This window comes from Clostridioides sp. GD02377, assembly GCF_045899875.1.
Lineage (GTDB): Bacteria > Bacillota > Clostridia > Peptostreptococcales > Peptostreptococcaceae > Clostridioides > Clostridioides difficile_A.
The window spans coordinates 115,343-173,013 of the sequence record NZ_JBJODA010000008.1; the positions used below are offsets into that span (position 1 = coordinate 115,343).

Genomic DNA, 57,671 nt, shown 5'->3' on the forward strand with positions numbered 1-57,671 from the left:
TTTCTTTATATTATAATCAAATAAAGAGCCACGAGGTCCTGATACAATCATTAATATTGAACTTTTCATTATACCTCGACCTCTTTGTTTATCTGCTATTGAGAGATAATTTAATGATTCCTCGATATATTTTTGCTTGTTTATAGAATCTATATTTTTATGAAGATTATAAGCATCTACATCAGTTTGTTTTTTTTCCTCACTTACTTCCTTTAATGTGTTAAGTCTAGACTGCATAGCAGGAGAATCCCAATCTATAAAATGGTTTTCTAGATAATTTATAAAGGTGATTTTTATTCCATAGCTACATTCATTTCGTATAATATTTTTAAAACGTATTCTGAGCTCTCTAGGCATTTCGTTTATTAGATAATAATATGAGATATTTTCCTTACTATAGGTACATGAAAAATCAATTCCTATAGTATCTGAAGTAGTATACAATTTCTTTGTATAGTTACTTTTATTTTTAGTCAAATTGCTATAATGTAAGTCATCATACAAGCTTAATGTATTTAAAAGGTTTTGATATTTTTTATCTAAAAAAGATAAAATTTTATTTGAAAGATTACTCATTTTTATATTCACCTCAACATTGGAGTTCATTTAAAAGTACTTCATCTAATTTTGTAAACCCTTTTGAACAATGCTGAAAATAAGCATTTCTTCTTTCATATTCATCGAATTTAAAGTATTTCATAATGAAAGGTATTTCTATGTTAGCTGTTTTTTTAATTGCTACAATCGTTCTTGAAATATCTAAATTAAATTTTTCAATGTCAGAACTTCCAGAAATTGCAGAATACTCTTCTACAGTATTACCTTCTATTATCTTTTCACCAAACATACAATCAATTACAATGTGAACATCAACTTCCTCTTGAAAAAATTTTTCTAATATCGCTTTTCTTGGGTCAAAAACAGTATATATATGTTTTGAAAGCTTCATTAAATTTATAGTGTCAGCAGATAGTGAAGGAATATGGCTATATCTTTTACTGTATACATTTAACTTTGGGAGAAATAATAAAATTTTAGAAGTATGATTTTTATGTATTTTTAAATATTGTTGATATGCACATAAAAAAGATATTATATAATTACATCCATAATTTTTCACATATAATATTTTGCCACTATGTAACATAGGCACTTTATATGTACTATATATGAATGGTGTATTTGGTTTTGGAGAATTTTCTAACTTATTAATATAATCATTTAATTTTTGCAATTCTTCTTTTGATTTCTTTTCATTTTCAGCTGCTTTATTTATTATATCTAAGAGAGATTTGTCTATATTTTCATACTGATAAACTAAATTCTCGATTCTTGATAAAGATTCTTTCATATTATCTAGTAACAAATCATTTTTTTCTTCATCTGATAGAACCATTGATTTTTTTAACAAGTTAATATCTTTATTTGACTCTGATATAGTCATTCCTGTACATTTATAGTTATCAATTATGTAAGAAATAATTTCATCATCTTCTAAATAATCTTCACTTTCGTAAATATCAGCTTCAAGGCAATTAAATATACACTTATATAGAAATGCCTTTTCATCAGTACTTGGAACAACGTAAATAATTTTTTTGATTTTTTCTTTAAGTCCCATTAGACAGTTAAGTATTTGATTATCTGTACCTTCTGAACTATGAAATATTAAACACTCTATTGAGTCAAATGAAGCTATATTGCTTATATCTTTATAATTAGTTGTGATTTTTGTATTAAAATCTTTTGTGGTTATTAGAATTGGTTTCATAAAAATTTTCCTTTCTTGTTATAAATGTTATAGAGTTTCTATTAATGGATTTATGCTATCTGCTATATTTATAAATTCTAGTGATGACCAGTCATAGGATGTTGAAATGCTTAAATTATCTTCATCATATGCTACACTTTCATCAGCTAAACAAAATATTTCCCTTAAATAATTCATATGTCTTGAGAATTCAGAGTTAGTTCCATTTGATATAATATACTTCCCTCTATATATAGAGGAGGCAACTGGTGATGAATTTAGAGAGCTTAAGGATATTAAAGTATTTATTCTTCCACTATCATTATTGTCACAACAAATTAATACTTCTGATTGAAATAATATTTCCTTAAGATTTTTAATATAAGATATAGGACAATCAATTATTAATGTTTTATAATATTTTTGTATGGTTAAAATTGATTGAACTCTAGATATATCTTCTTCAGTTACATCAACATCATATGCTGATAGTAAACTATCAAATCCAAACTTTGTCTTATATGTTAATTTAGTTAAATTCATAGATTTTTTAAGATTTTTTACACCTTGCTGTACAACTGGGTCACTACATAATAAATCATATAAACCTAAATGTGATAATAGGCCTTTATTTTTTATGTCAAAATCTACATATAACACCTGGCTAGTTTCACTAAAATACTTTGCTAATTTCAAAGCAGTTGTTGTTATATGGCTTCTCCTATCACCTGTAACAACAATAATTCTTATCCCATCATTAGAAATATTTCTCCCTTTAACAGTAATTATTTTTTCTATAATTTCTTTTTTTTCTATGATTTTAGGTTTCTTAGCCTCCTCAAACTTTTCTACCATAGAACTTATATCTCCTAAGTCATCTGATAAGGTGTCTACCTCTTCCAGATTATTTTCGATATTATTTATATTGGAGTTATTAATACTTTTATTATCAATCGCTACATCAATAATGTTACCAGCATTTCTTGCATTGATAGCAAATTCATTTAATTCTTCTAATGCTTTATCTACATTATCAATTTGTATATTTTCTTTGAACTCATAGTGCATATTATCAACTTCAGTTTCCACTTCACAAGCTTCTTCTACACTAGAGTCACTTTTTAAACTATCTGATTTAATGATTAAATCTTCAACTAAATTATTTTTAGATATTGTTTGCTCAATCGATTCAATTTGAATATCATCTTCGTTAGAAACACTTGGTAATGGAATGTTTTCTTGCTCAAATTCATTTTTATTAAGTACATCTGAGTTCTTTTCCACTATAGCCACATTATTTTCAGTAGGTATTTTTTCTAAATCAGTTATTTGGCCAATGGGGCTTAAAGTGGTGTTAACTTTAGATATATTTTTTTTGTTTTTAGAATTTCTTCCAAATAGACCAAATAATTTTTTCTTAGGATATTCATTGTTATTTTTCATTTCTACTGTGTGAGAGTCTGGCTCTTTAATAGTAGAACTTACATCTTCTTCTAAAATATCTTTATCTGAAGAAAAACTCTCAAGAGTATTCTCATATTTTTTACTAAGTACATTTATATTTAATGTAGCGATATTAATAATGTCATTATAGTTAATAGCTTCTTTTATGTGTATGTGAAGCATTGTTGGTGAAAATAATCTATTAGTAATATGATCTAAAATGGAAGCGTTCTTTATAAGACTAATCACTTTAGATGAAGGATGATATTTACATAAGTAATTATTAAATGTATTGAGTAAAGAATCTAATTCTTCTTCTTTTATTTCATTGAAAGTATCTTGTAAAACTATGAATCTATCTATTTCAGCAGCATTTTTTTTTCGCAAATTATAATCTGTTACAAAGTCATTTATGTTTGAATATACAGTTATGCTAGTCCCATCTTGAGTTTTTTCGAGTACATTTTTTATTTTATTAGCAGTTTTTTTACCTAATATAACAATTTTCAAATTTTCTCACCCTTCTTAAATATTTATTTATATATCATCATCTTCTTCAATGATAATATCATCATCATCATTTCCTACAATAATGTTATCATCATCTCTTTTTAATATATCAGTATCTAATTTAACACGAGCATCGTTCTCTGTTTCATCATCATCAAACAAAATAATTTTTTCATTATTTTCCTTAAGATTAATTGGCTTTCTGAGAAGTTTATTGATAAATAATTTTAATTTTTTATTTCTTTTGAATTTCTTAGTTTTTTTCTTTAATAATTTTTGCGCTTTATATTCTTCCATAGACGTTCTTTTAAGCTCTTTGAGTTCTTCAGAAGTTTGACTTATTCTTGTTCTAATACCATTATTTTCTGTCCATATTACAGTTATAAAATTAGTTTCTATAACTGATTTAAATATTTCATTAATTGTGTTGGTAGCAGAAAATTCATCAATGTTAAATGTTTTCTTTGCTAAATCTGAAATCCCATTTTTATCTAATATGGTATATTCCTCATAATTCGCAAGAAGCATTTTATCTAGAATTACTTTCAAATCATCAAAAAACAAATCAGCTCTTCCTTTAAAATAAAAACAATATGCATCATAACATGCATAGTAATTCTTCATTTCATATTGCATATTATCAAAAATTATTGTTAATAATTCTTTTAAATCTTGGTTTTCAATTTTATCTAATTTAGAAAAATGATTATTCATTCTATCATCTTTTCCAACTGAATCCATATAGTCTATATGACTAAAAAATATATTTCTTCTTGATAGTTCTCTATAACTTTCTCCAAGAGCCTCATGATGTTCAAACATACCATCTTCGCCTTTACTTACAATTTCGGAGTTTTTGAATAGAACAAATATTCCTCTTAAATTGTTAGCGAATTGTGCTACATATGGATAAGTATCGCTTATATCACAAATATTCCAAAACACAGTATGTTTAAATAAATATTGATTATCTAATAATTCTTTTCTTTTTTTTCTAAAATATAATTCTCTCAAAACAAGAAATCTAATAATATTTAGAAAAACTATAAATGATAATAATGGATATAATATTTTTAACATTAAAGATAGCTTAAACAATGCAATTAGAGAAGTTATTCCCCAAAATATTAATATCAAAATGATTATTATAATTTTTCCACTAGAATCACCAAATCCTTTTGATTTAAAATCAAATGTAAGTGGAATTTTAACTACATCACTATTTTTTTCAGGTCTCATTTTATAGCACTCCTTTTAAAATCAAATAACTTTTATATCATATATGTAGTTATTTGAAACAAATACTAAATATTTGTGTATATGTTTTTTATCTTCTTTTTTTGAAATGGCTTTAATACAATATATTTCATCTTTAGCACTAGATTCTAGTGTATATTCAGCTTCTTGTATACTTACTTCTTCAGCAGCATAGAATTTTGACTCATCATATTGTGTTCCAAATATTTTATACTTCAAATCATCTGTAAAATGAGAATCTTTTTTAGCCTTTATATAACTATTTTCATCTTTTATTAATAGAAATGAACGTATATCTTCTATAACCCAAAGCTTTGTAGTTTCTTTTCTATCTAATGTTGTGATTCTTTTGTTATAAATAGAATTAATTCTTTTATTTAAAAAGGTTATATTAAGAACACTTAAAAATGATATTATAATAATTATTATTGTAAGTAATCTAATAAAAAAACTTTTCTTTTTAGGCCTAAGCTTTATACTGGTTACTTCTTTTTTATTAAACTTTGAGAAAATTTTAAAGTTTTTCAAATAAATATCCTCCAATTAATTATTTATATATATATTTCTTTCTATCCCTAATAAACTTCCAACATTCCAATACAATACAATTGTCATTATGTAATCTTCACTACCATTAATAATTAAAATTTCTTTAATGCCAGCCATACCTAGTGATGTAAAGTATTTATCAAAAGCAACTGAATTTCTTATTTTAAATGCATTTTTTTGTTCTTCTGTCATCCTGTTTAATTTGTATTTTTCATTTCTAGCGATTCCATCATCTTCATATATATCCTTTATAATATCTTTTTTTTCTTTTGCATAATGATAAGCCTCTTTATAAGACTTCATAGTATCAAGAACTAATTTATTATAATTATCTACTCTACTTTGTGCTACATCTAAAGAAATAGTCTTATTACAACCAGTTAACATCAATAAAAAGAAGAAAATAATTGTTATTTTTAATTTGTTAAGTTTGTACAAATTATTAAACCTCACTATTCTGACCAAAATATTTTTTTATTGTATTTAGAATATCTCTATAAAAATCGTTTTTGTTTTCTAGTTCTAATTCTCTATATAACTTAAATATAATATCCTTGCATTTATCATCATATTGAATAAATTCATTTCTATAGACATTCAATTCATGAGTATTTAGGTTGCAACATATCTTATAGTCCTCATAAGATATTTTTATCTTTGTTTTATTAATTAAAATCGAACCAAGTTGCTTTGATTCCCAATTAGTTTGTATAATTTCTCCATTATATTTTTTTAATCTATATACTCTAGTTTTATTTTCAAATACCTCAAATACTTTTTTCTCTTTGGAATTTAGTGTTGCATTTTCTAATATTTCATACATTGAAGGACTAGTCCAATCATGTTTTCTTAAATCTTTTATAGTAACTGATAGATAATCTTCATTTTTAAACTGTTCTATCAATAATGAAATATTTAAATTACTATAATATATATCATCCTCAAATTCTGGTAATCTTTTTTTACAAGTTATAAAATATCTAAAGTCGCCTTGCACTTTTTTAATATATTTATTAAAAATTGCAGGATAAGTATTGCTGTAATTATCATAGAAAAATTTAGCATTATATTTTTGTTTAACTATTTTACCCTCCATACAATTAATCATAATAAATCCTCCCCCATTTTCCATTTTGTATAAATTTATATTTCAATTATTATTTCTGAACTAAAAATTTTTCCTATATTTTATTTTTAGACATATAGGAAATGGTATTTTTATGTTTTCAATATTAATCACCACCAATTAATTATTTTTTATTTTTAATCACCCCTTAAAAATATTGCTATATATATAAATAAAAAATGGTTTTTATTTTTTTGAAAAAATTAAAAAAAGAGTAGTGGATAAATTATCCAAACTACTCTTTTTTTATTTTATAGACTGAATATCAGTAACTTTATTTTTTTCTATTGTTACTAACATACATTTATTTATAATTTGATTATTTCTAATTAATTCAACATCTATTTTAAAGAAATATTTTTTTGAATTATTTTTTATAAATTCTTTTTCATCATATTTTTCTCCAACAATATTTAGTATTTTTATTTTTTTTACTGATGTTATTTCGCTATCTAAATCTTTTTTAAAATATTCATTTTGTAAAGTAGTACTAAAAGTATCATATAGTTTAGCTTTAATATTATTAAATTCATTTTTATTTACTAATTTATATAAATCTACACAATTAACAGCAATATTTTTAGCATTATTGAATTCATTTAATGCAATGGAATCTTTAGACAATACAAATACTTTTTTATTTTCCGTATGAATAGTAATTATAACTGAAAAAAGTAAAATTAAAATGCTAAATACCACTAAAAATTTTTTCATCAATACATTTTCCTCCCAACCATGTTAATTCTACTTGCGATATAATTCCATCAGGAAGCCAAAATATAAAAGTTTGTGACAATTTACCATTATCACTATCTAAAAAATAGTGTACTTCACTATATTCTCTAAGTAATTCCATTCTACTTTTTTTTATTCTGTTTTCATCTTCATACTTTGTATCTTCTAAATAATTCTCGATATCTTTTCCTAAGTTAATTAGCTTTAGATTTAATTTATTGGCCATACTATTAGAAACACCATTTACTTCTTTTAACTTAGTGTCTTCTTTTTGAGTAGCAATTATATTTAAAAGAATATTTTCTATTTTTTTGCTTTTCAATTTTGACATCTCATAGTCTTTTATAGTTTCACTTGAATTTATTTCGTTTATTTTAATACTTTTATCTTCATAGCTATCACTAGTCTTTAATTTTGAAAACACCATTATAATTGATGTCAATATTATCACATGCAGTACAATATTTACATATTTTTTCAAAATATATCCCCTCCACTATAGATTATCTAATATCTTAATATCAGTTAAATTTTTATTTTTATAAAATACCTCAATTATTAATTTATTGTCTATATCTAATTTTGAAACATATATTATTTTTATAGATTTATCTTTTTTATTGTTTTCATATGTTTTTAATTTATATTTATAATTAGAACTATCAATAATCCTATCATAAGTTAAAGGTATTTGATTTATTGGAATAACTAACCATTTGTTTTTGTATGCTAAAGTAGCATATGAATCATCCAAAATGTCTATATCATTTATTTTTATAAAATTTTGCCCATTTGCAGTAGTATAAATGTTTTTATCATTATCTATTTGAGGTTCTGATGGATAACTTTCTGTTTGTTCTTCCACTATATCATCTATTACAGGTGTTCCTTCTGATTCTTCTATATCAGATTCTTTAAAGACTGTATTATAATATTCAGTTAAATTTAATTCCTTATTATTTAAAGTTTTTAATTTTAGATTATAGTTATTTATCTTATCTAGTACTTTCAAATCAATAGATGGATTATTTACTAATTGATTTAAAGTATCTTCACCATTATAAAAATCTTTGATAATATTTCCAATCTCTAAAGAACTATTTAATAAATTATTTTCTGTGTCCTTATGAATATTGTTATATAAAGAGATAAATAATACTGATACTGATATAAATACAAGTGCTTTAAGTGTATTAAGATTTTTCTTCATTTTTCCCTCCAAATTATAAAAATTTATTTCCATACACATAACATTCTATTTGATTTTTTAGCTTTTAATAAAGAAGCTTTTGACTGTAGTTGCATACTGTGGTCAATGTGTGTAGAAGAATACATATTATATTTATCGCCTTGTCTGCCAGTAATAGCAACAAAATGCTCAGAGCCTGCTGCATATGGTTTAGTTAAACGTATTATAGCAATTCCCCCTTTATCAACTGCCTCATTAATATGATTTATCCAATTATTATCCTCATAATATTTACTATTAAGACCTAAGCTATTAAATACATTAGGCATATTACTCATAGATATACCTGCACTTACGAGACCATTTTTCATAATCATTATAGCTCCCATCTCAGGTGGATTTACTAATCTACCTGTTAAAGCACTTACTGTATAAGCACAAGAATATATCATGCAACCAGAGCGATTATATGTTGCTCCACCTGGATACCATTGAGAGTTACCATAACTTTCACCAAATTTGTTACCTTGTCCAAAAAAGGGAACTCCAAATTTAACATCCTGATATTTTCCTGAATAGGCACTTCCTTTTTTTTGAAGAAATGAGGAAGAACCCCAGTGTGGTTTTAATGTGTTCATTATGTATGATTTATTGCTACCACTATAAGATGATAATAAAGCTTCTGTAGTCTTGCCATCAACTATAGCTTGACCTTTACCACTAGTTTCTTTGAAATTTCCTACACTTACATTTGGTGCATTAGAATTATTATTTTCTTGAATTCCCATTTTTTTTGCTAAATTATTTTGCATCCTTGCAGCTTGTAAATATGAATTTAAACCATAATGAAAATTTAGAACCTGGTCTGCAACTTTTAAATTCTTACATCCATTCCAAGCATCTTTCATGCCTTGTTTATCACTAAATTTGTTCCATAAAAATGTCCACAAAGGTTCTTTAAGCTGAGTTCCATTTAAAATAAGCTTAGAACCACCTAAACTTTTTTGAAATTGGCTAGGATTTGATAAGCTTCTAACAGAACCATGTTTACTTGTTCCAAGTATTGATTTTCGTAAACTACTTTCATCATAACCACCTTCTATAGTCCATTTATCAAAACTCCTTTCTGAATCATTATCTGAAGTAGCACAATACATTGCACATATAAAGTTTGCATAAGCTGGATGGTCTTTTAAATATGCACCATGAAATTGTGCATTAATAAGACAATTCTTTATAAAATTAATCATATATTCTTTATTTTCAATTATTCCCCAACTTTCAACTACTTTAGTAACCTTATCAACGGTTCTATCTGCATAAGTTTTTTGTTTTTCTTTCCAAATAGTGCTTAATGCTAAAGCACCATATGGGCTATATTGACTTTCAGCACTAAAAGATTTAGTAGGTTTATATTTATTTCTAATAGCTGTTTTACTAGCAGCAGGGATTCTACCACCCATAGGAGTGAGCGATTCTTTACGAGATAAACCTAGATAACCATACCCAGCAGAATTATATGGAATATCTGAAGGTATCTTTGAAATATCATATTGTTTATTTCCTTTAAAAAATTGCATACCATTTTCAGTACTTAACACTCCTAAGTTAAATAAATGTACAAGACTTTGTTCTGAATCACTATATATAGGAGTTCCATCATAACCTTTAAGTGCATTATTATAATAAATCCCTAATCTATATATATTTTTTTCATAATCACTTAAATTAGCACTATATTGTGCGAATTCTTCTTCAGTCCAACTTAGTGTAGTACTAGAATTATTATTTGTAACAGTATTGGATGTATTGGTTTTATTTTCTGTAATATCATCTGTATTGAAAATTGATATAAAAGACATAAAACACATAAATATTCCTAATAGTAGTACTACAGAAATTGTAATTATTATTGATGAAAGAAAAATTGTTATAAAGGATAGCTGGTCTATTAATATCATAATTAAAGTTAATAATTTTCCCTTTTTTTTCTTCTTATTGCTATATGTATTTAATTTATTTTCAATAGACTGCTTTTCTTGACTTTTTTTAGTTGATGATTTATGAAAAAAAGCAAATAGTTTATAAAAGAATGTAAACACATTTATCCCCTCCAAGTGAAAAAATAAAAAGACTATTACATTTAACAAAATATAATAGTCTTTAACAGTATTATTTTTTTACAAGTTTTAATATCTTCGCTTTTATTTTAATTATTTTTGTCTGTGCTATCTTCTTTTCCATTTCCATTATTTTCACTTAATTCATTTATTTTTTTAATAAGTTTTTCTTCTCTTTCACTCTTTGAATCTTTAGATGTTTTATCTGAAGAACTTATGCCTATATTACTTTTTATAATATTTTTATTATCTAAATCTTTTTTCTCACTAGGTATTACATTTGTTGTGTTTATATAAGTATTATTTGTTGTTTGTTTATTTTCAACTACATCATTAGCTCCATTTCTAAAACTGCTATTACTTTCACCTAAAAATGATTTTCCTAAATTAGCTGCACTATGCCCTATATTTTTTACCATAGAAGTACCCATAGATATTACATTTAGTAAAATAGACATACTACTCCTTTTTAGAGATTCACATATATGTTTTAGTAATTTAAAAAGGAAAAACATATATAAACAATCTATGAATATTGCTACAATTAATAATATCGTTGGGTCAGTTATACCAGAAAAAGGCATTTTGCTTCCAATGTATGATGTAAATCCTTCTCCCATGAGCATGGCGATTGTCCATGAAAATGCAATAGAGCTAGTTGTAAAAATTATAACTGGAAGTAATATCTGGTTAAATGTCTTTTCTAGAATTTTATTTAAAGGTGCGATTGATGTAGAGAAGCTTATTACCATCATCAGTAAAAATAATGACATCAATATTAATATTTTTATTGTTGGAATCAAAAATACTCCAAATATATCTTTAACTATTATAAAAAATCCTGTAAAAATAGATGTTTTGGCTAATATTCTTTCATATAAATCATTTTCATTTTTTATAGGTTCACCTGTTGCGTTGGCCAACATAAGCCTTTGGAACGCATCATAGTTAAAGTTTTTAAGTTCAAAATTTTGGGGATATAACTTTGTTCCACTTCCCAAAATCTTGTTATTGGAAAAAGAACTATTAAAATTAAATGTTGCCATCATAGCTGCAATATTTATAAGTGTTTCATCACTAAAATCATAATAGTTTATAAGATACATAAAATCTTCGTAAGTATCTTCTAAGACTTTCTGAATTCTGTACTCAACATCAGTTAAGCTATTTTCTGAAAGAGAATTTATATTCATATCTGCTTTTGAGAAAACCATTGGTCTTGTTTCTGAATTATACGAACTTGGATTTAGTGTATCTTCCACCAAATTACCTCTATTTAAACCAAATCCTCTACCAACATTGTAATCCTTTACTTTTAGTGTATAAAGTTGGTCAACCCACGGAGTATACATTTTCCATACACTTTCCATTGCTGTTTTTTGTTTTTTAGCTTCTTCAAATTGTTCTGAATAATCTGCTCCAGAGACACCATTTTCAAAATTATATTTATTTATTTTTCTTCCATAAATATTTGTCCAGTTATAAACATATTCATTAGATTGTCTTAGATATGGAATTACATAAGTAAACAATCCCTCTAAATCTAAGAAATCTCTAATTTGTGTATCTGCTGAAGTTTGTGTATCAAGAGATTTGAATACATTTTTTGTTAATAATGCAGATTTAAAGCCACCATCCATGACTTCATAACGACTTCGTAATACATTATAGAAATAATAGTAAGGGCTTTCTGTTAAAAGTAAAAAAGCATTAGAATAATCATCTTGAGAATAACTTGTTAATCCTGCTGTTTCCAAATCATAAGTTTCTCTAAAAATAGCACTTGTTATACTACTATTTGCTAATCCCCAATAACGATAATTGTCATTACTAATTTCTAAAACACTATCTTTTTTATCATCACCTTCATTATCACCAGTATTGTATCCAGTAGGAGTTCCATCATATTTATACACACCTACTTTATCTGAGTTGTCTTGTTTTGAATCTATTCCACTTCTTATTACTTTAAATCGATATGAAGGTAAATTTGAAATGTAAGAACAATAGTTTCCAATGTCTCCACTAACTTTATCTTTTTCAGAATCATTACTAACTAAACTGTCATAAGAAGATTTTGCATCTGCTATTATTGCACTATATGGTCTATACAAATAATTTACAAAATCATCTGTATTTACATATTCCTCTTGATTAAAAACATTACTAAATAAAAATCTAAATATACTCATGTTTTTTTCTAAACCACTTGAAACTATGTCTTCTGAAAATATTTGTTTAAACACATCTTCTTTTTTTGGTGACATCCACTTCAAAGTTACTGTAGCTTCATTTGAAGAACTGTTTATGTTATTATTACCTTGCCCAGCTGCATTTATCTTTTCGAGTCTAGTGTCCTCTATTGTTGTAGCTTTTGATTTATTTGTTTGAAGCAATTGTTCATTTTGTGTTATTGCCCAATAATTAAATTTCTTTGAAAATATACTATCACTAGCACTATTTGTTATATCAACCATATTTACAATTAATGATTGAGGAAGCATTAAAACAACAGCTAATAAAAAGAACATTATAACAGAGTCTTTTATGGTTCTTATATTAGTTATTACAGATAGAATTAACATAATCAATATAACTAATAAAGAACATAGATATAACATTCCATAATCTTTGATAACCCAAGACGTAAATGGTAAATCAAGAAGTGAAGGTAAGTTCACATATCCTACTGAAGAGCTATAACTACTTGTTATATCTTTCCCAACAATAAAAGAATTTCCTAACCAGGAGCCTGTTATTGATTTATGTGTTGATAATATGTATCCATCTATTGAAGATTTTAATAGAGAGTTTCTATATTCATTTGATTCTGGCTGTAATAATCCATAAATTTTACTTATTATATCTTTTTGCATATCCTCTAAGCTTTTATCTTGTGATTTATTTACACCATTATTATCTATAGTATTTAAATCTAAAGTTCCTGTAGTTGCTACATCTAGTGGTAATAATAAACCACTTCCACTACTTGTTGGGACTAATTTACCATCTTTTATTTGTATGCCTAAAATATTAACCATATATCCCCAATATATTCCAGACCAAAAGTTGTTTCCATCTGCTATATTTGTAGCTATCTTTGTTGATGAACCAGTTGCTAAATTTATACTTGCACCAGCTTTAGTATCATAACTCATCCAGCGTCTCACATCTTTTGATATAGAAACAACTTTATAAGCCAAACTTGTATATAATAATGTTGCGATTTTATTTATGTCATTTGTTTTAACACCATCTAGTCCTCCATAATCTTTTCCTTGCATTAGTATCCCTTTGTTTCTCATTATGAATGGTTTGTAAGTATTATCATCTTTTCCTACTATGCTCTCCACAGTCCACTTTCCATTTGATAAGTATGTCATATCTCTTAAAATAGTATCCATATAAGTCATCCCACATATAGCAGGAACACTTCCTTGAAATAGACCTTTATCTACTAAATTCATCTTGTTGCCTGGTAATAACATATGAAACATTAAACCTTTATTTGATAGAGAGGATAATGTATCATTTACTTGCTTTTGACTAGCATGGTTAAATGTTCCTGTATTAAAGAAAGAAACTAAGCGATTTAAAGAATCATCTGAAGCTTTTCCAGATATATAGCTTTTAGCTTTACTTTTCTGAGAATTTTTATCGCTATAAAAATCTTTAAGAAAGTTTAGAAATTTACTATTAATTGTACCTCCTGTGTAAAACTCTTGCTTTCCCTTCTCTTCTGCAGTAAATAAACCATCTTTTGAAACTAAATTTTGAAGTAAAGCTTCTGTATCCTCACCATTAGATTTAAAATTACCTGCATTTTGATTTCCTAATAAAGAGTTATTACCCTTAGATGCAGAATCAACAAAGTAATACATGTTATCTGTTATTTCACCTTTACCAGCCACTATAGCATCACCTAAAAAATGAGTTAACTTACTACGATTATTTTTATCTTTAGGAAATATTTTTTCGATATCCTTACTTAATGAACTATATTTATCAAAATCTAAAGATAATATTACTTTAAACTTACCACTTGAATATGAACCATTTATTTCTTTTGCATTTAATATCTTTTTAATATTACTTATAATAGATGCATCATTTAATGAATTTCCACCTTTTATAATTCTATCTGTTGACCCTAAAAAATCACTTGGAGATAACATACCATAGATACTAAGCATGTTACGTGCATCATCTCCTTTTAAGCGACTCTTTAAATTAAAATATGGTAAAAGTTTACTATCGCTACCATTTATTATATTATTGTCATCTACATTTATTAGTGCTCCCATTGCGAATACATTATTTAAAGGTATCTTATTAGCACCATTACTAAATGCTGAGGGGTTAAGACAAGCAGGGATTATAAGCATATATTTATCCATACTTACATCTGAATAACTTCCCCAAACATTTCCTATACCATCCATAAAAAGTTTTTTACAGGACCTTAACCCTTTTTCTCCTAAAACAACAGAGGGAACAACACCAGTCAGTATTTGCATCATTCCTTTATAGCCTTTTGTACTAAAATCTATAACTGTTTTACCATTACATGTTATTTTTTGTTCATTGGCCATAGCTGTTAAAAAAGCAATCCCATCTATTTCATTATTGTTACATTTCAATATACCCTTTGTACCTCCAAGACCATTATCTTTAGATACAACAGCATCATATAGTTTTGTATTCAACTCTAGAAAAGTAGAACTTTTATCATTTCCATCAAAATGTCTTTTACTCAATTTGTCAGCTAAGTCGTTTCTTTTAAAATCACTTACAATAGTTTTTCCAGGAATGAAATAATTTGATAAATAAGCTCCATATACTAGATATTCTTCTTTTGCAATTCCACCAGTATTTAAACCATTTCGTTCATTTCTAAAGAAAGATATCATACTAGTACCCATAGCTGTAGCATTATCACCACTTTCTGTCTGTGTTCCTGCACCATTAGTGTCAGTTGAACCTGTATCTTGTACAGGTTCAGCTAATACTATAGGTGAAAAAACAGAAAATAACATAATTGTTATTATAAACATGCTCATATATTTTTTATATGATATTTGATTTCTTTTATTTTTCACCTAGAATCCTCCTAACCAAGAATTAATTTTTATATATATAGAAGCAAGAAACTCTATCACTGGTGAGCCTAATATGAAAAAAGAACCTGCTAACAATGTTAAAAAAGCTATTTTCAATATATCTGTTAAAGTAACATATTTTTTCCCATTTTCAGAAGAAATATATTCATCTTTCATACATTGAGATATAGGATGTAATCTTCCAAAAGTGAGTATACTAACAATTAAGAACTTAACACCAAAGTTATGTGTATCAATGAAATATCCTAGAACTAAGAAAACTGCATAAGCCATCATTAGAATTCCAAATCCCATTGTTATTAGTCTCATTGCATAGATTAAACTATTGTTATTGCTATTTTTAATTTTAAGCTCAGAACTAATTTCATTCATTCTTTCCCAGTCTTTGAATGAGATAGTATTATTTTTCATCTCAAACTCTCCAGTTATATATTCTGTAGCTTCTTCAGCTGAAGCATTTGCCAATGCACGAGCTGTTGGTGAACGCAACCAACTTAGTAATTGTGTATTGTCATTTGTTGAATTATTTCTATATATTGAAAATCCACTATAAAGTTGTTCATCATTTTTTGTAATACCTGTATCGCCTGCAGGAATATCACTAGAATCATCATTTGTATTTGTTATTGGTTTTTCATTGTAATCAGGAAGCTTAGATTCATCAATGTATTCATCTGACTTAGCTTCTACTCCAGAGCCCATATCAGAAGCTTTAAAATCTCTTCCTGTTATTTTTTTAAATATATTTTTTACACCTTTTATCCAACCAGCAGTGCCCTCAGTACAATAATTCTTTCCTAATTCTTCTATTGTAGTTGGATTATGTTTTGCTATGTGATTGTAAGACACATTAAATATTCCTCTATTTATACCTTTTTCCATTGTAGAAAAGGCTCTATTCCCATTTGAAAAAGGATTATTTTTATGTGTAGCTGTTGGAGAACCTCCACATTCTTGTATCATTATAGCTACCATAAGAGCTGGATTAACTTTATATACATTTGATAGTTGTATTATAAGTTTTTCATGTCCTTTAATCTGTTTTCTAGTTTGTGTAGATAATTGAGATTCTGTTATCCCATGTCCCCAATCCTTATTAGCATTTTCAATATTAACTGTATTTTTAGATTTTCTAAATACAAAATTTTTAACCTTTGATAATGCTGATTCATCTTTTTCTACACTATCATTTTCATTATCTGCATAAACTTTAGGGAGTATAGAAGGAATTGAACTTCTTGAACCAACTTTAAATATATCTTCTATCTCTTCATTTACATATGCTTTACTCAATTTTTCTTCATTATCTGAACTATCCTCAGAATCTCCATCTTGTTTATCATCATTCGCTTCAGGACCATTTTCTTCTTTATTAGAAGTATTATTATCTTCATCTTCTTGATTCTTTTTATCTTCACTAGATTCTTCTGCTGATTGGATTTCTTCCTCTGTTGTTTCATTTGGTTTACCTTCTGTTCGTGTATCAAAATCTGTTTGTAAATAAAAACTATCTGTATTTAAATCAACACCAGTATGGTCCTCTGGAACTATATAATTAGAACCTTCATTAAATGCTATCTCATTTAAGTTTAACTGAGTTTTACCTGCACCAATATGGTCAGCTGACAATAATTCTAAATTACTGTTTTTGAATTCCAAATTATCTACATAGTTGTTATCAAATCTTATTTGTCTTCCTGTGAAATATGGTTTATTATCTTCAGTGTTATATACAACCTCATTAAAAACTGTTGGGACTATTGCTCCTACTACTTTCCCATCTAATTTGTAATTGTAAAAGGCTAAACCATCATCATCTATCCCAAAAGTTCTAAAACTAGCTTTATTTTGATAATCATCCTCACCATCTTTTAAAAATACTTGAGCATGAGTTATAAAAAGTTTAACATCATCTTTTAATTCATATCCTAGTGTCGAATTTATCTTATATTTATCACTATTTTCTTTCTTTTCAAATTTATAAGGAACAATAACTCTCATTAAAGTGGTTACTCGATTTAAAGGTTTAACTCTAGCATTTGAAAAAGGAAGCTTGTATGATTCTACTCCATCTGTATCTTTAACAGGGACTCCTTTTATATCCATTGATGTTTTGCCTTCAGCAGAAGCTTTATCCATAAAGGCTTTAAAATCTGGGTCTAAATCGAATTTTAATTTTCCAGCTTCACTATAGATTAAATCAATTTCTTTTTCTTTTTCCCTCCACTCATCATCTGTTTTAGGTACATTCTTAGCATCCATTTTACCTAAGAGTGGGTGGTAGAAATAATCTAAAGAATATCTAAGTAAACCATTAGATTTAAGAGGTCTTATGCCATCTTTTGTATGTTTTACATCTATAATATCTTTCAGAGGGATTTGTTTATTTGAATAGAATGTAAATAAATTATATCCAGTTTTTATTGCACCACCTGATATAGCTTGTAATACAACCATTTTATAAGCTTGGATTGCTAATATGGTCATATCAATTATTTCTTTATTTATACTATTTCCACTATCATCCACACCTCTAGGAATATACATTCTAAACTGAGTGGAGCCATCACTCATATAAAAGGCAATTGATTCATTATTTGTATATAATTTATCTAAATCATAGTCCCATAAATTAACCGTTTTTGCTAAATCACCACTGACTTCACTTTCACCAAATTTATCTTTTTCTAATTGCTCAAATTCAGTAATTACAGCATTTTGTTTACCTTTCAATATTTTTTCGAAGAGACCAGGCTTTCTATTCCATTTGGTTTTTAAAACCATACATCCATCTTCATCAAAATAATAAGAACCATCTGGAGGTTCACAATTCTGTGGCTTTACATGCGCTGTACCCCCATCCATTTTTGATGTGTCAGGATAATTTACATCTGGCATTGCATCGGCTATTGTTGTATCACCATTGAAATTACTATTGCTTGAAGAACCACCAGTCTCATTATCTAAATTAATAGTATATGACTTACCATCATATTCTTCTTTTAATTTTCTAACAGTATCCTGATGAGCTGCATTTAATGAGTTTGTTGTATGTGTTCTAGAGCCAATGAAATGTATATCAAAATGTCCATCTGCACCATTTCCTTTTACAGAATCATAATTTATGCCTGGTCCAAATCCATTTGACCTAGCTTTATTAGTATGTACTCTAGCTGGCTCACTTTCTAATCCTGCATGGAAAGCACCAGCCATTGATGCTCCAAACATTTTACCTTTACTATAAATTATTACTGGTCTACGTTCCCAGCTATCTAAACTTCCCCAAATACTTCTTAAAATATCTGTATCTTTTTGTGTCACAGTTTCAGTATCAGAGTGATTTGTACCTCCAGTTCGAATACATTTAAATGTTTTACCAGTTTTAACATCTGCTACAATAAAGCTATTATCTTTTGTATTTTTTGCATATTCATCCCGAGGTAATATCTTGTTAACTTCTGATGAATTTTCAAACCAATCTAAAAAAGATACTTTGCCTGTTACAGTATTGCTATTATTAGTACTTTCACCCATAGAGTTGTTTGATGGATTACCTAGACCGTTTATCCTATAAACTCTCACTTTTTCTTTTCCTCGTATCCCATTAGAATTTAATTTTGATATTTTTACTACGTCACCTGTTTGAGGGGCATGAATATATTGATAATTACCTAAATATATCATTACATGACCACTATTAGATAAAATATCACCTGCTCTTGCTTCAGATAAATCTATTTTTGTCATCCAACTAACTCTTCCATTGAAAACTGCTGAAGATGTTACATAATCATCTTTAAATCCTATTGTTTTTAAGCAGTAGTAAATAAGACCTGAACAGTCAAATGCATTTGGCCCTTTTGCCCCCCATCTATAGGGTTTTCCCTTTTGTGCTAATGATAGTTGAACAAACTTATCAGCTAAGTTATTATCAGCAAAGCTTTTTTTAGGGAAAGACAAAAATAATATACTACTAGAGGAAACTGTTATTAAAAGTATTAATAAATAAGATATACATTTTTGTATAAGCTTTTTAAAATTCACCAACTATTCCTCCTTGTAAAAAGAGAAGGAATTAAAAAACCTATCCTTCTCCCTTATAAAAAATGATTTTATAATAATCCACTTGCTAGACTCAAGAACCATGCTACAACACCACTTAATTCTCCAGCAACTAAATATACTAAGCAAAATGATACTATTATAAAAGAAAAAGCTTTTCGCTTAGCATATATCAAATGCTGACTTTTGAAGTTTCCAGATGATGTTATAGAAGATTCACATTCTTTTAGAGCTGAGTAAGCTTCTAAAGAGACTGCTGAAGGTTTTTGGCCACTGTTTCTTCCATATGGGAAAGAAAGATAAAGTAAATCTATAATTGTTGTAATTACTAGAGTAAATACGACAGTTATTGCACCCATTCCTAAAAGGACTCTTATAAATTCAGATAAAGGTGACATAACTCTCATTGCAGTGTAAGTATCTGCTTTAGTGCTATCCATTATCATAGGAATAAGCATTACACTAGCACTTGTGTTTTGTTGTCTTATTAAATCAAAAATATATTGCTGAGTTTCATCTGATACTTGTGAGTTTTTTAACTCATCAACAAATACACTTAAGTTTTGCTTTGAACTTTTTTTATCTGCTTGAGCAAATTCTTTTGAGTTAAACTTTATAGAACCTTCAGTCACTTGAAAAGCTGTTCCATTTAAAGTAACATCAGGATTAGCAGATTGAAGTGGTTGTTGACCACCTTTCTCAGAGCTATTTATTTTCTCAGCAATTTCTCCTAATGCTTTTTGGTCTGATTGTGGTATTTTTATATCAATTACTCCATCTTCTGAACTAGTGGGTGCAGTGTATGTCCCACCTGCATTGGCTGTTGTCTTTGGTTGTACTCCACCAGTACCATTTGTTACATTATCATCTACACCTACTGGGTCTGCAAATGATACATTGTTTAAAGAGAAAACAGTAATTAATGTCATTGCAAATATTATAAAACTTTTTTTAATTTTCACTACAATCACCTCTTTGATTTTCTGCATAGCGACTATACTTGGAATACAAAGTTATAAAACACCATGCTAATTATCTACCTCCTCTTTGTTTTAATAAAATCTTTCATCTATAATAAAATCTTTACACTATTAAAAATTATTTACTTTTAGAATTCTCAACCCATTTTCAAAAGTAAAATTAGCATAATAATGATACCTATTGTTAATATCCTGAAAATTAAATTTTCCCAAGTGGAGTCTGTGCTAAAAGTCTTAGAATTAGGGACAAATTTAAAAGTATACCCAGGTATAATTTGAATACCTGCACGAGTAAATGAATCCAAGAATAAGTGACTTGATATTCCTGAAATGAATCCTATTAACATTAAGCGAATTAATATTAATGAAATAGATTCACCATAAACTTTAATTCCTAGATTAATTACTGAAGACAATAGAATACATATACTCCCAACAAACATTAAACTATGTGTTTGCCAACTACGATGAACAGGTTTTGTTAGATGTATCAAGTAATGACAGAAATAGTTAAATGGAGTTTTTTCTTTTACATTACACCACGGATGGTCTAAATCACTTATTGTACTTCCAAATGAAGAAGCTGGATACATTATGGTTAATTGTACAAGTGGATTTATTTCATCAACTAATAGACCTTTATGCTTCATGTATGAAAAAACTACTAACATAGCTAATGTTCCTCCTGCCTTATGAGTTTTATATAGTATTTTTCTCACCACACTTTCTTATAAAAATAAAAAAAGTAACTGTTTTTATAACAGTTACTTTTTTTATTTTTTCTTTTAATAGAATAATAAATTTACAAGAAAAATCTTTGTGGTTTTATTATTTATTTTTTTATTTTATTTTCATTTATTTCTTTCACTTATTGTTTTTGATAATCTACAACGAATAATTTTTTTATCATCAATTATTTTTTGTTTTATTGAAACAATAGTATCAATTGTAACATCTTCACCTTCATCTATAGAATTATGTATACTATTTATATATTCAACTAAAACATTTTCAACAGTTATTTTAGGTATTCCAAGTTTATTTGATATTTCTGAGCTTCTTTCATGTAGATTTCTTTTTACTATCTTCTTCATCACAATCACCTCTTTATATAAGCAGCTCTTTATTATAAAATATAAATTTAGTTTTATCAATTTGTCTATAATCATATAAGTTTGTTAGGTAGTCTAACAACTCTATGAAATCTATGAGTACACTTTCATCTACTTGAATCATTACCTTCTCATTTGATTCTAATGCTTCACATATCTTTGATTCAGCTTCAAGTTTTAATTTGTTTAACTGTTCATTTTTTGATAAATCTTCTTTATTACGTTTAATACTTTTCTGTTCTCTTTTAAAATTCAATGACTTAAATTCCATTTATATATTCCTTTCTCTCTATCCAGAAATAGAATGCATTAATATTAAGATTAATTTGTGTGATAATATTGCTAATTTTATACCTAAATCAGAGAAAACAGTAGTCATTAATAATAAAACAACACTTACAATTAACAAAACAATACTTACACTTCTTCTTTTTAAATAAGAAATCAATAATATTTTCCTTTTTGGCATTTGCATTCCATCAAATCCTTGATTTTGTTGTTGACTTCTATCAAAATCACTAACACATGAGACTAATTCATCAGAAACCCAACGCATACTGGAATTTGTATTTTGAGAACCCATGCCATACATTTCACTTTGATTGCCAAAAGAAGAATTCCCTTTTTTATAAAGAAAGTTTCTAATAGGAGGAAAAGTTATGTAAATCAAATCAGAAGCAGTTATTGGTAAATACAATACCATTATTAAAACTGCAAAGATGGATACTGCTTTTCTAATTAAGTTCATGATTGGACTTAACATAAAACTTGCAAATGCTGTTTCTTCTGAAGATATTCTCATATTTGAAAGTATATTCTCTGCTGCTCTTATACTATCTTTATCTTGTTTACTAGAGTAATCTGGAAGATTGTTAGAAAGCCCTGGTTGTGGACTTTCCATACTATTATTTTCATTTGGATTAATACTATTATTATCTAAATCGCTTCCATTATTATTTTCAATTACTTCATTATTTTTTATTTCAGCATTATTATTTTCACCTATTCCATTTAAATCACCTATAACATCTGCATTTACATAGAAACTACATCCAATAATACATAGAGCCACAGAAATAAAAACAATTATTTTATATCGCATTTTATCAGCTCCTATCAATTTACTTTTAATCTATATTTATACACACTTAAATTTTAGTCGTAAAAATTTAAGTATTGGTGTTTGCCTTTTCTAATTTAAAGGTGACGCTTTAAATTAGATTCTAAGACTGTTTTATAATGTGCCATGTATATTTTTATCCATATCATTTTAAAATGGCTTTATTCTAAATAACTCAAAGATTCTTTATCTACTTTACTCAAATCGACAGGTTCATCTTGATATATATACATGTTCAATAGTTGTGCAGTTACATATAAGTCAGTTCTAAATACCCAACCATACTTTTTATATTTTCCCTCTTTACATAATGGTTCAAAAGGAACTGATAATGTGTCTATATCTTTATAATCCATTTTATGTACTGTATAAGCTAAATTTATAATCTGTTTAATATCTAAGCTAGTTTCTACATTTCCAAGAATAGATTGTACAATGTTAGGATATTTTAATATACTGATAGTTTTCATTTTTTCAGATATTGAACTTATTATTTCTCTTTGTCTTTTTGTTCGACCTTGCTCACCACCTGAGTTATATCTTACTCTTGCATAAGATAAAGCTTGTGTACCATTTAATCTATGCTTTCCAGCTGATTTTATATTATTTGCTGTATTACCTTGTATGTCATTTATATGTTGATTAAATTCTTTCAGTATCTTTTTATCAATATTTACATCTACTCCACCAAGTGCATCAATGACTTTTATAAAACTATTAAAATCAAGTAATACATAATCATCTATTTTTAATAAATAATTATCTTCTATTGTTTCTTTTAGCAAATCTATACCACCAAAAGCATATGCCCAATTAAGTTTACCTTTTCCATGTCCTCTTATTTCTACTAATACATCCCTATATAAAGTTGTCAATTTCACTTTATGATGAACTGTATCTATTGTAGCTATTATCATACTGTCAGTTCTAACACCATCTTTCACACCTCTTTTATCTGTTCCTAACAATAGTATATTAGTTATTCCATCAACCTCTTTAAAGTCTTTATTGCTATATTCGGATATTTTTTCATCATTAAAATTATAAATTTTATTTGTATTTACATTCCAACCAAATTTTTTATCATTGAAATCTGCATTTACTATCTCTGTTTCAAACCTTGAGGAACTTCCTATTGTTACAACTCCAATTGAACTTATAATTAAAATAGCTAATATTATCGCATATACGATTTTCCTTATTTTCATAAATTAACTCCCTTATATAACCAAATATAAATAAAACTAAAAAGCTAAATTATATTTTGTTATAATGTCTTTTTCTATAAATTTTATTTTAATTAATTTTCTTCAGAGAAATACTAATTTTTCATTTTTTTCAAATCCTTTCTCAATATTTTTATTTTTCTTCGAGTTTATTTCATCTATTTTAGTTAGAATTTCTTGTTCAGTATGATTGATTCCCATATCTTGTAACTCTTTTATAGATGATTTTGAACTATACATTGCCATTAAAACTAATTCTTCATCTGTCCAGATATTTGTCTTTATACATCTCTCATATATAAATACTAATTTACCGACATTGTCTTCTTCCTTTTCCTGTTTATAACTAACTCCACTATTTATTTCTTCTTTTGACATCAGCAAGTTATTCGAGATTTCCATTTCTATAGAATTACTTTCTGAAATATCTTTATATTCCTTTTCTTTATGTTTGTTCCAATCAGCTTTTGCAACATCATACGTTTTTGAATTTACTCTAATTCTATATCCTACGATATTTCCTTTGTAAGTTAAATACTTCATAGCAACCTTGTTTATTTTATTATTTTTCATATTAATTACCTCACTTTTTAATATTTTTACAAATTTTACATTTGACAATAATATCAAAAAAAAACTAATATAATTTTTTTGAAAAATTTTTTGTTTTTGTTACTATTATTATTCATACAATTTTTTATCAAATATCGTTATATTTAAGCAATAAAAATATGTTTTTGTTTATTATTGTAAATTTTAAACTTTTTACAATCTTCTATATTTATTCATAATATATTTATATTTACAAAACATTCCTTTATTTATTAGATTTTCTTAGTAAATAATCTAATAATTATATTTTGATTAGAAAAAATTTGTTTTTATTGAAATTTATAAATACTATTTAAATTATTTTTATTTAAAGCATTTATCATACTATTTACTTCTAATAAATTAATTTGTTCTTTCAAAAACTTTTTTCTTCTTTATTAATCAATTAATTCACCACATTATATTTTTATATAAAAAAACAAAAAAATAATATAAAAAAACAAAAAGGAACTAAAAAGTTCCTTTTTATTATTTTATATTATTTTTTTGTTCTTCTTTTTCTTTAGGTGTATTTTTTACTCCTAATATTTTTTGAATTCCTAAAGCTACAAGAGCTGCATGGCTAGGTGAAGACTGTTTTCTACTAACTCTTTCAATAGATATAGTTTCTAGATATTTACCATATCTTTCTTTAAATTCATCTTTGATTTTCCAAAGACCTGTTTCTGGGTCTTCTATATCAATTGTAATAAAGTTTGATTGACTTCCAGAATTGGCTTTTTCTTTAAAATGAGGTGTTGGAAGTTCCTGCTCATTTCTGAAGTATTTAGTAGCATTAAAGCCTAATTTTATAGCATCTGGTTGTCCTTGATAGCTAACTGCTCCACAATATTCATCACTTGTTAAAAATATCATTGCCTCCATCATGTTTAAATCAAATTCTTCATTGGCTCTAACATTTTTCCATTTTATATCTTTATCATAATCAATTCCTGTTAGTGGTGTAATACTAATATCTATTCTAGGAATACAAGTATCCTTACGAGATTTAAAAAATGCTCCAACAGTTGTAGGGACTTTATATGAAACTGATTCACTATTTCCTGTTGAAGATACTACTTTACTTTTCTTTATTTTTGTTTGACTTTCTGCCCCTAAAAAATATAATAATTCTAAATTTCTTGATTCACTACCTAATTTATTTTTTTCTTCGTCTGTTTTATTTGCATAAACCTCACGACCAAATTCAACTAATTTGTTGGTAGCTTCAGATTTTCTTTTTTTATTTTTATCATTACTATCATCTTCTAATTCATTTGCTTTTATAATTTCTTCTTTTTCTGTATTTCCTTCTTGAAAGCTATTTTTTAATTCTTCTGGTATTTCTAGAGCCATATTTTTTTCCTCCTTTTTATTTTCATTTATTTTATTTTATTTTTTATTTTTGCAAATTTACTACTTAATTTATATTTTAAACTCCAGATTTTTTTTAGTCAACTTTTTAAAAATAAACTATTCTTCAATTTTTATAACTTCACATATGAAAGGTATTTTTATACCATTTGTATTTGTATATGTGTTATATGTAACATTTAATTTATTTCCTATTTCCATTGTATTATATATATTTTGATTTACATACAAAGATATTTTTTCATTATTAGAATTTAAAAGTTCCATTGCAAATATTATTTGTTTTCCATCTCTCTCACTCTTATTTAAATCAGCTAGCATTAATTTTTTTTTTGATATAATCATTATTTCTGTTTTAGGATTATTAAAATATTTTAAAACATCATTAGAAATTTCTTTTATAGATGAAGTTTGCACTAAAGATTGATTTATATCTTCATTATTTATATTATCTTCATCATTTTTTTTACTTGTGTTAATATTATTTTTATTTTCTACATCATTTGTATTACTATCTTTTATTTTAGTTTCACTTTTTACTGTTTTACTTTGTGGATTTTCTTTTTTATCAATATTTTTTGTTAGATAAAAGATACTTATTGATATTATAATTAAAATCGCACCAACAATAATACCTGCTTTTTTATTCCCAATTCCAGATTTATTATCAGACATAATAACACTCCTATCTATTTTATGAAAGTTTCAATTTTATCATTAAATTTATCTAATTTATTTCCCATTTTTATATCAAAAATGCTTAATCCTTTTTCTAAAAGTTTTTTTATATCATTATCATCATCAAGAAAAGTATTTCTTGTGTGTAAATCTATAAAATCTTCTTTAATGTTATATTCTGAAGCTAATAAATCTCCACAATGTTTTTTTATGCTTAATTTCACTTTTTCATCTTTTATATCTTCAAGAAGAGTTTCTTCAAAAGTAACAGGTATTTTATTTGAGAGAAATTCATATCTTTTTATATCTTTATTTTCATATTCGTATATTCTGAGTAATTCATTTAGATCAGAAACAGTCTTAAAAATAGTAGATATGTTTTCCGGACCAGTTTCAGTAATAGATATTTTGGGACTATAGTTATCTACTTCTTTCAAGATATTTTTTATATATGTTAGATATATTTGCATACCATCCATTTTAACCTACCTCAATTAATTCTTTATTTGTATCATATGCACCAAGAGTTTTTAACATCTCAGTCAATATGTTGTACTTATTTATTTGATTGTCCCCAACTCTAGATATTGCTGTTAAAACAATATTGTTTACACCATTGGGGCATATAATCTGTATTACTGATGTATCATTACTATTTTCTTTATCAGCTCTGAAAATATATTCACTTAAGATAACCTTATTTTCATTTATCTTTTCAATTTTAGTACCTTTACTAGAAATAATTTTATTTCCTGATGCTTGTATATTTGTTCTTATTTGTTTATCAATTTGCTTAACCATATTATCATCCAATATAGAGGTTAGGCTTTGTATATTCATATTAGACTCTAATGGTGATACCCCTACACTTATTTTTGTCTCAAATGGGTCATTAGCTATAAATTCTACTAATATCCCTGCTATTTTGACTTTATCAGAAGCTAAGTCAAAGAGTTTATCTTTTTTAGATTCTCTAACTAAGTTTTGAATAGTTGATATATTTTCTTTAACTTCCCAAGTGTATGGATATTTTAGCTTCATGCTTAGATACTTATTAGTATATTCTTTATATTCATCAGATTTTGTTTTTTGTACTGGCAAAGAATTTATAGCTTCTCTTAGAGATAAGTTATTTCTGTCAAGATTCTTTTTATCTTCATCAGATACCTTAATATCTTTTGTTGGTACAAATTGATATAGATTAGATTTTATATTTTTAAATGTAATTATAAGTAATAATATTAGTACAATACAAGCACACAAACCAAATAGTTTATATAAATTAAAACCTTTATTACCATAAGTTACATTAGTTCTATAAGAAAATTCTAATGTTTCCATACTATCATTTTTTAAGTTTAAACTATTTTTATAGGCTATATCAGGGTTAACATCTAATAATAGATTATCTAAGCTTTCTTTTAATCTTTTTTCTGAAAAATGATATAAATATTCATCTGAAACAATACATCTATATTCATGTGTAAATGAATAGAAACGGTATAGTATTTTTATATCTTGATTAAATATTCTCATTTTTTTTTCTACATTATTATTAATTTCATATAATTTCAATATATCATTCATAATTAGATTACTATAATATATAAATTTAAGTTTATTTACCTCACCATGAACTTTTTTCATTTATTAACTATCACCTACCAAACAAAGTATATTTTTAAAAATAGATTTTTAGATTTTATTTACTCTATGTTATTATAGAGTTTAACTAATAATTAACTGATATATAGTTGAAAAACCTGTACAAATTCCATAAATAAATATAATACCTAATGAGCAAAATACATATAAATTAATTAAATCCTCACCATTTTTTGTTTTCTCGATATTAATATTTCTATTATTCTTAAAGTTTGTATTAATAAAATCATTTTTTGCATGTATTTTTTTCTTTTTTTTCTTCTTCTTTCCCATTTTAAATTTCTCCTATTCTAATTTATATATTTTTTGTATTATTATATATATAAAAAAAACAGTTTTTATTTTTTCTGTATTTTACTAAAAAAAGTTTAGCTATTTTAGCTAAACTTTTTTTATTTATAAACACATAACTACTATTTTAAAAAAAGAACTTAAAAGAACAGTTGCTGAAATCGCCATTAAAATAAATGAAATCATAATTATATTATTAAATGTATTTTTAATAATCTTCTTTCCTAAATTTGTTTTTTTATAAGCAATAACTTTATTATTCATGAATAGACCTCCATATAAATTTAATATTTTCTATAAGTTTAATAGTTTTAAGTTGTAGACCTGTTCTCTATCGTATTTCATACAACTTCTCCAGGTCCCCTTTATATTAGTTTTAGTTTATCCAATAACATATTTTTCTAATTCTATTTGTATTTTTATAGTCTTATATCCTTTTTTATTTAACTCAATTAATATATCTGCTATAGCATCATCACATTTGATTCAACAATCCTTTTCTTATAAAAATTCATATTTTAGCTCCTATAGTACAAATATCTAAATCATTATTTTATTTAAAAATAAATGTAGCTTCTTCACTTTCTTTATCAATTACTTATATCTATATCTTGTGTTAAACCTTCTATTATCAACCCTGAACAATAATTTACGTTATTTACATCATCATCCTCAAAAAATATTTGTGTCATACCACTTGGGATTGAAATTTTATGTTTAGCAAAATTGGTTATTAGAGTAAAGTAAGCATCTGAATAATTATATTCAGAAATATCTTTTGCTAAACTCTCTGCTAATAAAAATCTATCTTCCATATTCAATTGCTTTCCTAGTACCACTCCTAATTGTTTATATAAATCTAATGCCATATAAATACACCCCTTTTAAAATTATCATTCTTCTATATTTAAAAACTCTTTTTAAAATTTTTCTAATCCACTTCTTCTTACATTTTTCATCCCATGTAACCCAAGTAGTTTCAAATTGACTAACTGCATTATCCTCAGAAAATTCTAAGCATATATGATAGAATTTTTAAATTTGAGATAAGCCTTTCACTATAAACTTTTATATTTTTACTCCTTGTTTAAATTTTATATTACAAATAAGATATTACTTCATATAATACAAAGTTTTCATCTATATACAAATCTTTATCATTAAGATTTTCTTCTACATATGAATTAATGAAGATATATAACAAAAAGTCTTCATCTATATTTGTCATTTCATTAAAATACCTTAAAACAATATTTTCTAATTCTTTAATTTTTAAATTTAACTTATATAAATTGTTACAATACTCTTCATTAAAGTGAACTGCATTTTCAAATTTATTGTATAATTGTAAAGCATCATTTACTAACTGTTCACAGTCAAATTTTGGATAAAGGTTAGAATCAAAAAATTCTTTTAATTTTATAATGAATTTATATTTGTATCTAACCTTTATAAAGTTCTTATTATTAAACTTAATTGAATAGTCTGTAAATGAATCTTTTATATATTCCAAAATTCTATTTATAACATACATTTGGCTTTCTTCATAAGAATCACTAACAGCTTCTCTTAATTTACTATTAACTCTAAATAATTTTTTTAATTCATAATCTTCTAATTCACTTATCTTTTTCATCTTTAGTTCTCCTTGTATTTGAAGTTACTCTAATTATAATCTAAATCATTCAATTAATCAATTTATTTTGAATGATTTAGATTAAATTTAAATAAAAATAACTTATTTGATACATATATATTGACATATAAAAATATTTATAATAAATATTTATTTCTAAAGGTTATTCATTTATAAGCTTCTATCTAGATATAACTATATAATAGTTTATTAGCGAAATAATAAATTTCTATAATTTATAATAGATAAATAAGTTTGTTTTATTCAATATATTTAACCTATTGGCATTAATATAAAATAGTTTTATTGATTTATTGAATGTTTTCAATTAATATATTATATATGTGACATTAAAAACATAAAGGAGAAATGTATGAAAACTTTATTTGATTTTGGATATGAGCTAGGTGTAAAGGATACAAGTAAAAAATTACCCTTAAATGAATTTGTAATAAGTTTACAAAAAGAAGATAAAAATGGGATATTGGAATCAATCATAAAATGTTACTCAGTTTTAAATGTAGCATTGCCAGATTTCGTTTTAAAAGAATGTTCAAGTGAAAATAATTTAATTAAATCTAGTCAAAATATTCTAATTGGAATATTATATGCATATAAAGAGACTAACTCTATTTATAATCTTCTTGCAACAGAGCAACTTCTAAGTTTAAAAGAAGCTTCTAAAATATCTAAGAGAGCTGTTACAACATTGCGAAGAAACATTGATACAGGTAAATTTGAGAGGAATATTGATGCTTTTCAAGTAGATTCCAAATGGCTTATTAGAAAAGATGCTCTCATTAGGGAATATGGACAGTTTGAATATAGCTCAGATAAATAAAAAACTTATACATATACAAAGAATGGTAAACTAATTCTAAGTTTACCATTCTTTGTATATGTTAATATTCTAATTAGAGCTAGGTGGCTTTAATAAAGATACTAGCATAATTTCGGATAAAAATGCTAAACTTAAAAAATAAGTTTGCATTTCTCCTTTTCATATATTTTATGAGAAAAAATAAAATTTTTTTAATATTATTTCTTATGAAGATAATTCTCTTAGCTTTTCTTTTAATTTTCTATTTTCATCTTCCAAATCTTTTACTTGTTTTTCTAGTTTTAAAGACTCATTTTCATTATTTCTCAATTCACTTAATCTTCCATAGATTATATTCCCATTTTTTATTTGATTGTATATACTTTCATATAGTTTAAGTAACTCTTCATTCCCCTTATTTATATGAATAGCATCATTTTTTAATAATTCTTCAATTGAAGTTATTAAAAGTTCATATTTTTCTCTATCAATTTCATATCCACCAATATATAAATCTTTACAGATGTTTCCATTATCACAAGTCAAACAAGGAGGTCTCTTTGCAAATTCACAGTTTTTAGCATTGTTTTGTAGACAAACTCCATATGGAGTATTTATTCCATTATTATTTATCATATTATTTTTTATCCTTTCTGCCCTAAATTTTGATTTTAATTCGCCTTCAATATTGTTACAAATATATTCAAATATCAATTCAAGTTCATAATCAATATTAGGTATTTTAAATTTTTCATTATTAAATTTATATATTCTACCATCTTCTTCTGTTATATATTTTTTTATAGCGATATTATTTATCTTATTCTTTAAAGAAGATGTTCTATATTTATTAATTTTTCTATTTTTACTATCCTTAACAAATATATATCCCAATGGATTGTCTATATTAGATATATTTTTTCTAATATTATAATTTAATACTTCTAAAACCTCAGAATCTATTGATATAGGTTCACATTTAACTGTAAGTGAATAAGAATCATCATTTTCTTTAATCAAACAATTTGCTGTTAGAGACAATACTTCATTTAATGTTAAACCAGTTTTGCACATTAACCAGATAGCTGTTATTTCATTGATTTCTAGTTCATATATATTTTTTAATAATTTACTTAATACCTTATATGATATATTTTCTCTTTCAATATAGCTTCTGTCAGTTTCAATTGACTTGACATAATTAAATAAATTTGAAAAATCTACATTTAAATAATATTTATTCTTAGTATCTATATATAAAGTAAAGGTTTTTATTATCCAAAACATAGTGTATAAATCCCTATATGAAGTACCTTTTGTTTTAAGATAATCTAAAAAATTGCGTATATGAAAGTCTTCAATTTTATCTAGCGAAATACTATCTTCATATATAAAGTTACAAAAGATTGTAATGGTTCTTAAATATGAACATCCTGAAGCCCAAGATATATTCTTATCTTCAGAAAAAAGGTGTTCTTTAAAAAAATCTTTTACTTCTTGCCTAAAATGATTATTTTTAATTTTTAAAAAATTATAGTTAAGCTTTCTATCTGATGTTTTTATTAAACCTAATGAGTGTAATTCATTATATCTCCATAAATCTTTTGCAAAAATATCACGTTTATCAATTAAAAGTATTAAATTCTCATACATACTTTTTAGAAAAAAATTTATAGATTGTTTACTTTTCTTATCATAATTATCTTTATAATAAGAGAGCCATTTAGGTTGCATTTCATGAATATCAAAGTCTAATATAGAGTTTAAATTTTGATAATAATTATTAATAAATTCCATAAAATATTTATAAATTTCATTATAATAAAGTAGCAAAGTTTTAACAGATATTTTCTTTGAAATTAACTTATTATACAATAAAAATTTAAACTCATCATTTAAATTAGTTTGTTTAAAAGTAAATCTAACAATATTTGTATTTAATTTTTTTTCTAAAGGTATATTCTTTTCCCATTCCAATCCAAGCAAATCTAATAAGCATTTATAAGTCCACTCATCATGTTCATATAATTCATTAATATCAATATCTTTATAAATTACATCTCCAGCTTCATTAATGCCTTTTTCAGTTCTTTTAGTAAATATAGATTTTATTTTTTCTCTATATTCATTTTCATCTTTATATCCAAGTTCTTTAAGTAAAGCAGTCATTTACATTTCCTCCATTAAATTATTATAATTAGCAAGAATATATTACATATATAATTTATAGCATCATTGTTTATAAAATAATATATCGTATTTATCACTCAAATAAAATTCTTGAATAATTTTATTTTATTTTCTCAAAAAAACGAATCACAATATATTAAGATATTCAACTCTTTTATTAAAATTACATTAATCTTATAAACAAAAAAACAGTCAATTTCAACTGTTTTTTATTTGTAGTATTTATTTTTTTAATATCATACATTTGTCATATACTTTGCATCAGTCAAGAATAATCTATAAAAGGCATAGATGAAAAAAATTGTTATTATTCTAATTGCTTACTATCCTTCTCATAAATATAAAAAAGTAAAATATCAAAAAAATATATAAAACTTAATAGAGATGGAACCATCACTGCTGTATTAACTATCCAATCTCCTTTAAAGCTAGATATTATGTAGAAAATAGACAACGCAATTATAACTATCTCCATTGTATCTGATAATGCTCTATTTCTATTATTTTTTTGAGTTTCAGTTGGTGATTCCACTTTAAATACTAATGACAATATTATAGTTATTAGTATACTTAAAAATATAGCTAAAATCAGAATGTTAATGCTATTATTTATACCAATCTTTTCAATTATACCAGTTTCTTCAGTTGTATCTGTCTGAGCAATTCCACAAATACTAAAGAAAGTAAACATTAATGTGTATAAACAATTTTCAATAACTAATGCTCTAACATAACTAACACTTATTTTTTTCATTTTTTAAAACTCCTTTAATAATTATAAATTTTAGTTTTATTTATTTCCTTTATACTCATATACTTTTAAAATACTTTTTTTAGTTTTTATTTTATTACATATATTTTTGCAGAAATTAAAAAACTATCTTTTTTATACTTGTAATATTTTAAATTTATTAATTAGCATACATTTATCATATCTTTTTCATCAATTAGCAATAAAAGTGTAGATGGAAAGATTTAATATTATTTTATTTTTTTCTTTTCTTCTCATGAATATAAAAAAGATAGTCAATTCTAACTATCTTTCTCATATTTACAATATTTAATTTTCTTATTTATCATATACTTTTCATCAAACGATAATAGAAAAGAAATCTCTTAAGAAGCTAAAAAACGACCTTTTAAATTAGATTTTAAGGCTATTAAAGTAATTGCCTTTTGTAATTAGTCATAACGCTTCTAAAAATCATAATACAAGCCTTTTATGACCTCATACATTACTATACTCATATTTCAGACATATAATGTCTGTAATATGAGAAAAATATCTGAAATTTACTAATTTGATTCTGATAATATAGATTTAACATAACATGATACCATTTTTATTCCCCTAGAATCTAGTTTTGAAATATCAGTTACTAATTCATATAATTCACAGTTATCTGATAAAGTTATATCTGCAATGGCTTCTCCTAAATCCTCATACAATTTTTTCTCATCTTTAATCAATATAATCACTCCTTTTAAAAAAATATAATTAGCTTACATTATATATCGAAATTTAAAAGAAATCTATTCAAATATTTTTTCTTATTATAAATTCAAAACTTAACTGTGTACTATTAGATAAATAAACTTTTATATTATACACTAAAAAAAACAACTATAATAAGTTGTTTTTTCTTTTAATTATATATAAACTCATTTTCTACTATTTGCTTTATTCTAGATCATGAGCTTTTGTATATATTTCTTGATTAATTTTTAAATTTTTCCCTGGATATGGATACTTGTTATAAGAATCATTTTTTTTCATTGTCTTTCTATCCATACCTACTATCTCTTGTGCTTTTAATGCTATATTCCCATATTTAAATATATTTTTAAATATTTGTTGTTCTTCTTTTGATAAATTATTCATATCATTTGGAACATTACCAAATAAATAATCATGTAAAATAATATGACAATTAGAACATAATGTTAATCCATTTTCTTCTGTGTCATTTCCTCCTAAATAAACAGGTACTATATGATGTCCAACTAGTATTCCTAACCATCTTTTACCACCCCTACCACAACATTGACAAGTAAAATCATCTCTCATAAAAATTGCGGTTTTTATATTCTTATCCATAATTTCTCTATTATTTACATCTTGGACAATATTTTCTCTTATTTTTTTTGATTTATTTAATTCATCTAAATCTTTATTTTCTATATCTTCATTTTTTAAATCTAATACTTCTCTAACCTTATCTGCACTTAATAAATTTTTATCCTCTTTATCGTCTATTAGATTGGAATTAAAACTAGATGTATCTTCTTTATTTAGCTTTTCTTCCTTATTTAATTTATTTTCTTTTTTTCTTTCACTTTTTAGTTTGTTATAAGCTTTTTCTATAGACAAATCACCATTTAATAAATTATCTTTTATCTCTTTATATTCAGATAACATAATATCTTTTATTTTCATTACTTCACCAGACTGAAGCTGATATAAATATTCTATTAAAGCTGGTGTAATGTCATTTGCTTCTTCTATTAAATTGATTTGTTCCCATAATTCTTTTGCAGTATGTTTTTCTGACCTATTAAGTATAGCTGATAAAATACTAGCTATTTCTAAAACTTTTTCTATATCTTCATTGTCAAATCTTAATACTATAGCTGAGATTTCATCTAGTTCATTTCGCATAGATGCATAAATTCTTCTTAAGCCTTCTAATAATAGATACTGTTCATTACCATTATCATCTTTATCTTCAAGGCTTATAACAATAATAGGATTTAATATTCCCATATTACTTACAACACTAGTCAGTCCCATTATAGTATTACTTCTACTAATTTTTTTATATTCAGATGTTACTATATTATTTATATTTATTGTTTTGAGTTCCTTTTGAGATTTATATTTTACTACTGATAATACTTCTTTTAGTTCATTATTAATATCTTCTTGCTGTAATTCACTTTTAATATTACTCATATTTTATCCTCCATATTCATTAATAATTGTTATTTTCATCTATTAAATTATCTTGTGGTTGTGGCATTTCTGTATCTAACTGATTTATCTTTAACCTTTCTTTTTCTGTTAATAGCCTATTTCTCATTTCATTATACTCATCATATCCATATAGTCGTTCTATTGCATCTTCAGCTTGAGTTATATAATAATACTTTTTACTACTGCTTGAATTTAATATTTTCAAACCATCCACAATATTTCTAACTTCTGTTATTAGCTTCTGTTTTGCTTTTTCTTTACCTTTATGCTTTGCTTCTTCTATTTCTGCAGCTTCTGTTTCTTTTTTATCTAGAATTTGTGATTTTTGCTTTTCATATAAATTGGACCAGGCATTTCTTTCTTTATCTAAAACACTTTTCTTTGTTTCCAATCGTTCCATTAAGGATTTCTTTACTTTATCATTACTAATTATACTTACTGCAGTTTCAGTCTCATTATATTTTATATCAAATTCTTCTAAATCATTAATAGATGAATATGTTAGAGATTCATATTCTGATACTAACTTCTTAGCAATTTCTTGTCTTTGCTTATCTTGCTCCTGCCATTGTTTTTCTATCAATACTAATTTTCTTTTTTCATTTTCAGCTTCTTGAGCTTCTATTTTATCCATAGCTATCTTAGAATATAGAATTTCATTATTTTTCTCATCAATAATAATTGTTGTTGGTTTTTTAAATTCCATATTAGGTAATCCTTTTTGTATTTTTTCTAAGGTATTTTTCCAAATAATACTTGAATATGAACCTCCACCTTTGGGTTTAGGAATTTCTTGTGGTGAATCATATCCCACCCATGTAGATAATGTATATTGTGTTGTTCCTCCAGAAAAACAACTATCTCTATTGTCATTAGTTGTACCTGTTTTACCAAATGCTATTATACCATTATCAGGTTTAGCTTTTTTACCTGTACCATATTCTTTATTTAAAACATCTTTTAAAACATCTATTAACATATATGCTGTATCCTCTGTAAATACTCTGTTTTTCTTAACTTCGCCATTATAAACAGTTCCTGTATTTGCAAATTCAACCTTTCTTAAACAAGATGCATCATTATAAACACCTTGATTAGCTATAGTACTATATGCTTTAGCCATTTCTACTAATCTTACTCCTTTTGTTATTCCTCCCAAAGCCAACGAACCTACATTGTCAGTTGGTTCAAGTGTAGAGAAATTCATCTTTTTTAGAAATTCTAGTCCAGTTTTAGGTTTGACAGATAATAAAAGTTTATATGCAATAGTATTACTTGAACGTGCTAAAGCTTCTCTCAAGGTCATATTACCTCTATATCCAGCATATGAATTTTTAGGTTTTCCATCCATGAGTGGTTTATCTTCCATTATGTAACTAGGATAATATTTACCTGTCTCAAATGCTGGTCCATAATCTACTATAGGTTTTATTGTTGAACCTGGTTGTCTAACTGCCAGAAAGCCACGGTTGAAATTATCTTCTGCACCTCTTCCTCCTACTATAGCTTCAACTAATCCATTTTGATTATTTACTAATACACTTGCTCCTTGAAGTTTATATTTCTTTGTTATAGTATCTTTTTCAGTAAAATCTTTTAATGTTGAATCTAAAGTTTCTTGAAGTATCTGTTGCTTCTTTTTATCTAAAGAAGTATGTATGGTATATCCTCCAGAACGTATTAAATTGCTTTTTTCAGTATATTCTTCAGTATACATTTTTTTATATTTATTATATTCTTCTGTATCAGTTATTGCATATTTGAATTTAAATCCGTCTAATTCCATTAATTTTAAAACTGTACTATAGATTGCATAACTTGTCAGATAATCTTCTTTACCCTCAGAAAGTTTTTTATCTAATACTAAGTTTATTTCTTCATTTATTGCAGTTGTATATTCTTTTTTACTAATCATTTTTTCTTCCAATAATTTGTTTAATAGTCTATTACGTTTTTTCAAGGCTTCTTCCTTATGTTCAACAGGACTATATCTAGACGGGTTATTTGATAGACCTGCTAGTAATGCAGATTCAGATAATGTTAAATCTTTAGGTTCTTTCCCAAAATAATATGACGCTGCACTATATACTCCATAACAACCAGCTCCAAAATAATTAGTATTTACATAAAACTCCATTATATCTGCCTTACTATATTTCCTCTCCAATTCTGGAGCTAGAAAAAATTCTATAAGTTTTCTCTTAAATGAACGTTCTTGTGTCAACAACATATTTTTTATTACTTGTTGAGTTATAGTTGAACCTCCTTGAGTTACATGACCTTTATTTTTAATCAAGGATACACCAGCTCTAGCCAATGCTCCATAATCAATACCATTATGTGATAAAAATTTTCTATCTTCAATTCCTATATAAACATTTTGCAAGTTCTTTGATACATCTTGTATCTTACAATATTTATAATTATTAGCCTTTATTTCTTTAAGTAGATTGTTATCCTTATCATATATCTTTGTATTTTCAAGTAATGTAAATGTATTGTCATTGATAGAAGCTAATTTATCATAAGCTATTTTTTTTGATTCTTTTAGCAAAGGCCTTACTTGTATAAAGATATATACTCCTGCTATAATCAGTATGGCCAAAATTAAAATACTAACATATTTTAATATTTTCTTAAGCTTAAGTTTAGCTATCTCTTTATCCATAGATTTTCATCCCTTCCTTTGTATTCAATTTACTTCAATAATGTTTTTTGGAACTATACTAATAAAAAAGCTTTATTTAAGATAATATTTTGATAAATCAATATAGACCTTTTTTATATCAAACCCTTTAAAATTGTTTAATATTCTATTCATTTAATTACCTCCTGTTTCTAAATTTGTATTTATTTTATATACTAAAATTACAAAGTATATATTATTGCAAAAGTTTCATGAATTATGGTCTGAAATAGAAAATTTTTCATCTAAATCTGATTTCAAAAACAAAAAAACTATCCTCACATATTGAAAAGATAGTTTTTCTATAAAAAATTATAATATATTTAATTGTTTAATTAATTTTATTTTCATTTTTATGTTATTTAAAATAATTTATAGTCATTTTTTCTAAAAGAACATTCATAATAAATTTTTAGATAATATTAAAAGCTTTGATATTCTTCAGGTTATATAAACTAAACTTTATTATAATCAATATTATTTATATCTATCTATTGAAATAACTTTTTTGTCAAAAAAATCATTACTTTCTTGGTTATTTTTATCTTTAGTAAAAGCATTATAGAATTTTGAATAAATAGCTTCTGAATTGTTTGGCATTAAACTTAAGTTATGTTTCTTGCAAAAACTGTTTAAGTAATCTTCTAAATCTTTATTTAACATCTTATTTCCTCCTATACAATTAATTTAAACTAATAAAAAAGAGCAGGGCTAATTGAGCCATTATCAATAATCAAATGACTTCTCAAACAGTTATTTTAATATTACTATATTAACATTATTAACTATTATTAGAGTTCTCATTCAATTGTTATGAAATTTTTAATAAATAAATACATTTAAAAGATAAACTAATAATTTAAAATTTGTAGGGTAGAGGAGAGCTAAGTTATTAAATATAAACAACATATTATGGATACTAATTTATATTTACATACATACTGTAAAGCTTCATTCATCTATAATTCCTACATTATTATTTATTTTATCTATATCTACAATCTTATACCAGTTTGAATCATGGCCAGAATCATCTATCCATTTAAAAAACACATTTTTAGCTATATTTTCTTTAGTATCTTGTAATACAGGTTTAGTATAATGGATAATTGGGATACTAGCGTCTTCCTTTTTGCCTACATAAAAACAATTCTTGATTCCTTTTTTTCTAGCCATCTTAATAGCAGCTTCTTTACTTTCATATTCATCACTATTAAAATACTCTCCATCTTCACTATATAACCAAATTTCTTTTTTAAATCTCATATAAATTCCTCCTCTTAAAATAAACTAAGTTGCTTATTAACCTCAAAATTAGTCCATAATACCTCATTTCTTACTTTACCATGCTCTGCATGTGACTTAAACTCTAACTTATTCCAATGTTTAAGTGTTTCATTATATAAATTAGAATTATATCCACTTACTATCACAGTTCCAATATGATTTAAAATTACTTTTAGCAACTTTTCATGTTCTTCTTCTGTTTCCATCTCTACAACATACTCTTTCATAATTGTAACTCCTTTTATAAGTCAAAGTAAGTCTATAACATTCTAGTTTCATTCACAAACTTACCTTGACTATTTATTTATCTATCTTTACAAATTTCCATATATTCTTTTTCTGTGTATATTCTGCAAAAATAATCCACAAAAGGCTTTGAAACATCAAGTATTAAAACTACATGTGCTATATGAGATAAGTTATGTTTACTAAATTCCATATTTAAAAGTAAAGCTTTATGAAAAACTTTGTGAGAATTTGTTTCCCCATCTACTGATACATATATAGTGTCACCTATTTTGTATGGTAAGTTTATATTATTAAGATATAGACCCCTATCTTTAAGCTTTTTATTATGCTTATTTATCCCCTCATATAGCCTATCATCTATTTTCAGTACTTGAGTCGCTGTTAATGCAGATTGGCAAACATCCAATATTTCCTCCATAATATGCTCTTTATCACCTTCAAGTATTGCTTCTTTGAGTTCTGCAACTTCTTCATCAATCTTCGCTAACTGTTCCTCTATTGTCCAATTTGGTATATCACTAATTAATTTAAATTCCATTTTATTTATCCTCCTTGTATAAACATTTATCTTATTCCTAGCTTAACATACCCATGTTCTAGATTTACAACATATTCAATTTCTTTATTAACCTCAATTCCTAAATGTCTCTGACATGCATCTGTTAGTATAAGAAAATCACCTTTTGAAAAAGTTTTATTTTCTCTAATTTTAATACTTTTATTCTTTATTGCATCCTTGAAAGTACTAGAATCTACCTGTAATTTATGTATCATAATAATCACCCTCAAAATCTATATATTTATTTTTCTTCCTCATATTTTCATCTCTATCAATAATTTCTCGATTGGATTTCCCACAACATTTCTTGCAAATTTTCATCCTCTGATTCAATAATTTCTAAATCTGTTTTATTAAATTTGCACTTAGGACAATATATATCTGACCAGTCTTGAGAAGATGGTTTAGTCTTTCTAGCTTTTTTAGTAAGCTTACCAGTTCTTTTGTTTATTTTTCTAATAACCTCATATCCATAATTTGCTATAAATTCTAGTTGGCCTCCACACTTTGGACAAATGAACTTTATATCTTTATTCATGTAAACACCTTCAATCTTAGTTATTATTAGAATATTTATCAAATCAATATTACCTCAAAACCCCATCATTATTTAATAATTTTACTAAATGGAGCAGAGCAGAGTAAAATTTCATTATTTTTATTTATGTTTATTAAGAATCTTTTTATTACGAATTCCCAAAATCCAATAATTTGCTATTCTAAAAAAGCTAAGTCCTAGCAACAGAAATACAAATACTGTTGCTGTTGATAGATAGTTTGTTAAAGAAACAAAAATACATATAAACACATCAAGTAAAAGTATCAAGAATTCTAACTTTTTTATTTTTAATGGAAAAATCTCATAAAATTCATTTTTTGATTTTTCATACAATACTTTAGTTAATATCTCTCCAATAAACATAATAAAAACACTTATAAGAGTACAAATCTGATTTATTATTAAGCTTCTATTGCCTAAAATAACTACACATAATATTAAATATATTATGAAACTAAAAGTCTCATAAATAAAAAATTTATTTTTATAATACATAACAATATATCCTTTTCATTTAAACCTTTAAATATACTAATATTTTTTAATCTTACTTAAACATATTTATAAAAACCTCAACAAAGTCAAATTGTTGTTGTGTATATAGCTCTTTATTAGGTTCATTATTTTTTTCCCAAGTATCTATTCTTGCTTTTACATCTTCTATTATATCTTCAGAAAGATTGTACTTATGCACTGCTTCTATTAATTCTTGCAGATTGCTTATCTTAACATTATTCTTCATAATTTTCTCCTTTAGAGTAGCATTTACTCGTTGTTTGATTTTTAGTTATACTTATATTAATGAGGTAAAGAAATCTATAAAATTATAATTTTTATAAACTTATTTGTAATTTATAGATTTCTTTTATATCCAAATATTATAAATATAATACTTTTTATAATTTTAAAGTTGTTTAAATTCTTCTTCAGCTTTATTATTTTCCATTTCCATAATCTCATAAATATCCGCTTCTAACCCTAAAGCAGTAAGTACATCAAAGATATGATTGACATAATCCAGACTTGTATTTAATATATCTTCTTTCTGTCCTGCATCTATTGTATTTACAAGCTCTGTTGTCTTTTTTAATAAATTTAGATTTAGATTTGTTTTTTCTTCTTCTGAAACATTAATAATTGATTCTACATTCATTTTAATCCCACCCTGTAATATTTTATTTTTTATTTTGTCTTTTTTTATCAACAAATTCTTTATTAATCCAAGAAGTAATTTCTTCAAGATAAAATCCCTCACCACAAATTGGGCATCTTGGTAACATCTTTCTGCCTCTATATTTTTTTTCTAAATTTCTAATTACTATTAAGTAAGGTTTATAATTTGAAAGTTCTTTTTTTTGTTTTAATATATTATTTGCTTGCTCATTTAAACGCTCACAATTTAAAGCTAGTTCGTACAATGCTTCATAAGCTTCTACTCTTATTCCACACTTTGAGCAGTGAATAGATTTATTGGTTGTATCTACTGTAAAACTTCTTTCTTCACATTCACATATTTTTCGATTATCTCTATTTATTCTTAATAAGTCAATCTCAATTATATTATCTGGTAAATCCATTTTAGAACCTCTCCTTCATATTAAGCCAATCATTAAACTCTTCTTCAGTCATATATTTTAATTTTTCAATGCCAAATTCTGATATATAGTCATATTCATATTGGGCATGATTTATGGCAACAGATATTTCTTTCCCATTATTAAAATGTTGCTTTGCTCTTTCAACAGTATATATAGTCCTTGAATCTATCATTTCACTAATCATTCTCCAATCTTTCTTTTAAGATTTTATTTTCTTTTTCTAAATCATTTAACTTTTTATAAATATGCATATGGTATTCTATATCTTTAATAATTTCTATTTTTTCTTTCTTCTTCTCAATTGATTTAACAAGTTCTTTTTCTTTTTTCTTGTTTTCAATTGATATGCCAAATAAAATACCTAGTACTAAAAACATTGTATTTAAAACTATTATATTTATTTCCAGTACACTCCCTCCATTCAAAAACTCTTTAATTAAATTAATAAACTTTAAAATATAAATACTTACAAGAGGATAGATTGCTTAATCCATTTTTTTTATTTAGATATATTTCTATATAGGAATGATAATACAAAAGCTCATTTATTTCTCTAAATATATCTAATAACTTATTAACCATTTTTATATTATCTATTTTATTAAAAAGCTTAAACTTATAACGGCTATTTGTTTCAATAGCTCTCATTACATTAGAAAGTGAATCTAAATTAATATTCTCTAATATTTTAAAATTTCTTAAATCATATAGATTAAATATATTTTCATAAAGTTCTACAATCTTCATTTCATTTAAGCTTAATGAATTTTTATTGTTTAGCACTTTTGTCCCCTCCACTTAATAACATATTTTTAAAACTTGTGGTGCTTATTGAGAATTATACGGTCTTGAGCTATTAAAAACAACACTTGAAATTTAGATATTTTTTTATGGAAATTTTCTGAAACTGTATTTAAAAATTTGTCAATACATATTTGATATTTGATGTTATTAAACATATAAAAAAGGAGATTCCTCATACTTCTAAGGAATCTCCTTTATAACTAAATAAAATAGTTTCTTTCTTGCATCCATCTTTTTAACTCATCTTTATAAAAATTAAAATCCATATTCTTATTAATTAATGGATGTCTTGGGAAACCTTTCTTAGTTAGTGTATTTATACAATATGGCTGCTTCTTCAGTTCTTTTACAATTTTCAATACTTCATTTTCTCTATCTCTATGTTCAGGAACAACCTCATCTCCCCATGCAAATATTATGTAATTGCTATTACTACATTCATTTTTTATTATTTCCTTGTTTCTTTTCCATGAAACACTATTATTATATTCAATAAAATTCTTTAATTCATCAGATTTTGGTGTTATTATTGTAAATAAATTCACTATAGATAGTACTCCCACATCTTTGAATTTATCATAAATATAACTTATAACTTTATTAGTTGTTTTATCTGAACGATTAGCATTTGCATAGCTTGGATTTTTCATGATGATAGTTACTTTTTTATTATATATTTTATTCTTATTGTAGGGTATTTGTAACAAGAACCTTTCATTTTCTTTGATTATTACAGTTATTTTATCTCTTACAAATTCTTTATCATAATTATTTTCACACATGTTTTTCACCTTCAATCCCTTTTATCTAAGTATAAATCTTGCTAATGAATAGTATGCTGCTACTATAACTAAATTATCTACTTTCATACTAATAATGGCAACATATTTATACTTACTTTTAAATTTATGCACATACCAGTTCTATAGATTGAGTGTTTCTTTAGTAAAGGTACACACTAAACCTATTTTTCAAGATTCTTTTTGCGTTAGTTATGTTATTGTTAACTAACATGCAATATGTTACAATAACATTAAAGTAAGTTTTCTATTATAAAACTAACAAAGGAGAATTTAGAAAAATGAATCTTACAACAAAAGAAATAAACATAAATGATATAATTTGTGACTGTGATTACCATATTGCATTTTGCACTAAATATAAAAAAGATGTACTAATTAATGAAGTAAAAGAAATGTTAGAAGATATCTTAAAAGAAGAAGCTAAAAAACTATGTGTTGAAATAAAAGAAATAAACATTCATGAAAATTATGTACACCTTTTTATTTCTTGTCATACTGTTCCAGGAGTACATATTGTCATCAAGAAATTAAAAGATAGAAGTGCTAAAATGCTAATGGACACATTTCCTAAATTAAAAAGTAGTATGCCAAATATGTGGACCAGAAAGTATTTTTGCAGTACAAGCCCTACATTAGATGTAAATCTAATGGAAAGATATATAGAAAGTGAAATAACAAGAAGCAAAAAAACTTATAAATAGAAAATCTAAATTATATGACAATTCTAATATTAAACAAATAAAAAAGCATTCTCTATTTAAGAGATTGCTTTTTTATAATAACACTAATAGTTTAAAAATGTATTGGGATTGATATTTTATACTAACAGTATAATTTGTAATTATACTGTTAAATCACTTCTTCGTGTATTAGCACATTATTTTATATAATCTAGATCAAGTACTTCTAATACTTCATCCTCACTTAATCCCAATGTCTTTGATAAATTTTCAAACTCTTCTATTTTAAAATCTATTATTCCTCTTTCCCTTTTTGAATATGTAGCTAAAGATATAGTTAAAAGAGAACTTAACCCTTGATGTGTGTATCCTTTTTCAATTCTAATATTTTTTAATTTCTCTAAATTCATTACAAACTCCCCTATATTTATTCCTAAAATACTTTAATGTAAATCCAACAACTCAAAAACTTCTTTTCTATTTAAATTTAATGCTTTTACTATTTTAGCAAATTCATCAGCTTTAAAAGAGGTATTTCCTATCTCTTTATCAGAATAAGTAGAATAAGGCATCTGTATTTTAATACTTAAATCTAATTTTGTATATCCTTTAATTTCTCTAAATTCTTTTAATTTTTCTAAGTTCATATTTCCCCCCCATAACAAATCTAATTCTAGAAAAGAATTATTTTAAAATTCACATTTTAATTCAAATTATATAGAAAAATTAGATATTTCATGATTATACTGACATTATTTACATAGCTTAAAGTAAAGAAAAGCATTAGGAATATAATTAAGTGCTTTTAGTTCTTAATTATAATATCTGTCTTCTTTAAAACCCTGAATTTTATATAATCAAATTTATCAATAAAAGAATATCTTCATAATACATATTTTCTTTTAATACTATTGCATGGACAGTACATAATCTATTGTTTCTATATTTGAATTACCAGTTATACATACATCAGCCCTTCGAGGATTCAACTAAACATTCACACATTTCAATCAATTTGTATTGTTTCACAACATCTCTAAGAAAATCTTTTATTTTCTATTATAGGGAGAAGCTCCTCTAAAGAAATTTTGTCTAGTTTCATAATCTTTAAAATTAAATTTGACACTTCTTCTTTTTTTGATTCTGATAAATCATTAAACCCTCATATTTCTTCCAATTCTATTTTTATAAGCCTTTTTTCTTTTGAATTACTCATCTTTAGTCTCCTTTATATTTAATAACTATTTTCTTTATTTTAACATTAAATAATATAATATGTCTTTTACAAATTAAAACCTATTACATATATTTATTTAATATACTTTGATGAAAAAGTATATTGAATTAAATCTAGTTATAATAATATTTAAAAATTCTAGATAATCAACTCTACCTAGTAAATTTTATATCTATAATTGTAGTACAAATAAGATTGTACCTAATTTAAACTTGTAGCTCTAGAAGGGGGAAATTTTGAGTAATTTGCAATATGATAACAATAAAAACAATAATAATGGCAATGGTGGTGGACAAAAAGTTTTGAAAATAATAGAATTATAATGCTAGATTTATATAAAAATTCACTTGCATCTGAAGATAGTATAAGAGGCAGTATAAACAATAAAGCTAATCTTATAGTAGTAGTTATTATCAGCTTTTTAGGATTTTCTAAATTAGATGTGTTACAAACATTTCAGTTAAATTATATTATAATTAAAGCTACAAGAATTGTTATCTTGTAGCTTCTTTTATTAATAATAATTATACATATCCAGATATATCTTTTAATTAAAAAAGATGATTAAACTGCTTTCTTACTTCTCTATCCTCACGTATTACTTCTTTCATATATTTCAAGATATTTACAAGCATCCTCACTTCATATTCATCGCAGTCATTGAATATTTCTTCAGCTTCTCTTTCAAATATAATTTTAGAAGATAGTATATTATCACATAATAATTCATCTACTGTAACAGAAAGAACATTAGCAATATTAATTAATACAGGTAAACTTACTTTAGTTTTTGCAGTTTCAATATTGCTCATGTGAGATGGTGTTATATCTATTTTTTCTGAAACTGCTTCTTGAGTTATGCTTTTCTTAATTCTCGCAATTTTAATTCTTTTTCCTAAAGCTTTATAATCTACTTCCACAATCATACCTCCTTTCTGCTTTTTATATTGTAACCATCTACAGAGTGTAATATAATAATCTGTATAAATGAAATTTACATGTAATATATTTCAATCTGGATTTATTTTGATTAAAAGAGGTGTAGTTATGACTGACTATGAAAAAGAAACTGAAGAGCTAATTAAAGAGGTTGCCAATAAAAGAGGTATATCTGAAGATGAAGTTATAAAAAAAATAGCTAATACAATTGAGTTTATAAAAAAACATCCAGATTTACAAAAGCAAAAATGGATTAAAAAAGCTTTTGAAGATAAGACACCCACACCAGAGGAATTAGTTTATGAAATAGCTAAGAAGCTAAATCCTTGAAATATCATTTCATATAAAAAAATATAAAGATACGTTGAATAACCAAAGACTAAAAATGATTTCTTTATCTTTGAAACTATTTTATAGTTAATACTTCACTCAAAATAATTAAATTAACTGGAGGTTTAAAATGTATATTTCAGCAGCAAAAAAAATTAAAAATATTCTTATACAAAAGGATATTAGGCAATGTGAATTAGCAAAAAGTTTAGGCATAACTCCTCAAATGCTAACAAATAGATTTAGAAAAAATAATTTTTCTGAAAAAGAACTTTTAGAGATAGCAAAAAAACTTAACTGTGAATTTACTTGTGTTTTCACACTTAAAGATAACCATTAATTATATTTATTAAAGTATAAAAGAACCTAGAAAATTTTCAGGTTCTTTCATATTTTATCTAATGGAAAAAAAGTATGATAAAGGTATTACAATGTAGTTATAATCTTTAATAATTTTTTTGGTTTCCATTCAATTCCGATTTTTCCTTTTTGCATACCACAATATATTTTAGCTGGAAACTTCAAATTATTTTCTTTATGTATTTTAAAACAATATTCTAAAGCACTATTTTCAACACTTTTATCTGTTAAAAAATCTCCTTTATAAAAATAAATATTATTATGTTTTATATAGCCTCTAATAATCTCATTAAATTCTTTTTCCTCAATAAGCTTAGAAGTTATTAACCATTCTTTATGACTCATCTCGCTATTGGCTAAATATATAATTTTATCTTTAAGTATCGCAAAAGCTATTCTTGATTTATGCAATTCTTTCTCACTTGTTTTCATAAGTACCCTTTCTGTTCTATTTTAGTTTATATAACTTTGTATGCTTTTACTATAAGTTTAGTACATATACATCCAAAATCAATAATATTATGAAAAACATTCTTACAGCAATCACCTTTTCATATTTTTTGTATATCTTAAGTAAGTTTTTATACTTTCCATATATATCACCTCTTCATATATCTATTAAATATGCTTTCTTACCATCTATCACTTATAATTATAACTCCTTTTTTCTATGTTAGATATTCCCTATAAACTATATATCTTTTTTAAAATACATGTAAAAAGGACTTATAAAATATAAGTCCTTTTTTTATTAATAAAATCGTTACCATGTCTTAACTAATTTTCAGTTGTTTATTTTAAATCTAAGCAATTAATTTTCATATTTAAATTCAATCTTACTCCAATGCTCTCTTATCTCAGATTCTTTTTCTCTCATACTAAAGTGCCATATACCCATGTTTTGACAATCATCATCAGTTAAAAAATATTTACATATATGCCTATAACAATCACTCATGAATGTTTGCAGAAGTTCAAGCTTTTCTGGAATATCTTTAGAACTTTCAGGAACTTTAGGGTTTAATATTACGGGTTCATTATCAACAATTCTAAAGCCACTCATAGCTGCCCCTCCATGCACTTTATTAGACCATTGATTATATAAAATTAAATAGTATCTTTCCATATCTAATAACTTACTTAATCTTCTTATGTTGGAGGCCTCACTATATATTTGATACCATTTAGGGTCTAAATCTGAAAACCCCCGTTGTCTTCTCCTTAAATTAATTTCATCTTTTTTTCTAGTTCTATCTTCATCAACAACACTATACTCAGGATACTTTTCAAACATGCTCCTTAAATTTTCAGTAGCTGAGTTCAATCTCTCAGAATCAAAAGTATTAATTATATCCTCTCCTATTATCCTTCTGAAATTTTCATGTTCCTCATTCTCTGTATTAAGTTTTTCATACATAGCAATTCTTTCATGTATACTATTAACTTCATAAGACAAAGCCCTTTTTTCTATCATATCTTCATCTAAAAATATATAATTTATGCTTAACGAAAGTTCAAACATATTTCTAAATAATATAGTTGATATATTTATAGATGAACCTTTTAATAATGACATAATGCCATCAGCAGTTTCTAACAATTCTCTAAACAAAAACAGTATGATTGTATCAGAGTATTTGTTATTCTCACTTGTATTTATTAGGTCTAGTAAATATTGTCCATATACACAAATATCATTTATCTGTGATGTAGTTTCTTCCATTAGCTGTTTGTATCTCTCATCTTCTATTTCTTTCATAAATAATTCCATTTAACATCCTCCAAATAAAATAAATATTAAAAACACTACCTTAAGGCAAAGAATTAGGATAGTTTAAATAATATACATAAAAAGTCTTATTTTTTGATACAAATTTATATCTTTATTATATATTATATAAAAAAATAAAACTAGTTTTGTTGTTATACATAATATGGTGTATTATTTATTTACTTTATGTAAATACTTAATTCTTTTGCTTATATATTTACTTTCTTTCATTAAAAATCTACTTAAAAATGATATAATAAACAAGAAAAGAGGTGTTTAAATGAATTTTAAAAATGAGATAAAAAGTATCCTATTGTTTAAAGAAATGTCTATTGGGACTTTAAATGATAGGTTAAATGAACTCACTGGTGATGATTGTAGTTACTTTAATTTTACTAGAAAACTTGGTAGTACTAGTATAACTCTTATTGAAGTTTTAAATATAATAAAGATTTTAAATTATAGTATTATCTGTGAAAAAGAAAATCTATATATGAATATATCAAATCAAGATATTCAAGATACTGGTTTGCCCTTTTCGAACTTTTTAAGTTCATGCAACATATTGGGTATAAAAGTCAGTCTTGTTGAAAATGATTTTGAAGAGTAATAAACTTATATATAATCAAGTAATAAAAGCTACTAAATTAACCTTTAATCATCAATTTAGTAGCTTTTATTATTAATAATATTTTAAATTCGGATTTATGAATTAACAAAATCCTAAAATATCTATTCATATTCTATTTTCAAGACCTCATTCCAATTTATTTTTCTATTTAGATTATTTTCTGTGTGATATAACTTTACAATATGAGTTGCATTTTTATAAGAATAATAAAGAGTAGTTATACCCTCTATTTGATTTTTATTATCTCCTTGATACTTAGCTTCACATGGTACATTTTGACTAACTAACTCTAAAGCACATTTTGTAGCAATTGTTTCTGGTTTATTTGCATACACAATTACATTATATCCTAATATCAAACCACAAATTATAATTAAAATACTTATATATTTAAGCAATTTCATATTCTATCCCCCACTTTAATTTTATAAACTTATATTTTTATTTCTATTATTTTAATCTTATAATCATCCTCAACTGAGACTTCATTAATAATATAAAAACTAATATCTATACTAATTTCACTATTTTTCCCAAAAACATAAGTGTGTACTTTTAGTGTATGACTCATATCTTCAGATACCTTTTTTATATTCCCTTCAAATGTTCTTAAATATTGTTTGTAAAACTTTATAATATTTTCATTCATTTCTGAAATACTTAATTCCCTACCTTTTAAGCTTTTCATCAACTCTATAAAATTATTTATTTTGCTATCATATAATTCTTTACCTTTATTATAATTGTCAATCATATAATTTATCAGGTCACAACATAGAGGTACAACTTTATGCAATGTATATTCATTGCATAAATATTTCTTTATGATGGTTTCAAGAAATATCAAATTATCATACTTTTTTATATCAGAATAAAAATCTTTATTAGACAGCTCTCTAAAATTTAATTTTTCATTATCAATATAAAAACAATATTTTATATTTTCTAGGTTACAACCTTTTTTCTTTATATCTTTTATGTAGTTTTCCATTTCTTGATTACTTATATTTTTCATATTTTTCTCCCCTCACTTATTTATAAATTTACTATAATCCATTTTATTTAATACTTCAAGATAAATATTTAATATTTTTTATTAAATATTTAATTAAAATTATTGATTAATTTGAATATAATATTAAATTCATATAGTCAATAGTCAATTTTTCAAAATTAGGATTAATTTAAAATAAAACTTAAATAAGCAATTAGATTCTATTGATATGTAAAAAGCTCAAAAGATTAGATAATAGGGAAGATATTAAAATATAATTAAAAATAAAAAAGGGCGTAGCGCTATTTTCTAGCACGACAACCCCCTTTTGATAGTAGAACTTCTAGTTATTAACTTGTTTTATACTTTTGATAAAAGAGACTTTGTCAATGACACCTGAATCTTCTATAATAACAGAGCGTGCAATTTTGGCATCCTTCTTTTTACTTCATAATATATCCGCAAATATATTATTGTCTCTCTGTTAAGCTTCTTATATATAACTGAAAAGGATATGTGCGAAAGTTGGACACTCGAACATCTTCTCACTAAAACAGTGAATTAAAAGTTCTACCACTTAATATGGAAAACAAGACATAATAATTATACATCCTTATTTTTTCATTATATCATACAGTCCATATTATAAAAAGAATATTACTTTGTATATTTAACTTGATACAGGGATGTACACATGTATAACAGATATATATTCAAATACATTATAAGTATAAAAACATGTATATATAATAATATGAACATCTATAACAGATATATTTTTGAATATATTGTAAGTATAAAAGACATGTATATATATGATACAAACATTTATAACAGATATATTTTTAATATATATCTAGATAATATCTTTTATGTCTATTAACTATAAAAGAAAAGTTTTTATGGTTAATACAACATAAGGAGAAGTAAATATGAAAAATAAAAACTTGAAAATAAAAAAGATGAGGATATTTAATAGGTATAAAGGAAAACACTATAAAAAAAATAACTTATATACTTACTTTTTTAAAAAAAACAATAATCTTTTAATTAAACTAATAATTTTCCCATTGTATCTTTATATTTTCAATAACATAATATGCCCATATATTTTCAATACTGTTTTAAAATATATTAGACATTTTTAATAATAAAATAATTTATAATATTAAGTTAAAAACAGAAGATTAAATTATCTATATGTTATAATGCTCTATAATATAAGCCCTTTTAATAAGTAAAATAATAAGCAATATATTTTGCCACTTTAAAGAATGTATCTAGAAAAGAAAAAGTACTGCAGTTGATAAATAATTTAAATTTGAAACATCAAGGTAGTAAATATTTTATTAATGATAGAAATGAAATAGGGGTTCAAGTTGAATATATCGCAGATTATAAAAGTTTTAATGCTGAACTATTTGTACAAGTACTTCAGATTACATGTGAAATACTGATAGAAAATAACTTTTCTGAATTCATGAAAATTATATAATTCTAAAATAAGGTGGATGTCTCAAAATAAAAACTTAAGACATCCACCTTATTAATATTTACACTTCCATTTGGCTTTCTTCACAATATTTATTCACATATTCCAATAAAGCCATACTCATCAAATCAGTTTTAGTAAACTCAGAATGTTCTTTACAGAACTCATCAAATAGGTCAACTACTTCTTCAATTATCCTAATAGTTGTTCTCTTAGCATTTTTTGAAGGTAAATCGATTTTTATATCTTTGGGTTGTATATACTGTCCATCTATATTTCTATTTTCTAAGTTATTATACCAATTTATCATTTCAATTATTTCATTATAATTATCTGCTAAGAGTAGTAATTTCTTTTGAGTATTAGATTTTTTTTCTGGACTTACAATTTCTACTTGAGTTGATTCATCATCTTCAGATACTTTTTGCATACCTTCTTCATTGACATATACAAAACGATTATTAATTCTCTTATAACATCGTTTCTTGAGATATTTCCTAATACTACTTTCTGATGTTTGAACTTCTGATGAAATCTTTATAAGACTTTTTCCACTTACCAACTCATCATTAATATATTTAACTATATATTGTACATCTCTTTTCTTCAGTTCATCCCAAGTCATTTTGTTATCACCTCTAAAATTATTATATACTCTTGATTACATTTATCATATCTTTTTCATCACCTTATTATCGACGCTTTATCTCTTCTAATCTAAATTTATTATCAATATTGATAGCATCTATGAAAATAATACTAATTAGCACAGTATCAAGCTTGTTTTATAAGTTAAAATAGATATAATATATATTAAAAGGCTTCTGGAGGTATTAATATGGATGAGTTTGTTGTTGTTACAAAAGAAAATTTAAATGATTTAGTTAGCAACTTTAATCTTGATGGAAAGCTTATTGATGCTATTAGAATAGAACGCAAATTTATAATAAATTTAGTTAATTATAGAAAAAGAAAAGGAATAACTCAAAAAGAATTATCTAAGTTAACTGGTTTGACTCAACAATCTATTTCAAGAATAGAAACATTGATTGAAAAACCAACTTTAACTACTTTAATAAAATATTTAAATGCATTAGACATTGATATAAACTCATTACTAAAAAAATAAATTCTCTTTCAATCTGTTTTGACTTGACTTTTTAAAAAGCTTTATTTTTATTCCCTTCTATCTTTAATTGTGTTGTATAATCTATCTAATAAACAATTAAAGGAGATATTACAGATGATAAAATTTATGGTAAATAAAGCTTATTATTCAAAATCTATATGCGACAGTAACTGTATATCTGTCATATTTGTTATCAGAAGAACTCCTAAATGTATAGTCTATAAAGATAGTGATAATATTACAAGGCGTTCTAAAATCAGGATTATGGATGATTGTGAATTTATAAGCCCTGAGAACTATAGCTTTGCAAATATCTTTAAAGCTAATAGAGAATATTAAAGATGTATTTAAATACTATAAACAATATGAAAACGTGCTAAAACGCTTTTAAAAGAGCTGAAGTAAAACCAAATAATCTTTTATAGTTAAATATATATAAGAAGAGTCTTTTTAGAAAATTTTCAAGGACTCTTTTTTTACGTTAATTATTCAAGCTAAAACTTGTAATACATTATTTAATAAATTTCAATACTTTATTTTCTCTTAATAATAAGTTATAAAAAGTATAAGTAGTAAATCATAAAATGCAATTTTGAGGTGACAATATGTTTTTTAAAGAAAATAATGAAATAAATTTGGGTGAAACTACTATTCCAAATATTTTTATAGATATATTTATGCCAATGGCTGATGGATTATATGTTAAGATTTATTTATTAGGTTATAGACAAGCATGTGATGGAAGCTCTAACCCTAATTTCAATAATAGTTCTATATCTAAAAACTTGAATATCCCCCTATCTGATGTCTTAAATGCTTGGAAGTTTTGGGAAGAAAAGAAAATTATAAAAATACACAATGACAATGATGAATACAATCTTAACTATTCAATAGAGTTTTTAGATTTAAAAAGCTTTTATATTAACAATATGCTCAATAATACCCCTAAATTAAAACAAGAGCTTAGTGAAGACTTACTCGAAACTGAGAATCAAGAAATTAAAAATATGTTTATAGAAATCAAAAAAATATCTAACAGGGCACTTGAACCTAGTGAGAAAAAAACTATTTTGAACATAATTGATAAATTTAATGTTACAACAGATTTAATAATATTTGCTTATGAATATGCTAAGAAAAAAAATGGTGTCCCTAAACCTGCAAGATATATCGAAAGCATAATTAAAGGATGGTATGACTCAAATTTACATACCCTAGAAGATGTTAAAAATAGTTTCTCAGATAAAGAAAATCGTTTTAAGTTATATAAAACTATATTTAATGAACTTGGATTTTACAGAATTCCAACTAGAGTTGAAAAAGAAATCATGGATACCTGGTTAGATAAATTTAATATGAACATAGATATAATCATAGAAGCATGTTCTAAAAGTAAAAATATAGCATCACCAAGTATAGCCTATATAAATGGGATTGTGAAAAATTGGTATGAAGAAGATATAAAAAGCTTAGCTGACCTGAATAAAAGTAAAGAAAAAGCTTTACAAAGAAATAAAAAGGGACAGGACAACAACAATATTGTGTATAAGAAAACTAAATTCCATAATTTTAATGAAACTTTTACACAATATACAAGTGATGAACTAGATGAAATTATAAAAAAGAGTCAAAAAGAAAAATTTAAAAATGTAGATTAACCTTGATAAAAGGTAAATCAGGAAGTGATTTATAGTTGTATAATATAATAAGAACTAGATATTAGCTTAAACAAACTTTTATAATAAATAATATAATAGACTTACTTTAACTTAGAAAGGTTGATTTGAATATGGAAAATAAAGTTCATATAAATAATATCCAACAATTAAATGATGCACTAAAGAAGTATAATATCCCTTTTATCATATTAGAAGATGTAGATAGAAGGATAACTAATTGGTTTGCTGATGGTGGCAATGAAAATGATGCTTATATTAAACAACAATATAGGTACATTGAAAACTTTATAAATACATCCTATGATTGCATAAAAAATGAAAGTTAATTTTGTAATAGATATACAACTATAGTAAAGAAAAGACTTAAATTCAATATCTAAAATTACTCAAAGAACGGGTAGAAACTTTTATAGGTAAGTTAATTAAAACATAATCTTATATTATGATTTGAAGGCTACATTGAAGAATTAAAGGCATATAGATTAGAATGTCAAAAAGTGTTGCAGATAAATGTAAAAGCTAGAGAACTTGGTGTATAAGGAATATATCGTTTACTTAGAACATATAGGTCTAGATAGTAAATAAATATATAGAAATAGTAAAACTTTTTAGAAGAAGAAAATAGCAACTATATAATCTAAAAAAAGAGGATTAAATTGATTCCTCTTTTTTATAATTATTATTCTATTTTTTTATATCTATATCTAATCTTCCATTTCAAATATTGGTATTACTGCAATGTTATTTGATGAAATATATGTTCCTCTAAATAATATATCCTCTCCAAAAGCTGTATAATCAAAATACTTAGAAAGTGTTTCCTTATCTAATTTGTAAAAGCCTCCATTTTCTTCTATATATTTCTTTGCCAAATCTATACTTTTAAATTTAAAATCATTAGTAAATTTTTTTATATCAAAATAAAGGTCTAAATCTTCTATCTGAAATAAATCAAGGTCATAAACTTCTTTAATATAACTAATAGCTAAGTTCTTTTCAATTGATTGTGAAGTATCTTCATCAAGTTTTATAATAGAATTATCCCCTTTTAAATCATCAAAGCTTTTTACATGTATAGCATTTGAATCAATAAACTTTCCTTCTAATAAAGCATCTATTATTTCCATTTCTTCATTATTAAATTTTTTATTATTAATTGTTTTCATATATATCTCTCCCTTTAAATTAATCTATTCAATTACTTTTAAGTTCTCTTTCCATATCATTTGCAAATAATATATTAATTCAATTTTTTCTCTAAAGACAAAAGTTTTTATTAATAATTTTTTAATTTTATTTATCTTCAGTCACATTATAGACTGCAAAAACATATCAGTCAAATAGTTTCGAAAACATTTTTATTAAC

Annotated in this window: 67 protein-coding genes (1 of these 67 cut by a window edge); 11 read left to right on the forward strand and 56 right to left on the reverse strand. The window is 24.9% G+C overall.

What is annotated here, in order from left to right:
• The 28 genes from Q3304_RS08795 to Q3304_RS08930 form a co-directional block, all read right to left on the reverse strand.
• Positions 1 to 576: the beginning of a helicase HerA domain-containing protein gene (locus Q3304_RS08795; protein ID WP_407813449.1), read on the reverse strand. Its footprint begins 1,482 nt before the window's first position; the window shows 576 of its 2,058 coding nt (coding positions 1–576); it begins with the start codon at positions 574 to 576; its stop codon lies beyond the left edge, outside the window.
• 13 nt (positions 577 to 589) lie between these two features.
• Positions 590 to 1,771: a hypothetical protein gene (locus Q3304_RS08800; protein WP_407813448.1), complete on the reverse strand. Its 1,182-nt coding sequence runs from the start codon at positions 1,769 to 1,771 to the stop codon at positions 590 to 592.
• Positions 1,772 to 1,798: 27 nt separating this feature from the next.
• On the reverse strand, positions 1,799 to 3,703 hold the full coding sequence (locus Q3304_RS08805) for a hypothetical protein (protein ID WP_407813447.1): 1,905 nt from the start codon (positions 3,701 to 3,703) through the stop codon (positions 1,799 to 1,801).
• A gap of 27 nt (positions 3,704 to 3,730) precedes the next feature.
• Positions 3,731 to 4,942, reverse strand: coding sequence for a hypothetical protein (locus tag Q3304_RS08810; protein WP_407813446.1), 1,212 nt, complete (start codon positions 4,940 to 4,942; stop codon positions 3,731 to 3,733).
• Between the two features lie 21 nt (positions 4,943 to 4,963).
• Entirely contained in the window at positions 4,964 to 5,488 is a 525-nt protein-coding gene (locus Q3304_RS08815; protein WP_407813445.1) for a hypothetical protein, read from the reverse strand.
• A gap of 15 nt (positions 5,489 to 5,503) precedes the next feature.
• A complete protein-coding gene (locus Q3304_RS08820) occupies positions 5,504 to 5,947 on the reverse strand; it encodes a hypothetical protein (RefSeq protein ID WP_044211879.1) in 444 nt (147 codons plus the stop codon).
• A 4-nt stretch (positions 5,948 to 5,951) separates the two neighbouring features.
• Positions 5,952 to 6,617, reverse strand: coding sequence for a hypothetical protein (locus Q3304_RS08825; RefSeq protein WP_407813444.1), 666 nt, complete (start codon positions 6,615 to 6,617; stop codon positions 5,952 to 5,954).
• Between the two features lie 264 nt (positions 6,618 to 6,881).
• Entirely contained in the window at positions 6,882 to 7,349 is a 468-nt protein-coding gene (locus Q3304_RS08830; protein WP_407813443.1) for a hypothetical protein, read from the reverse strand.
• Positions 7,324 to 7,851 carry a hypothetical protein gene (locus tag Q3304_RS08835; RefSeq protein WP_407813442.1) on the reverse strand — a complete coding sequence of 176 codons (528 nt, stop codon included), beginning with the start codon at positions 7,849 to 7,851 and terminating at the stop codon, positions 7,324 to 7,326. The genes Q3304_RS08830 and Q3304_RS08835 overlap by 26 nt, the downstream gene beginning before the upstream one ends.
• 15 nt (positions 7,852 to 7,866) lie before the next feature.
• The gene (locus Q3304_RS08840) at positions 7,867 to 8,580 is read right to left on the reverse strand and encodes a hypothetical protein (protein WP_407813441.1); all 714 of its coding nucleotides are present in this window, start codon (positions 8,578 to 8,580) and stop codon (positions 7,867 to 7,869) included.
• A 23-nt stretch (positions 8,581 to 8,603) separates the two neighbouring features.
• The gene (locus Q3304_RS08845; protein WP_407813440.1) at positions 8,604 to 10,661 is read right to left on the reverse strand and encodes a hypothetical protein; all 2,058 of its coding nucleotides are present in this window, start codon (positions 10,659 to 10,661) and stop codon (positions 8,604 to 8,606) included.
• 107 nt (positions 10,662 to 10,768) lie between these two features.
• On the reverse strand, positions 10,769 to 15,778 hold the full coding sequence (locus tag Q3304_RS08850) for a hypothetical protein (protein WP_407813439.1): 5,010 nt from the start codon (positions 15,776 to 15,778) through the stop codon (positions 10,769 to 10,771).
• On the reverse strand, positions 15,779 to 19,843 hold the full coding sequence (locus Q3304_RS08855; protein ID WP_407813438.1) for a C40 family peptidase: 4,065 nt from the start codon (positions 19,841 to 19,843) through the stop codon (positions 15,779 to 15,781).
• A 68-nt stretch (positions 19,844 to 19,911) separates the two neighbouring features.
• Positions 19,912 to 20,823, reverse strand: a complete 912-nt coding sequence (locus Q3304_RS08860) for a hypothetical protein (RefSeq protein ID WP_407813437.1) — start codon at positions 20,821 to 20,823, stop codon at positions 19,912 to 19,914.
• Between the two features lie 155 nt (positions 20,824 to 20,978).
• Entirely contained in the window at positions 20,979 to 21,563 is a 585-nt protein-coding gene (locus Q3304_RS08865) for a metal-dependent hydrolase (RefSeq protein ID WP_407815423.1), read from the reverse strand.
• A 129-nt stretch (positions 21,564 to 21,692) separates the two neighbouring features.
• Complete coding sequence (locus Q3304_RS08870) at positions 21,693 to 21,935, reverse strand: hypothetical protein (protein ID WP_021382382.1); 243 nt, start codon at positions 21,933 to 21,935, stop codon at positions 21,693 to 21,695.
• A gap of 13 nt (positions 21,936 to 21,948) precedes the next feature.
• Positions 21,949 to 22,209 carry a hypothetical protein gene (locus Q3304_RS08875; RefSeq protein ID WP_407813436.1) on the reverse strand — a complete coding sequence of 87 codons (261 nt, stop codon included), beginning with the start codon at positions 22,207 to 22,209 and terminating at the stop codon, positions 21,949 to 21,951.
• A gap of 33 nt (positions 22,210 to 22,242) precedes the next feature.
• A complete protein-coding gene (locus Q3304_RS08880) occupies positions 22,243 to 23,055 on the reverse strand; it encodes a hypothetical protein (protein ID WP_407813435.1) in 813 nt (270 codons plus the stop codon).
• 179 nt (positions 23,056 to 23,234) lie between these two features.
• Positions 23,235 to 24,281 carry an LCP family protein gene (locus Q3304_RS08885; protein ID WP_407813434.1) on the reverse strand — a complete coding sequence of 349 codons (1,047 nt, stop codon included), beginning with the start codon at positions 24,279 to 24,281 and terminating at the stop codon, positions 23,235 to 23,237.
• A gap of 102 nt (positions 24,282 to 24,383) precedes the next feature.
• Positions 24,384 to 24,872, reverse strand: a complete 489-nt coding sequence (locus tag Q3304_RS08890; protein ID WP_407813433.1) for a hypothetical protein — start codon at positions 24,870 to 24,872, stop codon at positions 24,384 to 24,386.
• A gap of 507 nt (positions 24,873 to 25,379) precedes the next feature.
• Positions 25,380 to 26,246: a hypothetical protein gene (locus Q3304_RS08895; RefSeq protein WP_407813432.1), complete on the reverse strand. Its 867-nt coding sequence runs from the start codon at positions 26,244 to 26,246 to the stop codon at positions 25,380 to 25,382.
• 117 nt (positions 26,247 to 26,363) lie between these two features.
• The gene (locus Q3304_RS08900; protein ID WP_407813431.1) at positions 26,364 to 26,939 is read right to left on the reverse strand and encodes a hypothetical protein; all 576 of its coding nucleotides are present in this window, start codon (positions 26,937 to 26,939) and stop codon (positions 26,364 to 26,366) included.
• Between the two features lie 14 nt (positions 26,940 to 26,953).
• On the reverse strand, positions 26,954 to 27,421 hold the full coding sequence (locus tag Q3304_RS08905) for a hypothetical protein (protein WP_407813430.1): 468 nt from the start codon (positions 27,419 to 27,421) through the stop codon (positions 26,954 to 26,956).
• Between the two features lies 1 nt (position 27,422).
• A complete protein-coding gene (locus tag Q3304_RS08910) occupies positions 27,423 to 28,589 on the reverse strand; it encodes a hypothetical protein (RefSeq protein WP_407813429.1) in 1,167 nt (388 codons plus the stop codon).
• Between the two features lie 81 nt (positions 28,590 to 28,670).
• Positions 28,671 to 28,880, reverse strand: a complete 210-nt coding sequence (locus Q3304_RS08915; RefSeq protein ID WP_407813428.1) for a hypothetical protein — start codon at positions 28,878 to 28,880, stop codon at positions 28,671 to 28,673.
• 123 nt (positions 28,881 to 29,003) lie between these two features.
• Positions 29,004 to 29,162: a hypothetical protein gene (locus Q3304_RS08920; protein ID WP_407813427.1), complete on the reverse strand. Its 159-nt coding sequence runs from the start codon at positions 29,160 to 29,162 to the stop codon at positions 29,004 to 29,006.
• Between the two features lie 326 nt (positions 29,163 to 29,488).
• Positions 29,489 to 29,767, reverse strand: coding sequence for a hypothetical protein (locus Q3304_RS08925; RefSeq protein ID WP_407813426.1), 279 nt, complete (start codon positions 29,765 to 29,767; stop codon positions 29,489 to 29,491).
• Positions 29,768 to 29,997: 230 nt separating this feature from the next.
• Positions 29,998 to 30,534 carry a hypothetical protein gene (locus Q3304_RS08930; protein WP_407813425.1) on the reverse strand — a complete coding sequence of 179 codons (537 nt, stop codon included), beginning with the start codon at positions 30,532 to 30,534 and terminating at the stop codon, positions 29,998 to 30,000.
• Between the two features lie 373 nt (positions 30,535 to 30,907).
• On the opposite strand from Q3304_RS08930, the gene Q3304_RS08935 reads away from it, so the two are divergent.
• Positions 30,908 to 31,375 (forward strand): hypothetical protein, encoded by a 468-nt coding sequence (locus tag Q3304_RS08935; RefSeq protein ID WP_407813424.1) that lies wholly within the window; start codon positions 30,908 to 30,910, stop codon positions 31,373 to 31,375.
• Between the two features lie 204 nt (positions 31,376 to 31,579).
• On the opposite strand, the gene Q3304_RS08940 is transcribed toward Q3304_RS08935, so the two are convergent.
• From Q3304_RS08940 to Q3304_RS09030, 19 genes are all read right to left on the reverse strand, one after another.
• Complete coding sequence (locus tag Q3304_RS08940; protein ID WP_407813423.1) at positions 31,580 to 33,523, reverse strand: hypothetical protein; 1,944 nt, start codon at positions 33,521 to 33,523, stop codon at positions 31,580 to 31,582.
• Positions 33,524 to 33,851: 328 nt separating this feature from the next.
• A complete protein-coding gene (locus Q3304_RS08945; protein ID WP_407813422.1) occupies positions 33,852 to 34,298 on the reverse strand; it encodes a hypothetical protein in 447 nt (148 codons plus the stop codon).
• Positions 34,299 to 34,840: 542 nt separating this feature from the next.
• Positions 34,841 to 35,014 (reverse strand): hypothetical protein, encoded by a 174-nt coding sequence (locus Q3304_RS08950; RefSeq protein WP_407813421.1) that lies wholly within the window; start codon positions 35,012 to 35,014, stop codon positions 34,841 to 34,843.
• Between the two features lie 211 nt (positions 35,015 to 35,225).
• Positions 35,226 to 36,497, reverse strand: coding sequence for an HNH endonuclease (locus Q3304_RS08955; protein ID WP_407813420.1), 1,272 nt, complete (start codon positions 36,495 to 36,497; stop codon positions 35,226 to 35,228).
• 19 nt (positions 36,498 to 36,516) lie between these two features.
• Positions 36,517 to 39,186, reverse strand: coding sequence for a transglycosylase domain-containing protein (locus Q3304_RS08960; RefSeq protein ID WP_407813419.1), 2,670 nt, complete (start codon positions 39,184 to 39,186; stop codon positions 36,517 to 36,519).
• Between the two features lie 495 nt (positions 39,187 to 39,681).
• On the reverse strand, positions 39,682 to 39,867 hold the full coding sequence (locus Q3304_RS08965) for a hypothetical protein (protein WP_021386689.1): 186 nt from the start codon (positions 39,865 to 39,867) through the stop codon (positions 39,682 to 39,684).
• Between the two features lie 288 nt (positions 39,868 to 40,155).
• On the reverse strand, positions 40,156 to 40,470 hold the full coding sequence (locus Q3304_RS08970; RefSeq protein WP_407813418.1) for a hypothetical protein: 315 nt from the start codon (positions 40,468 to 40,470) through the stop codon (positions 40,156 to 40,158).
• Between the two features lie 14 nt (positions 40,471 to 40,484).
• Positions 40,485 to 40,718, reverse strand: coding sequence for a hypothetical protein (locus tag Q3304_RS08975; protein WP_407813417.1), 234 nt, complete (start codon positions 40,716 to 40,718; stop codon positions 40,485 to 40,487).
• A 77-nt stretch (positions 40,719 to 40,795) separates the two neighbouring features.
• Entirely contained in the window at positions 40,796 to 41,278 is a 483-nt protein-coding gene (locus tag Q3304_RS08980) for a hypothetical protein (protein ID WP_407813416.1), read from the reverse strand.
• A gap of 26 nt (positions 41,279 to 41,304) precedes the next feature.
• Entirely contained in the window at positions 41,305 to 41,514 is a 210-nt protein-coding gene (locus Q3304_RS08985; protein WP_407813415.1) for a DUF3850 domain-containing protein, read from the reverse strand.
• Between the two features lie 56 nt (positions 41,515 to 41,570).
• Entirely contained in the window at positions 41,571 to 41,879 is a 309-nt protein-coding gene (locus Q3304_RS08990; protein WP_407815424.1) for a hypothetical protein, read from the reverse strand.
• A gap of 78 nt (positions 41,880 to 41,957) precedes the next feature.
• Entirely contained in the window at positions 41,958 to 42,221 is a 264-nt protein-coding gene (locus Q3304_RS08995) for a hypothetical protein (RefSeq protein ID WP_407815425.1), read from the reverse strand.
• Between the two features lie 184 nt (positions 42,222 to 42,405).
• Positions 42,406 to 42,600: a hypothetical protein gene (locus Q3304_RS09000; RefSeq protein WP_407813412.1), complete on the reverse strand. Its 195-nt coding sequence runs from the start codon at positions 42,598 to 42,600 to the stop codon at positions 42,406 to 42,408.
• A 162-nt stretch (positions 42,601 to 42,762) separates the two neighbouring features.
• Complete coding sequence (locus tag Q3304_RS09005; RefSeq protein ID WP_021386697.1) at positions 42,763 to 43,011, reverse strand: hypothetical protein; 249 nt, start codon at positions 43,009 to 43,011, stop codon at positions 42,763 to 42,765.
• Between the two features lie 22 nt (positions 43,012 to 43,033).
• Positions 43,034 to 43,435 carry a hypothetical protein gene (locus Q3304_RS09010; RefSeq protein ID WP_407813411.1) on the reverse strand — a complete coding sequence of 134 codons (402 nt, stop codon included), beginning with the start codon at positions 43,433 to 43,435 and terminating at the stop codon, positions 43,034 to 43,036.
• Position 43,436: 1 nt separating this feature from the next.
• Positions 43,437 to 43,640, reverse strand: coding sequence for a hypothetical protein (locus tag Q3304_RS09015; protein WP_044214124.1), 204 nt, complete (start codon positions 43,638 to 43,640; stop codon positions 43,437 to 43,439).
• The gene (locus tag Q3304_RS09020; RefSeq protein WP_407813410.1) at positions 43,633 to 43,833 is read right to left on the reverse strand and encodes a hypothetical protein; all 201 of its coding nucleotides are present in this window, start codon (positions 43,831 to 43,833) and stop codon (positions 43,633 to 43,635) included. The genes Q3304_RS09015 and Q3304_RS09020 overlap by 8 nt, the downstream gene beginning before the upstream one ends.
• A gap of 64 nt (positions 43,834 to 43,897) precedes the next feature.
• A complete protein-coding gene (locus Q3304_RS09025) occupies positions 43,898 to 44,239 on the reverse strand; it encodes a hypothetical protein (protein ID WP_021386701.1) in 342 nt (113 codons plus the stop codon).
• A gap of 221 nt (positions 44,240 to 44,460) precedes the next feature.
• Complete coding sequence (locus tag Q3304_RS09030; protein WP_407813409.1) at positions 44,461 to 45,042, reverse strand: DUF1643 domain-containing protein; 582 nt, start codon at positions 45,040 to 45,042, stop codon at positions 44,461 to 44,463.
• 299 nt (positions 45,043 to 45,341) lie between these two features.
• Between Q3304_RS09030 and tnpA the strand changes: the two genes are divergently transcribed.
• A complete protein-coding gene (gene tnpA / locus Q3304_RS09035) occupies positions 45,342 to 45,764 on the forward strand; it encodes an IS200/IS605 family transposase (RefSeq protein WP_407813408.1) in 423 nt (140 codons plus the stop codon).
• Between the two features lie 176 nt (positions 45,765 to 45,940).
• On the opposite strand, the gene Q3304_RS09040 is transcribed toward tnpA, so the two are convergent.
• Together Q3304_RS09040 and Q3304_RS09045 are read right to left on the reverse strand one after the other, a co-directional pair.
• Positions 45,941 to 46,153: a helix-turn-helix domain-containing protein gene (locus Q3304_RS09040; protein WP_407813407.1), complete on the reverse strand. Its 213-nt coding sequence runs from the start codon at positions 46,151 to 46,153 to the stop codon at positions 45,941 to 45,943.
• A gap of 33 nt (positions 46,154 to 46,186) precedes the next feature.
• A complete protein-coding gene (locus Q3304_RS09045; RefSeq protein ID WP_407813406.1) occupies positions 46,187 to 46,390 on the reverse strand; it encodes a helix-turn-helix domain-containing protein in 204 nt (67 codons plus the stop codon).
• Positions 46,391 to 47,302: 912 nt separating this feature from the next.
• Here Q3304_RS09045 and Q3304_RS09050 point away from each other — a divergent pair.
• Positions 47,303 to 47,485 carry a hypothetical protein gene (locus Q3304_RS09050; protein ID WP_407813405.1) on the forward strand — a complete coding sequence of 61 codons (183 nt, stop codon included), beginning with the start codon at positions 47,303 to 47,305 and terminating at the stop codon, positions 47,483 to 47,485.
• A 46-nt stretch (positions 47,486 to 47,531) separates the two neighbouring features.
• Here Q3304_RS09050 and Q3304_RS09055 read toward each other — a convergent pair whose 3' ends face one another.
• Positions 47,532 to 47,900, reverse strand: a complete 369-nt coding sequence (locus tag Q3304_RS09055; protein ID WP_407813404.1) for a helix-turn-helix domain-containing protein — start codon at positions 47,898 to 47,900, stop codon at positions 47,532 to 47,534.
• A gap of 127 nt (positions 47,901 to 48,027) precedes the next feature.
• On the opposite strand from Q3304_RS09055, the gene Q3304_RS09060 reads away from it, so the two are divergent.
• Entirely contained in the window at positions 48,028 to 48,249 is a 222-nt protein-coding gene (locus Q3304_RS09060; protein ID WP_407813403.1) for a hypothetical protein, read from the forward strand.
• A 130-nt stretch (positions 48,250 to 48,379) separates the two neighbouring features.
• Positions 48,380 to 48,589 (forward strand): helix-turn-helix domain-containing protein, encoded by a 210-nt coding sequence (locus Q3304_RS09065; RefSeq protein WP_407813402.1) that lies wholly within the window; start codon positions 48,380 to 48,382, stop codon positions 48,587 to 48,589.
• Between the two features lie 86 nt (positions 48,590 to 48,675).
• On the opposite strand, the gene Q3304_RS09070 is transcribed toward Q3304_RS09065, so the two are convergent.
• Together Q3304_RS09070 and Q3304_RS09075 are read right to left on the reverse strand one after the other, a co-directional pair.
• The gene (locus tag Q3304_RS09070) at positions 48,676 to 49,041 is read right to left on the reverse strand and encodes a hypothetical protein (RefSeq protein ID WP_407813401.1); all 366 of its coding nucleotides are present in this window, start codon (positions 49,039 to 49,041) and stop codon (positions 48,676 to 48,678) included.
• A 379-nt stretch (positions 49,042 to 49,420) separates the two neighbouring features.
• Positions 49,421 to 50,380, reverse strand: a complete 960-nt coding sequence (locus Q3304_RS09075; RefSeq protein WP_407813400.1) for a DUF5677 domain-containing protein — start codon at positions 50,378 to 50,380, stop codon at positions 49,421 to 49,423.
• A gap of 280 nt (positions 50,381 to 50,660) precedes the next feature.
• Here Q3304_RS09075 and Q3304_RS09080 point away from each other — a divergent pair, with 280 nt between their 5' ends.
• Entirely contained in the window at positions 50,661 to 50,990 is a 330-nt protein-coding gene (locus tag Q3304_RS09080; RefSeq protein ID WP_407813399.1) for a hypothetical protein, read from the forward strand.
• 122 nt (positions 50,991 to 51,112) lie between these two features.
• Here the strand turns inward: Q3304_RS09080 and Q3304_RS09085 are convergent, their stop codons facing one another.
• Positions 51,113 to 51,415 (reverse strand): hypothetical protein, encoded by a 303-nt coding sequence (locus Q3304_RS09085; RefSeq protein WP_407813398.1) that lies wholly within the window; start codon positions 51,413 to 51,415, stop codon positions 51,113 to 51,115.
• Between the two features lie 29 nt (positions 51,416 to 51,444).
• Complete coding sequence (locus tag Q3304_RS09090; protein ID WP_407813397.1) at positions 51,445 to 52,026, reverse strand: hypothetical protein; 582 nt, start codon at positions 52,024 to 52,026, stop codon at positions 51,445 to 51,447.
• Between the two features lie 1,282 nt (positions 52,027 to 53,308).
• On the opposite strand from Q3304_RS09090, the gene Q3304_RS09095 reads away from it, so the two are divergent.
• A complete protein-coding gene (locus tag Q3304_RS09095) occupies positions 53,309 to 53,500 on the forward strand; it encodes a hypothetical protein (RefSeq protein WP_407813396.1) in 192 nt (63 codons plus the stop codon).
• A gap of 58 nt (positions 53,501 to 53,558) precedes the next feature.
• On the opposite strand, the gene Q3304_RS09100 is transcribed toward Q3304_RS09095, so the two are convergent.
• Positions 53,559 to 54,122, reverse strand: a complete 564-nt coding sequence (locus Q3304_RS09100) for an integrase (protein ID WP_407813395.1) — start codon at positions 54,120 to 54,122, stop codon at positions 53,559 to 53,561.
• A 213-nt stretch (positions 54,123 to 54,335) separates the two neighbouring features.
• Here Q3304_RS09100 and Q3304_RS09105 point away from each other — a divergent pair, with 213 nt between their 5' ends.
• The 4 genes from Q3304_RS09105 to Q3304_RS09120 all read left to right on the forward strand — a co-directional run bounded on the left by Q3304_RS09105 (position 54,336) and on the right by Q3304_RS09120 (position 56,631).
• On the forward strand, positions 54,336 to 54,626 hold the full coding sequence (locus Q3304_RS09105) for a helix-turn-helix domain-containing protein (protein WP_407813394.1): 291 nt from the start codon (positions 54,336 to 54,338) through the stop codon (positions 54,624 to 54,626).
• A gap of 114 nt (positions 54,627 to 54,740) precedes the next feature.
• Positions 54,741 to 54,965, forward strand: a complete 225-nt coding sequence (locus Q3304_RS09110; protein WP_407813393.1) for a hypothetical protein — start codon at positions 54,741 to 54,743, stop codon at positions 54,963 to 54,965.
• 266 nt (positions 54,966 to 55,231) lie between these two features.
• A complete protein-coding gene (locus tag Q3304_RS09115) occupies positions 55,232 to 56,284 on the forward strand; it encodes a DnaD domain protein (protein WP_407813392.1) in 1,053 nt (350 codons plus the stop codon).
• A 131-nt stretch (positions 56,285 to 56,415) separates the two neighbouring features.
• Positions 56,416 to 56,631, forward strand: coding sequence for a DUF6877 family protein (locus tag Q3304_RS09120; protein WP_407813391.1), 216 nt, complete (start codon positions 56,416 to 56,418; stop codon positions 56,629 to 56,631).
• 378 nt (positions 56,632 to 57,009) lie between these two features.
• Here Q3304_RS09120 and Q3304_RS09125 read toward each other — a convergent pair whose 3' ends face one another.
• Complete coding sequence (locus Q3304_RS09125) at positions 57,010 to 57,471, reverse strand: hypothetical protein (protein ID WP_407813390.1); 462 nt, start codon at positions 57,469 to 57,471, stop codon at positions 57,010 to 57,012.
• Between the last annotated feature and the right edge of the window lie 200 nt (positions 57,472 to 57,671).

Coding starts and splice junctions, on each gene's coding strand:
- Q3304_RS08870 (WP_021382382.1), bottom strand. CDS start 21,935: ATGAAGAAGATAGTAAAAAGAAATCTACATGAAAGAAGCTCAGAAATA.
- Q3304_RS08945 (WP_407813422.1), bottom strand. CDS start 34,298: ATGAAAAAAATAAGTGTTAGTTATGTTAGAGCATTAGTTATTGAAAAT.
- Q3304_RS08960 (WP_407813419.1), bottom strand. CDS start 39,186: ATGGATAAAGAGATAGCTAAACTTAAGCTTAAGAAAATATTAAAATAT.
- Q3304_RS09115 (WP_407813392.1), top strand. CDS start 55,232: ATGTTTTTTAAAGAAAATAATGAAATAAATTTGGGTGAAACTACTATT.
- Q3304_RS09045 (WP_407813406.1), bottom strand. CDS start 46,390: ATGAACTTAGAAAAATTAAAAGAATTTAGAGAAATTAAAGGATATACA.
- Q3304_RS09000 (WP_407813412.1), bottom strand. CDS start 42,600: ATGAAGAATAATGTTAAGATAAGCAATCTGCAAGAATTAATAGAAGCA.
- Q3304_RS09040 (WP_407813407.1), bottom strand. CDS start 46,153: ATGAATTTAGAGAAATTAAAAAATATTAGAATTGAAAAAGGATACACA.
- Q3304_RS09120 (WP_407813391.1), top strand. CDS start 56,416: ATGGAAAATAAAGTTCATATAAATAATATCCAACAATTAAATGATGCA.
- Q3304_RS09015 (WP_044214124.1), bottom strand. CDS start 43,640: ATGATTAGTGAAATGATAGATTCAAGGACTATATATACTGTTGAAAGA.
- Q3304_RS08825 (WP_407813444.1), bottom strand. CDS start 6,617: ATGATTAATTGTATGGAGGGTAAAATAGTTAAACAAAAATATAATGCT.
- Q3304_RS08920 (WP_407813427.1), bottom strand. CDS start 29,162: ATGAATAATAAAGTTATTGCTTATAAAAAAACAAATTTAGGAAAGAAG.
- Q3304_RS08890 (WP_407813433.1), bottom strand. CDS start 24,872: ATGAAAAATAATAAAATAAACAAGGTTGCTATGAAGTATTTAACTTAC.
- Q3304_RS08880 (WP_407813435.1), bottom strand. CDS start 23,055: ATGCGATATAAAATAATTGTTTTTATTTCTGTGGCTCTATGTATTATT.
- Q3304_RS08940 (WP_407813423.1), bottom strand. CDS start 33,523: ATGACTGCTTTACTTAAAGAACTTGGATATAAAGATGAAAATGAATAT.
- Q3304_RS08800 (WP_407813448.1), bottom strand. CDS start 1,771: ATGAAACCAATTCTAATAACCACAAAAGATTTTAATACAAAAATCACA.
- Q3304_RS08970 (WP_407813418.1), bottom strand. CDS start 40,470: ATGAGATTTAAAAAAGAAATTTGGTTATATAGTGAAGATGGAGAGTAT.
- Q3304_RS09100 (WP_407813395.1), bottom strand. CDS start 54,122: ATGACTTGGGATGAACTGAAGAAAAGAGATGTACAATATATAGTTAAA.
- Q3304_RS09030 (WP_407813409.1), bottom strand. CDS start 45,042: ATGTGTGAAAATAATTATGATAAAGAATTTGTAAGAGATAAAATAACT.
- Q3304_RS08975 (WP_407813417.1), bottom strand. CDS start 40,718: ATGAAAGAGTATGTTGTAGAGATGGAAACAGAAGAAGAACATGAAAAG.
- Q3304_RS08895 (WP_407813432.1), bottom strand. CDS start 26,246: ATGGCTCTAGAAATACCAGAAGAATTAAAAAATAGCTTTCAAGAAGGA.
- Q3304_RS09085 (WP_407813398.1), bottom strand. CDS start 51,415: ATGAAATTGCTTAAATATATAAGTATTTTAATTATAATTTGTGGTTTG.
- Q3304_RS08810 (WP_407813446.1), bottom strand. CDS start 4,942: ATGAGACCTGAAAAAAATAGTGATGTAGTTAAAATTCCACTTACATTT.
- Q3304_RS09125 (WP_407813390.1), bottom strand. CDS start 57,471: ATGAAAACAATTAATAATAAAAAATTTAATAATGAAGAAATGGAAATA.
- Q3304_RS08995 (WP_407815425.1), bottom strand. CDS start 42,221: ATGTTTATTGGAGAGATATTAACTAAAGTATTGTATGAAAAATCAAAA.
- Q3304_RS08885 (WP_407813434.1), bottom strand. CDS start 24,281: ATGAAAATAAGGAAAATCGTATATGCGATAATATTAGCTATTTTAATT.
- Q3304_RS08830 (WP_407813443.1), bottom strand. CDS start 7,349: ATGAAAAAATTTTTAGTGGTATTTAGCATTTTAATTTTACTTTTTTCA.
- Q3304_RS09065 (WP_407813402.1), top strand. CDS start 48,380: ATGTATATTTCAGCAGCAAAAAAAATTAAAAATATTCTTATACAAAAG.
- Q3304_RS08925 (WP_407813426.1), bottom strand. CDS start 29,767: ATGGCATTAGATTTATATAAACAATTAGGAGTGGTACTAGGAAAGCAA.
- Q3304_RS09105 (WP_407813394.1), top strand. CDS start 54,336: ATGGATGAGTTTGTTGTTGTTACAAAAGAAAATTTAAATGATTTAGTT.
- Q3304_RS08930 (WP_407813425.1), bottom strand. CDS start 30,534: ATGAAAAAGATAAGTGAATTAGAAGATTATGAATTAAAAAAATTATTT.
- Q3304_RS09060 (WP_407813403.1), top strand. CDS start 48,028: ATGACTGACTATGAAAAAGAAACTGAAGAGCTAATTAAAGAGGTTGCC.
- Q3304_RS08915 (WP_407813428.1), bottom strand. CDS start 28,880: ATGGGAAAGAAGAAGAAAAAAAAGAAAAAAATACATGCAAAAAATGAT.
- Q3304_RS09050 (WP_407813405.1), top strand. CDS start 47,303: ATGCTAGATTTATATAAAAATTCACTTGCATCTGAAGATAGTATAAGA.
- Q3304_RS09110 (WP_407813393.1), top strand. CDS start 54,741: ATGATAAAATTTATGGTAAATAAAGCTTATTATTCAAAATCTATATGC.
- tnpA (WP_407813408.1), top strand. CDS start 45,342: ATGAATCTTACAACAAAAGAAATAAACATAAATGATATAATTTGTGAC.
- Q3304_RS09075 (WP_407813400.1), bottom strand. CDS start 50,380: ATGGAATTATTTATGAAAGAAATAGAAGATGAGAGATACAAACAGCTA.
- Q3304_RS09080 (WP_407813399.1), top strand. CDS start 50,661: ATGAATTTTAAAAATGAGATAAAAAGTATCCTATTGTTTAAAGAAATG.
- Q3304_RS09010 (WP_407813411.1), bottom strand. CDS start 43,435: ATGGATTTACCAGATAATATAATTGAGATTGACTTATTAAGAATAAAT.
- Q3304_RS08905 (WP_407813430.1), bottom strand. CDS start 27,421: ATGGATGGTATGCAAATATATCTAACATATATAAAAAATATCTTGAAA.
- Q3304_RS08965 (WP_021386689.1), bottom strand. CDS start 39,867: ATGTTAAATAAAGATTTAGAAGATTACTTAAACAGTTTTTGCAAGAAA.
- Q3304_RS08980 (WP_407813416.1), bottom strand. CDS start 41,278: ATGGAATTTAAATTAATTAGTGATATACCAAATTGGACAATAGAGGAA.
- Q3304_RS08840 (WP_407813441.1), bottom strand. CDS start 8,580: ATGAAGAAAAATCTTAATACACTTAAAGCACTTGTATTTATATCAGTA.
- Q3304_RS08935 (WP_407813424.1), top strand. CDS start 30,908: ATGAAAACTTTATTTGATTTTGGATATGAGCTAGGTGTAAAGGATACA.
- Q3304_RS08985 (WP_407813415.1), bottom strand. CDS start 41,514: ATGATACATAAATTACAGGTAGATTCTAGTACTTTCAAGGATGCAATA.
- Q3304_RS09020 (WP_407813410.1), bottom strand. CDS start 43,833: ATGTTTTTAGTACTAGGTATTTTATTTGGCATATCAATTGAAAACAAG.
- Q3304_RS09070 (WP_407813401.1), bottom strand. CDS start 49,041: ATGAAAACAAGTGAGAAAGAATTGCATAAATCAAGAATAGCTTTTGCG.
- Q3304_RS09005 (WP_021386697.1), bottom strand. CDS start 43,011: ATGAATGTAGAATCAATTATTAATGTTTCAGAAGAAGAAAAAACAAAT.
- Q3304_RS08900 (WP_407813431.1), bottom strand. CDS start 26,939: ATGTCTGATAATAAATCTGGAATTGGGAATAAAAAAGCAGGTATTATT.
- Q3304_RS08955 (WP_407813420.1), bottom strand. CDS start 36,497: ATGAGTAATATTAAAAGTGAATTACAGCAAGAAGATATTAATAATGAA.
- Q3304_RS08910 (WP_407813429.1), bottom strand. CDS start 28,589: ATGAAAAAAGTTCATGGTGAGGTAAATAAACTTAAATTTATATATTAT.
- Q3304_RS09090 (WP_407813397.1), bottom strand. CDS start 52,026: ATGAAAAATATAAGTAATCAAGAAATGGAAAACTACATAAAAGATATA.